Raw genomic sequence first — 56,096 nt, 5'->3', positions numbered from 1 at the left:
GGGGCGGCGCTCGGGGACAGCCTGATCCAGCAGGTGCTCGGCCACGGCGTCGCGGCCCGCATCTCGGCCCGGCTCGGCGAGGGGGTTTTGAACGGGCTGATGACGGCGCGGTTCGGACTCGCCGCGATCGAGGTCTGCCGGCCCCTGCCGTTTATCCGCGAACAGCCGCCCCGGCTCGGCGATGTCGCCGGCGAATTCGCGTCCGGGCTCCGGCCCGAGGCCTAGGGAGCCCGGCAAAACCTGCCGGGAGGCTGGCCCGGTTCTGCCGGGCGGCAGCCCCGCCAAACCCGAAACGGCAGCGGATTCAGCGGTTTCTGGCTGGCACGCCGGTTGCTGATCCGTTGCCGTGCCCCGGCGCGGATTGCGCAGGGCCGGAGGGGGTTTGCGTCTATGGGTATCCTGAATGCGTTGTCGACGGCGGTGACCGGCCTGTCGGCTCAGTCCTACGCCCTCGAGAACATCTCGGGGAACATCGCCAACTCGCAGACGGTCGGCTTCAAGCGAGTGGATACGAGCTTCGTGGACCTGATCCCGGACGCGCCCGCCCGGCACGAAAGCGCGGGTTCGGTCGGCACCTTCTCGCAGCTCACCAACACGCTCCAGGGCAGCCTGAAATCGACCGGCATCACGACCAACATGGCTCTGAACGGCGACGGCTACTTCACCGTGCAGTCAAACACGGGCTCGAACTCACAGCCCGTCTTCTCCGGCCAGAACCTGTTCACGCGGCGGGGCGACTTCCAGAGCGACGCCAACGGCTACCTGGTGAACGGGTCCGGCAATTACCTGATGGGCAGCGTCTCCGGCCAGGGGAGTGCCCCGATCAAGCTTCCGACCACTCCGCTTCCGGCAAAACAGACAGGCGGGGTCACCTATCAGGCCAATCTTCCCCTCTACCCGAAGACCGCCAGGGCGGATGCAGCCGTGGCCGGTTCGGAACTCCTCGATGCCGGCCTCGCGGGCGGCGCCACGGTGTCCGGCGCGGACCGGGCCGCCTTCCTGGGCCAGACCATCGCGGGAGGCGACGTCACCGTCTACGACGGGGCCGGGACGGCGGTCACGATGCAGACCCGGTGGGGCAAGACCGCGAGCTCGGCCGCGGGCGGAACGGACACCTGGAACCTCTATTACCAGGTCAGCCCGACGGCGACGGGCAGTGCGGCCGCGTGGGCCAAGGTCGGCGCCGCCACCTTCACGCCGAGCGGCGCCCTGACCTCCGCCTCCAGCATGACGATCCCGTCGCTGGCCATCAACGGCACTACGGTCGGGCCGGTCAGCGTGAAGTTCGGCTCCGGCAACCTGACCCAGTACGGCGATGCCGGCGGGGAGATGTCGAACGGCAACATCCAGCAGGACGGCTATTCGACCGGAACGCTGAACGGTGTGTCGGTATCCAGCGACGGCCGCGTCACCGGCAGCTATTCCAACGGCCAGATCTCGACCATCGCCCAGGTTCTGGTCGCGCATTTCAACGCCAACGACCTTCTGAAGCGCATGGATGGCGGCAGCTATGCGCAGACGGCCGAGTCCGGCGCGCCGAGCTTCGGCCTCCAGGGCTCCTCGCTCACGGGCGGCTCGGTCGAGATGTCCAACACCGACATCTCGGACGAGTTCTCCAAGATGATCGTCACCCAGCAGGCCTATTCCGCCAATACCCGCGTGATGTCGACGGCGCAGCAGATGCTGCAGGACGTCATCAACGTGATCCGGTAGCGGGCGGCAAGGCATAGGTCGGCGCCATGGGGCTGACGAGCTCGATCGAGACGGCCTTTTCCGGCCTGCGCGCGGCGCAGGCCGGAATGGACGTCGTCTCCCAAAACGTCGCCAATGCCAGCTCCGTCGGCTACACGCGGCGGGTCCTGGCGAGCGAGCAGCTGGTCGCGGGCGGACGCACCCTCGGCGTCGACGTGGCCGGAGCCACCCGGACGCTCGACACCCTGGTGCAGCGCCAGCTCCGGCTCGAACAGGCGGGCGCCAGCTACGCGTCCGTGCGGGCCTCCGCCCACGGCATCCTGAACCGGATGTTCGACCAGCCGGGCGGGACCGGCTCGCTGGCGACGCGGCTCGATACCTTCACGTCCAAGCTCCAGGCGCTGACCAACAACCCGTCGTCCTATGCGGCGCGCGCGGAGGTGGTGGCCGCGGCCTCCGGTCTCGCCGGATCGCTGAACGACCTCGCCGGGCAGGTCGCCTCGCTCCGGCAGGATTCGGAGGATTCGCTCGGCCGCGCCGTGAGCCGGGCCGACAGCCTGCTCGCGGAGATCGCCGTTCTCAACGGCAAGCTGGTCGGAAGCCCCAGCGCGGCCATGGCCGATCAGCGCGATGCGTTGATTGACGAGCTGTCCACGCTGATGGACCTCAAGGTCACGGCGCAGCCAAACGGCACGGTCGCCGTCGCGACCACGGGCGGGTTGTCCTTGGTGGACGGGCCGCGCGCCATATCGCTCAGCTTCGACGCCCGCCCCCTCGCGCCGGGCGCGGCCTATGATCCGGACCCGGCAAGGCGCCAGGCCGGCACGATCACGGCCACCGGCCTGGACGGCGTGCGGCGCGACGCCCTCGCCTCCGGTCTGATCCGGTCGGGCGAGATCGCGGCCCATGTCGAACTGCGCGACCGCATCCTGCCTCAAGCGCAGGCCCAGCTCGACGAACTCGCCGCCGGCCTCGCGGCCGCGCTTTCGGACCGGACCGTCGCCGGGACGGCGAGCTCGGCGGGCGCCGCCAGCGGCTTCGACCTCGATCTCGCCGCGCTCTCGGCCGGCAACCCGATCACCGTCTCGGTGCGCGATCCGGGCGGGGCCACCCGCACGCTGACCTTCGTCAGGGCGTCGAGCGCGTTTGGCGTGGCGGCCGCCGCGGCGGCCGGTCAGGTCGCGGTGGATCTCTCGGGTGGGCTCGCGGGGGCGGTTGCGACCATCGGCTCGGCGCTTGGCCCCGACTACGCCGTCTCGAACACCTCCGGCGCGACCCTCCGGGTCCTCAACAACGGCGGCACGAGCGCGGTCACGGCCCTGTCCGCCCAGGCGACCGTAACGGGCCTCGCCTCCGGCGCGCCCGAACTCCCGTTCTTCGTCGATGCCGGCTGGGGCAACGCCGCCTTCACGGGCTCCTTCGAGGCCGGGTCCCAACTTGCCGGCTTCGCGGGCCGCATTGCCATTCATCCCGGCCTTGTGGCCGACAATGCCAAGCTGATCAGCTATGGCCCGTCGGTCCTGGCCGGGGACACGACCCGGCCTGCACTGATCCTCGACCGGCTGACCAGCGCGTCGCGCTCCTTCTCCGGCGCGGCCGGGATCGGCGGCTCGAGCAGCGCCTGGACCGGCACGGTGACGGGCTTCGCCCGGCAGGTCATCTCCACGCAGGCGGCGGACGCCACCGCGGCCGCAAGCCTGGACGAGGGCCAGCAGGTGGTGCTGAACGCCGTCCGGAGCCGCTTCGCCGACCAGGCGGGCGTGAACATCGACACCGAGCTGACGCAGCTGATCCAGCTCCAGACGGCCTACGGGGCCAATGCCCGCCTGATCACGGCCAGCAAGGAGATGCTGGATCTGCTGATGAGGATCGGCGGATGAGCGGCGTCGGCGCCTACGGTTCGACGAGTCTGGGGGCGACGCGCTCTGACGCGGCCTTTCGGGATCTGAAGGCGGATCTCGCCCGGCTTCAGGCCCAGCTCTCGACCGGCCGCGTGGCGGACAATTACGCCGGGCTCGGCGCGGGCGCGGCCACGAGCCTGTCCGGCCGCTCGGCCCTGTCCAGCGTGGCGGGCCACCAGAGCAATGTCGGGGACGCCGGGGTCCGGCTCAGCCTGATGGGGCAGGGCGTGACCCGTCTGGCCGAAATCGCGTCCAGCCTCGCCAGCAGTCTGCCGACCTCGCTCGGGGCGGGGCCGATCGGCCAGACCAGCACCACGCTGTCGGCCGAGGAGGGGCTGCGCCAGGCCATCGAGCTCCTCAACACCGAGGTCGACGGCCGGTACCTGTTCTCCGGCCGCAGCCCGGACATCGTGCCGGTCGCCTCGTATGACGCGATGCTTGACGGCGAGCCGGGCCGGGCCGGGCTCCGGCAGCTCATCGCCGAGCGCAAGGAGGCCGATGCGGGCCCCGATGGCCGCGGCCGCCTGGCGGTCGGCGGGGCGGGTTCAGCGGCGACCCTCACCGAGGAGGCCGCTGGCCTGCCGTTCGGCCTCAAGGTGGCGAGCGCCACGGCGACCGGGACGGCGATCTCGGCCAGCCGCAGCGCCGGCCCTCCCGCCGCCGCCTCGATCACCCTCGGCGGGCAGCCGGCCGCCGGCGAAACGGTCACCCTCGAGTTCGGGCTGCCGGACGGCAGCCGCGAAACCCTTACGCTCACGGCGACCGCGGCGGGCCAGACCGGGACGGCTGCGAACGGCTTCGCGATCGGGGTCACGCCGGACGACACGGCCGCGAATCTGCGGGCGGCGCTCGACACGGCGGTGGCCGGCCTGGTGACCACGAAGCTCGCCTCCGCGTCGGCTCACAAGGCGGCCAACAGCTTTCTGGCCGGCTCGCTCTCCGGGCCGCCGGAGCGGGTGGCCGGACCGCCTTTCGCGACAGCGACGGCCCTGGTGACGGGCTCCGCCGCCAACACCGTGATTTGGTACCGCGGCGATGACGCGGCCGGATCGGCCCGGGAAACGGCGCCCGTCCGGGTGGGCGAGGGCCCGCCGATCCTGATCGGCGCGCGCGCCAACGAGCCCGGGATCCGGGCCGTGCTCGTCTCCCTGGCGGCGCTTGCGGCCGAAAGCTTTCCGGCCGGCGACCCGACCGCCAATGCCCGCTATGCGGCGCTGGCCACGCGCATCTCCGCGGCGGCCGGATCGGCTCCGCTTGCCCAGATCGCGGCCGACCTGAGCATCGCACATGGTCAGATTGGAGCGGCCAAGAGCCGGCTCGCGGCCGAGAAGGCCCAGATCGAGGACACTCTGGCGGGGGCGGAGAACGCCAACCCGTCCGAGGTCGCGGCCAAGCTTCTGGCCACGCAGACCCGCCTGCAGGCGAGTTATCAGACGACCTCGACCGTGGCCCGCATGTCGCTGCTCGACTTCATCTGAGGAGGCGCTCCGGCGCCAGGTCGGCCGGGAGAATCCCGGCCCCGGCGAGTTCGGCCGGCAGGCGCCCGCGAACAATCAGCTCGGCCGCGGCCCGGCCGAGTGCCGGCGCGGTCTGGAAGCCGTAGCCTCCTTGGCCAGCGAGCCAGAACCAGCCCGGCTCGACCGGATCGAAGCCCACGGCCGGCGTCCGGTCGGCCGCAAAGGTGCGCAGACCCGCCCAGCGGCGGCGGATGCGCCGCACCGGGAGGTCCAGCAGGGCTTCGACCCGCTCGGCCGCGGTCGCCACGTCGATCTCCTCCGGCTGAGCATCGGTCGGCTCGCTGTCGGTCTCGTCGGCCGGGGAGGCGAGCAGCAGCCCGGCATCGGGCTTCACGTAGACGTCCTCGTCCGCCCCGACCACGATCGGCCAGGCCCGGATGTCGAGATCCGGCGGCGGCTCGAACAGAAAGGCGGTGCGGCGCTTCGGCCGCAGCCCGAGCGGCCTCACGCCGGCCAGCTCCGCGAGCCCGTCCGCCCAGGCGCCGGCGGCATCGACCACGACCTCGGCCACGACCGGTCCGGCCCGGGTCTCCAGTCGGTAGCCCTCGCCTTCGCGCGAAACGGCCGTCACCTCGGCCCGGGTCAGGATGTCGGCCCCGCCGGCCCGGGCCATGCGCAGGAAGCCGGACAGGAGGGCATGGGTGTCGATGTCGCGGGCGTCCGGCTCGTACACGCCGGCCGTCGCGGCTTCGGGCCGCAGCGCCGGGACGAGGCGGCGCATCTGCTCGCCCGAAAGAGCCCGCACCGCCGGCACCAACGCCTGCGCCTCACGCAGCAGCAGGCCGAGCTTGGCCTCGTGCCCCGCCCCGCCGACATGCAGCGCTCCCCTCGGGGTCAGCAGCGGGTGATCGGAGAAGCCCTCCGGAGGGCGCTCCAGAAAGGGGCGGCTGGCGACCGACAGGGCCCGGACTGTGGCGTTGCCGTAGGTCTCCGAGAACAGGGCCGCCGAGCGCCCGGAGGCGTGGTAGCCCGGCTGGTCTTCGCGCTCGAGCAGCAGCACGGACCGCTCGACCGCGAGATGCGCGGCCGCCGCGGCCCCGGCGATGCCGCCGCCGACGATCGCGATCTGGACCCGGATCACCGCGTGCTGCGCCCGGTCACGGCCTGATCGGCCGGGCTCATGCCGCGCCGTGCTCGGCCTTGACCCGCGCCCGGTCGATGAGGCCGGCGGCCGTGACGGGCAGGGACTCGACGAAGACGACCTCCTTGGGCCGTTTGAAGCGCGCGATGCGGGCCCCCACGAAGCCGATCAGGTCCGCGGCCGAAACCTCGGCCCCGTGCCCCCGCACGCAGACCGCCTTGACGATCTCGCCCCAATGCGGGTCCGGCACGCCGATCACCACCGCGGCGTCGATCGCCGGATGTTCGCGGAGCGCGCGTTCGACCTCGGCCGGGTAGACGTTTTCACCGCCGGACTTGATCAACTCCTTGGCGGGCGAGCGGCCGGCGTAGAAGAGGTAGCCGTCGGGGTCGAGCCGGCCCATGTCGCCGGTGTGGTGGCGGCCCGCCCGGACGGTGTTGTCCGCCTCCTCGGGCCGGTTCCAGTAGCCCGAGAAGACCAGCGGGCCCCGGACCACGATCTCGCCCGTGTCGCCCATCGCGACCGCCCGGCCGTCCTCGTCCACGACCTCGAGCAGTGCGAGGGCGCTCGGCCGGCCGGCCGAGCCGGGCCGGTCGCGATGGGGGGCGAAGGACACGTAGCCGGAGGTTTCGGACTGGCCGTAGCCGGCCCAGAACCGCGCCGCCGGGCAGGTCTCCTCGAACCGGGCAATCGTTTCGGGCGCGTCGAGACCCCACACGGCGGTGAGGGAGCCCAGATCCTGCCCGCCCGCCGCCGCCGCGTCGAGCAGGCCGGACAGCATCGGGGCGAATTCGCACAGGCAGGTGACCCCGTGAGCCGCGATGGCATCGGCGGCGGCCTTCGGCTCGAACCGCCGCATCAGCACGCTCGAACCGCCGGCCTGCTGCACCGCCATGGCCAGGCCGAGACCGGCGATGTGAAAGAGCGGCAGCGCCGCCAGGGCGACGTCCTGCGGGCCGAGCTGCCAGCTCGCGGCGAGCTGGAGGTTGTGCGCCAGGATGTTGGCGTGGCTCAGCACGGCGCCGCGGGGCGTGCCCCCGACCGCGGCCGTGTGGATGATCACGAACGGGTCGGCCGACCGGACCTCGCTGTCGGGCAGGCCCGCCGGCGAGCCGGCCGCCAGGTCCGCGAAGCGGCGGAACGGCGGCGCTGGCTCGCCGTCCAGCAGGTAGATCCCGGCTGCCGCGGCCCGGGCGGCCGGGGCCGCCCGCAGGGTCGCGTCGTGCTCCGGCTCGGCGATGACCAGCGCGGGGGAGACATCCGCCAGGGTGTAGGCGATCTCCTCGGCCGAAAGGCGCCAGTTCACCGGCACCAGGATGGCCCCGAGCCGCCCGCAGGCGGCCGCGACGTCCAGCATCTCGGGGCGATTGGCGGAGACGAGGGCGACCCGGTCGCCCTTGCGGACGCCGGCTGAGGCCAGACCCGCCGCCAGGGCCAGGGCGCGGGCCAGGGCCTCGCCATGGCTGATCCGATGGCCCTCGAAGATCACGGCGCTCGCCTCCGGCCGGAGCTGGCCGTTGCGGGCCACGAGGTCGAACCAGGTCAGGTCGTGGACAGCCAAGGCCGTCTCCCAGCAGGGGTTGAACCGCGCCCCGGCTGGGGCCTCAGCGGGCTGGCCTGGGCCTCACCGCGCCGGCATTCGCTGTTCGACGATCCGGGCCCAGAGCGAGGCGCCGAACGGGATGGCGCTGTCGTCGAAATCGTAGGCCGGATGGTGGCACGAGGCCGAGTCGCCGTTGCCCATGAAGATGTAGGCGCCGGGCCGCTCGAGCAGCATGTAGGAGAAATCCTCCGCCCCCATCTCGGGCGGGATGTCGGTCCGGACGGTGCGGCCGACCGAGCGGTCGATCTCGGCCATGAACGCGGTCTGTTCGGGATGGTTGAAGGTGACCGGATAGCCGCGTCGGTAGGCGACCGTGGCACTCGCCCCGTACGCCGCGGCCGTGGCGGTCGCGACCGCCTTGATCCGCTCCTCCATCAGGTCCTGCGTGTGCGGCTGAAGGGTCCGGACGGTGCCCAAGAGCGTGGCGGTCTGCGGGATCACGTTGAAGGTCTCGCCCGCCCTGAACGAGCACACGGACAGCACCGCCGGGTCGTGCGGGTCGGTGTTGCGCGACACGACCGATTGCAGAGCCACCACGATCTGGCAGGCGACCAGCAGCGTGTCCACGCATCGGTTCGGCTGCGCGGCATGGCCGCCCTTGCCCTCGACCGTGACGGTGAAACGGTCGGCCGCGGCCATCATGGGGCCCGGCCGGATGGCGAAATCGCCGACCGGCGTGCCCGGCCAGTTATGCATGCCGTAGACCTCCTGGATGCCGAAGCGGTCCATCAGTCCGTCGGCCACCATCTCCTTGCCGCCGCCGCCGCCCTCCTCGGCCGGCTGAAAGATCACCACCGCGGTGCCGTCGAAATTACGGGTCTCGGCCAGGTACTTGGCGGCTCCCAGCAGCATGGCGGTGTGGCCGTCATGGCCGCAGGCATGCATCAGGCCCGGCGTCGCCGACGCGTAAGCGGCCCCCGTGGCTTCCGTGATCGGCAGGGCGTCCATGTCGGCCCGCAGCCCGACCACCCGCCCGCCGGGGCCGCGCGCCCCCCGGATCACGCCGACCACGCCGGTCCGGCCGATCCCGGTGACAACCTCGTCGCAGCCGAAGCTCCGCAGCTTCTCGGCCACGATCCGGGCCGTGCGGTGGACATCGAACATCAGCTCGGGATGGGTGTGGAAGTCCCGGCGCCAGGCCGTCACCTCGTCGGCCAGGTCTGCGATGCGGTTGATCACGGGCATGAGAGGCTCGGGGTGCGGAGGCCGTAGACAATACGCCGCCTCCGGCAGCGTCAACCGGCCTTGTCGGGATCGCGGCGGAGCAGGTCCGGCCGGCGCTCGGCCGTGACGCGGCGCGCCTCGGCCCGGCGCCAGCTCTCGACGGCACCGTGATCGCCCGACAGCAGGACCGGCGGGATGCCCAGCCCCTCCCATTCGCGCGGGCGGGTGTAATGGGGGTATTCCAGGAGCCCGCCCTCGAAGCTCTCCTCCTGGCCTGAGGCCGCCTTGCCCATCACCCCGGGCAGCAGCCGGACACAGGCGTCAAGAAGGGCCAGCGCGGCGACCTCGCCGCCGGACAGCACGAAGTCGCCGAGCGACACCTCCTCGAGCCCGCGCGCCCGCACCACCCGCTCGTCCACCCCCTCGAAGCGGCCACAGAGGGCCACGAGGCCCGGCCCCGCCGCGAGTTCGCGCACCCGTGCCTGGTTCAGCGGTGTTCCGCGCGGCGTGAAGAGCAGGCGGGGGCGGGGGTCGCCGGCTGGCGACACCTCGTCGATGGCGGCGGCCAGCACGTCGGCCCGCAGCACCATGCCGGGTCCGCCCCCGGCCGGGGTGTCGTCCACCGTGCGGTGGCGGCCGATGCCGTGCAGGCGGAGGTTGCGGGCATCGAGCCGCCAGGCGCCGCGCCGCAGGGCGTCGCCGGCCAGCGACAGCCCGAGCGGGCCCGGAAACATCTCCGGGTACAGGGTCAGGATGGTGGCCGACCAGGGCTCGCTCATGCGGCCCTCCCGGGCCGTTCGGGCCCCCCGAGCGCGGGGCCGAGCAGCGTAAAGGTTTCCACCGGGCCGAGGCCCTTGATCGGCACCGCCCCGCGGGGCCGAACCTGGAACAGCTCGCCGAGCCGGGTCCGGGTGGCGGTGGAGATATGGACGCGGCCGACCTCGCAGGTCTGCTCCAGGCGCGCGGCGAGGTTCACTGCATCTCCCCAAACATCATAGCTGAACTTCCGTGTGCCGATCACGCCGGCCATCACCGGCCCGGTCGCGATCCCGATCCGGAGCACGATCTCGACTCCGAACCGGCTCGCGGTCTCGCGCGCGCTCTCCTGCATGGCAAGCGCCATCCGGGCCTGCCGCACCGCATGGTCGGCGGCCGGCTCGGGCAGCCCGGCCACGGCCATGTAGGCGTCGCCGATGGTCTTGATCTTCTCGACCCCGTGCAGGCTGGCGAGCCGGTCGAAGCCGCGCACGAGGTCGTTCAGCATCTCGACCGTCCGGAGCGCGCCGAGGGAATGCGCCAGCGGCACGAAGCTCTTGATGTCGGAGAACAGGACCGAGACCTCCGCGTGCGTGTCGGCCACGAGTTCGTCCGGCTGCCGCTTCAGCCGCTCCACGATCAGGTCGGGCAGCACGTTGCGAAGCAGGGCCTCCGTCTCGGCCTCCGCCTGCTCGACCACCCAGAAGGCGTAGAACGCGATGGCGGCCGTCACCGCGAACACGGTGAGCGCCGAATTCACATAGAGCTGGGCCAGGAAGTCCGGGCTGGCGCCAGCCTGCCCGTCGGGAAACAGGAACCAGGCCCCGACATGCAGGGCGAAGCCCGTCAGGAGGACCAACACCAGCAGCCCCGGCCGGCTCGGCCCGAGCACCGCGAAGGCGACGGTGGCGACCACCACGAAGTTGAGTTGGATCCCTGACGAGCGCCCGAGCAGGGCCACCAGCGCGAACAGCCCGGCATATTCGGCGGCCAGCAGGATCATCGCCCCGGTGATCTCGCTGTGCCGATGCGCGAACGGCACGGTGAGCGCGGCGGCCACCAGGGCGAGGTTGATCAGGACCGCCCAGCGATGGCCGGACAGGTCGTTGGCCGCATAGGTCGCCGCGAACAGGATCGAGAACAGCGCAACCAGCACGGCCATGACGTTCAGGATCTGGAGGCGCCGCCGGACCTTGGGCGGGTAGCTGGCGGTGCCGTATTCGGATAGGCGCAGCAGCGGCGCTAGCCAGCGCCGGATCCCCCTCGGCCCTGCCTGTCCCGGCGCAGCCGGCATGTCTCCCTCCGCCCGGACGGCCGGTCCCGAAGCTTAGCGCGTTTCAGGTCGGCGTGCAGGCGCGTCGGCGCCCCGCGCCGCCGCCGCCCCCTTTGCGTCACGGTGTTTGCGCGCCTAAATCAGGGCCATGGAGACAGGCGCGCCGCTCCCCGCACCGGCCGTCCCGCCGTGCAACTGCTTTGCCCTCCGCTCGGCTGCCCGCCAGGCGACCCAGTTCTACGATCGGCATCTGGCCGCCTGCGGCCTGCGGGCCACCCAATTCTCGGTGCTGGCCAACCTTTCCCGCGGCGGGCCTCTCGCGATCAGCGAATTGGCCGCCCGCATGGCCATGGACCGGACCACCACGGGCCGGGCGCTGCGGCCGCTGGAGCGCGAAGGGCTTGTCCGCATCGGCCCGGGCCGCGACGGCCGCACCCGGGCGCTGGATCTGACGGAGGCCGGCCGGCAGCGCCTCAGGGAGGCTGTGCCGCTGTGGCAGGCGGCGCAGCGGGATTTCGAGACCCTGTACGGCGCCGAGCAGGCGGGCGAGCTGCGGGCCGCGCTGGCGCGGGTGCGCCAGATCGGCTGACGGGCGGTCAGGCCGGGGCGAAGCCCTCGTCGGCCATGGCCTTGCGGACGGCGGGACGCGCCTTCATGCGGGCATAGTGCGCGGCGAGGTTCGGCGGCAGGGTCATCCCGGACCGATCCGCCGCCCAGAACTCGACATAGAACAGCGCCGCGTCGGCGATCGAGAAGGCGCCGCCGGCCACCCACTCCTTTCCGGCGAGCGCCCGGTCCATGGCCTCGAGCCCCTTGCTGAAGATCTCGCGGCCACGCGCCTTGACGGCCGGGTGGTCGGCCTCGCTCGGGGCGAAGTTCGCCGGCCGGAACATGCGCGAGAAGCCCTGCATGTGCAGGGTGGCCACGATGTAATCCATGGCCTCCATGGCCCGCGCCTCGGCGTCCGGATCCCCGGGCAGGAGGTTGCGGTCCTGGTTGGTGCGGGCGAGCCAGATCGCGATGGCCGGGAATTCGGTCAGGATGGAGCCGTCGGGGCGAAGCAGCGCCGGCACCTTGCCCTTGGGGTTCAGGGCGGCGAACTCCGCCTTGTGCTGCTCGCCCTCGGCGAGGTTCACGCGGGCCAGCTCGTAGGGCTTGCCGATCTCTTCCAGGAGAACGTGGATGCCGATGGAACAGGCGCCCGGTGAGTAGTAGAGCTTCATGCCGTTTCTCCCTTGAGATCGGCATCGTAAGCCCGGCCGGGCCCCGGAGACGAGCGCGATGAACAGCAAACCCGGCCCTGCCGCCCTGATCTCGCCCTCCGCGGCCCGAAACCGCGACCCGATCCTGGCCGTGCTGCGGCGGGAGCTGCCAGGGCGCGGCACGGTGGTGGAGGTGGCCAGCGGCAGCGGCGAGCACGCCGTGTACATGGCGGCGGCGCTGGCCGGGATCCTCTGGCAGCCCACCGACCGCGACCCGGAGGCGCTGGCCAGCATCGCGGCCCACCGCGAGGCTGCCGGGCTGGCGAACCTCCTGCCGCCGCTCCGGCTCGACGCGGCCGCGCCGTCCTGGCCGGTCGAAACCGCGGACGCGATCGTGGCCGTCAACATGATCCACATCGCGCCTTGGCGCGCCGCCGAGGGGCTGATGGCCGGGGCAGGGCGCATCCTGCCGGCGGCCGGAGCCCTGATCCTTTATGGCCCCTTTGCCGAGGCCGGCCGGGAACTCGCCCCCAGCAACGTCGCCTTCGACGAGAGCCTGCGGCTGCGGAATCCGGAATGGGGTCTGCGCGAGATCGGGCAGGTGGGCGCGGAGGCGGCCCGGCATGGCCTCACCCTGGCTGCCCGGCACGAGATGCCGGCCAACAACCTGACCCTGGTCTTTCGCAGGCCGGCCGGCGGCTGAGGGGGCCGGTTCGGTCCGGTCGGACCGAACCAGATCGGTGACGTTGCGGTTCTCAGCTCGGCGCTCGGGGCGGTCCGAGCCAGCCTCAAGCCGCGCGAGGGCCCGTGATCAACGACCTGTGGTACAAGAATGCCGTCATCTACAACCTGGCGCTCGGGACCTTCATGGATTCGGACGGCGACGGGGTGGGAGACCTCCGCGGCCTGACGCGCCGGCTGGACTATCTGGCCGGGCTCGGCGTGACGGCGGTGTGGCTGCAGCCCTTCCAGATCTCGCCCGGGCGCGATGACGGCTATGACGTGGCCGACCATTACAGCGTCGATCCCCGCTACGGCACGCTCGGCGACTTCGTCGAGTTCACCCATGCGGCCAAGAGCCGGGGTCTGCGCGTCCTGATCGACCTCGTGGTCAACCACACCTCGGACCAGCATCCCTGGTTCCAATCGGCCCGCTCCGACCCGAACTCGCCCTACCGCGACTGGTATGTGTGGTCCAAGAAGAAACCCCCGAATGCCAATACCGGCATGGTCTTTCCGGGCGTGCAGAAGACCACTTGGACCTACGACAAGGTCGCGCGGGCGTATTATTTTCACCGCTTCTACGAGTTCCAGCCGGATCTCGACACGGCCAACCCCGAGGTCCAGGCCGAGATCCTGAAGATCATGGGCTTCTGGATCCAGCTCGGCGTCTCGGGCTTCCGGATGGATGCGGTGCCGTTCATCATCGGCACCAAGGGGGCAGAGGTCACGAAGCCCACCGAGCAGTTCGGCATGCTGCGGCGCTTCCGCGAGTTCCTGCAATGGCGCCAGGGCGACAGCATCATCCTGGCCGAGGCCAACGTCCTGCCGGAGACCGATCTCGACTATTTCGGGCGCGACGGCGACCGCATGCACATGATGTTCAACTTCCAGGTCAACCAGAACCTGTTCTACGGCCTGGCTTCCGGGGATGCCGGCCCCTTGAAGGAGGCACTACAGGCCACGAAGCCCCGGCCCGCGACCGCGCAATGGGCGGTGTTTCTGCGCAACCACGACGAACTCGATCTCGGCCGCCTGGAGGAGAGCGAACGCGAGCGCGTGTTCGCGGCCTTTGGGCCCGATCCCGACATGCAGCTCTACCACCGCGGCATCCGGCGGCGGCTCGCCCCGATGCTGGACGGCGACCAGCGCCGGATCGAGCTCGCCTATAGCCTCCTGTTCTCGCTGCCCGGCACCCCGGTGATCCGCTACGGCGACGAGATCGGCATGGGGGACGACCTGCGCCTGCCGGAGCGCAACGCCGCCCGGACCCCGATGCAATGGTCGGACGAGCCGCAGGCCGGCTTCACCAAGAGCGATCGGCCGCACGTGCCCGTGATCGCGGAGGGACCGTTCGGCTACCCGCATCTGAACGTCGCGGCCCAGCGGGGCGACCCCGCCTCGCTCTTGAACTGGACCGAGCGCCTGATCCGCATGCGCAAGGAGGCGCCGGAGATCGGCTGGGGCGATTTCGACGTGCTGGAGACCGGCGAGCCAGCCGTGCTGGCGCTGCGCTACTCCTGGCGCAACAACGCCGTCCTGGCGGTGCACAATCTCGGGGCGAAGCCGGTCGAGATCGCGCTCGACCTCGCGGGCCCGGAGGGGGCGCCGCAGCTCATCGACCTGCGCAGCGCCAAGCACCTCTCCGCCCACGAGGATGGGCGCCACCACCTGCTGCTCGAGGCCTATGCCTACCGGTGGTACCGGGTGGGCGGGCTCGATTACCTGCTGCGGCGAAGCGACACCTGATCACTCGGCCGACACGTTGGCGGCCCGGATGATCTCGGCCCAGCGGCGAATGTCCTCGCGCTGGAAAGCCGCGAAGACGTCCGGCTCGCGCCAGTTCGGCAGCGCGCCCTGCGCGTCGATGGCGGCCCGGACCTCGGCTCGGCCCAGCGCCTCGCGGAGCAGCTCCGCGTAGCGATCCCGGATCGGCGCGGCGACCCCGGCCGGCCCGAAGGCGGCAATCCAGGCATCCGCCTCGACCCCGGCCACCCCTTCCTGCGCCAGGACCGGGATGCCGGGAAGTTGCGGCGACGGGTTCGGGGAGGCGACCGCGAGCGCTCGCAGCTCGCCGCCCCGGACCTGGCCGAGCACGGTCGGCACGGTCGCAAAGGCGAGGTCGACCCGGCCACCGATCATGTCCTGCAGCAGCGGGGCGGCGCCGCGATAGGGCACATGAACCAGTTCGACGCCCGTCTTCGCCTTGAACAACTCCATGGCGAGATGCGACGCGGAGCCGATGCCCGTCGACGCGCAGGTCAGGCGGGCGGCGGTGCCCCGCGCGAGTTCCAGCAGCTCGGCCACGTTGCGGGCCGGGAGGTCCTTCCGGACCACCACAAGGTGCTGCAGGTCGGCGAGCCCGCCCAGCACCGTGAAGTCGCGGACCGGGTCGTAGCCGCCGCCGTCCTTCAGCAGGGAGATGTTGGTGGCATGCGTCTGGTTCGTCGAGACAACCAGCGTATGGCCGTCGGGCTCAGAGCGGGCCACCCGCCGGCTGCCGACCGCGCCCGAGGCGCCCGGCGCGTTCTCGACAACCACGTTTTGGCCGAGCCCGGGAGCGATCTCCCGCCCCAGGATGCGGGCGAGCACGTCCGTCCCGCCTCCGGCCGGATAGGGCACCACCACCGTGACCGTCCGGGACGGGCTCCAGCCCGCGGCCCAGCCCGGCCTGGATGCCAGGGCCGCCAGGCCCCCGAGCAGCACGGTCCGTCGCCCGACCTTCGCCATGAGCGTCTCTCCTCCGTCCGCCGCTCGATAGGAGAGCCGGCTCGGATTGGCCAGCGCCACGGGCGCGGCGGGAGCCTTGCCGCCGGATGTCGTTTCGCCCGATGCTCGGGCCGCCGGCTTTCCGGCGGGGCGACCAAGCACAGGATCCCAGAATGGCAGAGACGCGGCCGGACGGCCTGGAGGGGGACGGGGCGGCGCGGATGAACGGGGCCGAGAGCCTAGTCCGCACCCTGGTCGGCGGCGGGGTCGAGGTGTGCTTCGCCAATCCGGGCACCTCGGAGATGCATTTCGTGGCCGCGCTCGACCGGGTGGACGGGATGCGTTGCGTGCTCTGCCTGTTCGAGGGCGGCGCGACCGGGGCGGCCGACGGCTATGCCCGCATGGCCGACAAGCCGGCTTCCACCCTGCTCCATCTCGGCCCGGGGCTCGGCAACGGCCTGGCCAACCTCCACAACGCGCGTCGCGCGCGCTCGCCCGTGGTCAACATCGTGGGCGAGCACGCCACCTACCACCGGGCCTTCGACGCGCCGCTGACCAGCGACATCGAGGCCATCGCCGGGGCCGTGTCGGCCTGGGTGCGAACCTCGCCCGATTCCCGCCAGGTCGCTCAGGATGGCGCGGCCGCGGTCGCGGCGGCCCGGACCGCGCCGGGCCAGGTCGCGACCCTGATCCTGCCGGCGGATACGGCCTGGGGGGAGGGCGGCCCAGTCGCCCCCGTGCCGGCCGCCCCGGCGCGGGCGCAGGTGGACGACTCGCGGATCGCCGCGGCGGCGGCCGCGCTCAGATCGGGCCAGCCCGCGGTGCTGTTCCTCGGCGGCCGGGCCGTGCGGGAAGAGGGTCTGCGGCTCGCCGACCGGATCGCCGCGAAGACCGGGGTCCGCCTGTTGGCGCAGGTCTCGAATGCCCGCATGGAGCGGGGCGCCGGGCGCGTCCCGATCGAGCGCCTGCCGTATCCGGTGGATCAGGCGCTGGCCGCGCTGGCCGGCACCCGCCACCTCATCATCGTCGGGACGACGGTGCCCGTCGCCTTCTTCGCCTATCCGGGCAAGCCGAGCCTGCTCGCCCCGGCCGATTGCGAGACCTCGATCCTGGCCGAGCCGGCCGAGGATCAGCTCGATGCCCTGCGGCGGCTCGCCGACGAGCTCGGAGCCGACGCCCCCTCGGCGCGGCCGGCGCTGGCGCGGCCCGTGCCGCCGACCACCGGCGGGCTGGTGCCCGACACCATCGCCCGCACCCTCGGCGCGCTTCTGCCAGAGGGGGCGATCGTGTGCGACGAATCGGTCAGCACCGGCCGGACCTTCTTTCCGATGACGCAGGCGGCCGCGCCGCATGACTGGCTGCAACTCTCCGGCGGATCGATCGGCCTCGGCATCCCGATGGCGACCGGGGCGGCCATCGCCTGCCCGGACCGCAAGGTCGTGAACCTCCAGGCCGACGGAAGCGGGCTCTACACGGCCCAGTCGCTCTGGACACAGGCGCGCGAGAACTTGGACGTGCTCACGCTCATCTGGGCGAATCGCTCCTACGCCATTCTGCGGGCCGAACTCGCCCATGTGGGCGCCAATCCCGGCCGCAAAGCCTTGGATATGCTCAGCCTCGACAATCCTCCGGTCGACTGGGTGGCGCTCGCCCGCGGCTACGGGGTCGAGGCCAGGCGGGTGTCGGATCTGGGCGACTTCGTGACTGTGCTTCGGGCGGCGCTGGCCCGCAAAGGGCCGTTTCTGGTCGAGGTCGCGCTGTGAAAAGACCCTGCCCCGGGGCGGAGTGTGCCATTGTTGCAGCGCCGCACGGCACCCGGCGTTCAACCCTGAATCCGTCAAATCTCGCAGCGGCTTACAGGCGGTACAGCTCGGGACGAGTCATTCTCCGTTGCTGTTGTGCAACAGCCATTTGGAAAGCCGCCAGCTGCTGCGTCAAAACGGGTCGGATCTGTTGATCGTAGCCCCGGCCTCAATCATGGTGACTTTGCGACGGGGGCCACCCAATCGCGATCTGGTGGATGCAAAGAGCCGACAGGCCACGCGAGACCAGATCTCTGGGGGTAAGGACAAGCAGCCGACCCGGTACGGGACGGAGGCGGAACCGAAGCCCGAGGTTCTAACTTTGGAGATCGACATGAAGCTCGTGAAGAGCCTTCTCCTCGGGTCTGCCGCAGGTCTCTGCGCGGTCGCCGGGGCGCAGGCTGCCGATCTGCCGGCGCGTCGCGCCGCGCCGGTCGAATACGTCCGTGTCTGCACCGCCTACGGTGCCGGCTTCTTCTTCATCCCCGGCACCGATACCTGCCTTCGGGTCGGCGGTCGTGCCCGCTTCGAGTACCAGTACGTCTCGAACCGCACCCGCAACAACGACGTCTCGGGCTTCCGCGGCCTCGGCCGGCTCAACATCGACGCCCGCACGCAGACCGGCTACGGCACCCTGCGCGCCTTCGTCCGCTTCGAGCTCGCGTCCCGCACCGGCGCCCAGCTGACCTCGGGCACGCAGCAGCGTTATGCGAACGCCTTCCCGGCCATCGGCCAGGACACGTTTGGTCGCGCTCAGCAGTACGTCAACGTCGATAAGGCGTTCGTGCAGTTCGCTGGCTTCACGGCCGGTCGCGCCTCCTCGTTCTACGACTTCTACGCTCACGACCTCGAGTTCGTCGGCGTCTCGGTCGGCTCGGACGTGTTCTCCACGAACCTCCTCGCCTACACCCTCACCTTCGGTCAGGGCTGGTCGGCGACGATCTCGATGGAAGACCCGATCTTCCGCCGCAGCCCGACGTTCGGCACCATCGCCGCTCTCGGCACCGCCGCTCTCGGCTCCACGACCCCGACCGCTTCCACGACGTTCTTCGTCGGCCAGGGCGTGTTCACCGGCGTGGGCACGAGCTTCGCTGCCAACGGCGCGCCGCTCTCGGCCGTCAACATCGACGTGCAGCAGCGCAACCACCTGCCCGACTTCGTCGGCGCGCTCCGCTACGACGCCCCCTGGGGTGCCGCGCAGATCTCGGCCGCCGTGCACGAGCTCCGCACGGGTAACTTCGCTTCCGCCGCCTTCGGCGTGAACGGTGGCGTGGTTCCGGTCGGTCAGCCTGTCGCCCGCGTGCCCAGCGCCGAATACGGCTGGGCCGTCCAGGGTGGTCTGAAGCTCAACCTGCCCCAGATCGCCACCGGCGACGTGCTGTGGCTGCAGGCCGCTTATGGCCAGGGCGCGAACGCCTACACCGGCATCACCGTGCCGCAGGGTTCGGAAGTTCTGGGCGCCGGCTACACCAACCGCTTCACGGGCGCCAACGTCCCGGGTGGCTATGACATGGCCATCGACGCGAACGGCCGTGCTCACCTGACCGAGTCCTGGTCGGGTTCGGCAGCCTTCCTGCACTACTGGTCCCCCCAGTGGCGCCAGGCGTTCTTCGGCAGCTACGGCCGCGCGACGTTTGACAAGGCTCTCCGTGGTCCGGCTTCCCCGCTGATCGGCACGTTCTTCAACGCTGCTGGCCCGACGGGCACCGGCGCCGCTCTCTTCAGCGGTTTCGGCAAGGACTACAGCAACATCGTCGCTGGTTCGAACCTGATCTGGTCGCCGGTGAAGGACCTCGACATCGGTGTTGAGGCTCTCTACCAGCGGATGGAGTTCCTCGGTGGCGCCAGCCGCGGTCGTGTCGTGGATGCCAACAAGCCGGTGACGGTCGGTGGCGTGCCGCGCTCGGTCAAGGTCGACGACAACGTGATCGTGCGCATGCGCGTGCAGCGCGACTTCTGATCCAACCTCTCCTTCGGGAGAACGAGCCCCGGCCATTGGCCGGGGCTTTTTTCGTTTGAGGTCCTGGCTCTCCCGAACGCCTCAAAGCCGTCCCGATCCTCGGGTTGTGTGCGGCGGCCCCGGCGCGGGGTGAGTCGCGAGAGGCCGGAGTGAGTCAGCAGGCAGTGGACGAGGCGGAGCCGGACCGGAACGGGATCCGACGCCGGCCGGCCGGTTGGGCTTTGGGCCTGCCGGTTCTCGGCCTGATCTGGTTGGTCGCCGGGCTCACGCTCGCGCCATCAATCGAGCAGGAGATCCGCCGCGCCACCCTCCAGCTCGGGGCGGGGCCCGGCGGCGTGCTGCATCGTTACCGCGCGCATGCCGAGGTGGAGGGGCGCGACGTGGTCGTGCTGGCCGATCTCGGCCTCGCCGAAGACGCGCGCCTCGCGGCCGAAGCCGCCATCCGGGCCATTCCGGGCGTGCGACGGGTTCGCACCGAGGTCGCCGTTCCGGTCGCCATGGCTCCTTTCACGCTCACCGTCCGGCGCGACGGAGCCGGCATCTCGCTTGTCGGCGGCGTCGGCAGCCCCGACGACCGGGTCGCGCTGGTGGAGCGCGCCGGGACGCTGGTTCCGCCCGAGCGGGTGCACGACCGGCTTCGCCTCGGAACCGGCGCTCCGCCCGGCTTCGATGCCGCGGCGCGGTTTCTGCTGTCCGCCCTCGCCTCCGCCGAAAGCGGCGAGGCCGTGCTGGCGGACCGGACGGTCCGGGTCAGGGCAACGACGGCCGATTCGTCCCGTTACGAGGCCGTCCGGGCGGCGCTCCGGAACCCGCCCCCGGGATTCGAAGTCGTGCTGGCCGAGATCGAGCCCCCGACCGTGCCGGTCTTCACCTGGTCGGCGAGCCGGGAGGCGGACGGCTGGCTGCTGTCCGGCCATGTGCCGTCCGAGGCCCAGCGGACGCGCCTGGCCGAGCGGCTGGCCGCGCTTGGCGGCGCCCGCGTGCGGGACGAAATGCGGACCGCAAAGGGGCTCGCCCCCGCGATCGCCTTCGACAGCGTGGCCGATGCCGCCCTGGCGGCGCTGGCCGAACTGCAGACCGGGCGGGCCGATCTCACCGGCCCGGCCTTCCGGTTCACCGGGGAGGGCGTGGACAAGGGTGCGCTGCCCCGGATCGAGGCGAGCCTGCGCCAGGCCCTGCCGAGGGCGGTCGAGGTCGCCGCCCTGTCCGTCAGCGCGGTCGCTCCCTCGCCGTTCCGGTCGCTGGCGCGGCGCAGCGATGGCCGGCTCACCCTGACCGGGTTCGTGCCGAGCGAAGCGGAACGGCGCGCCGCCGCCGCTGCCATGCCGTCACGCTATCCGGGCGAGATCCTGGTCGACCGCCGCGTCGTGGCCGACGGTGCGCCGGCGGGCTTCGCGGAGGCGCAGGGGCTGGCGCTGGACGGCCTCGCCGTTCTGTCCGAGGGCGAGGCCGCGATCCGGGACCGGGAGATCCGACTGTCCGGCCGGGCGCTCTACAGCCAGCTCGCGGCGCGCCTGCGCGAGCAGCTGCCGAAATCGGTTCCGGCCGGGTGGTCCGTCTCGGTCGAGCTCGACCCGGTTCAGCCGGAGGGAGCGCTCGACGCGGTCGCCTGCGGCGACGTCCTGGGGGACGCGGCGCGGCGCGAGCCGCTGCGCTTCCAGCCCGGGAAGCCGGATCCCGCGCCGGACAGCCAGGCGGTGCTGGAGCGCCACGCCGACATTGTGCGGCGTTGCGGCGCCGTCGGCATCGCCGTCACGCACCGGGCCGCGCCGCCGGCCGATCAGGCCCTGGCGGAGGCGCGCGCCGCCGCCTTGGTCCGCCTTCCGGGAGCGCGGCGCCACGGCCCGGCTCGCGCCGGCCGGCACGGTCCTGTCCGGGCCGGGGCAGGAGCGGGTCGATTACGTCATCAGCCCATGAGAACGCGGTCATGAACCTCCTTCTGGCGAGCCTGTGGCCGGCCCTGGCGCTGTCCGCCGCGCTTGGTCTTGTTCTGGCCTCCTTCGGCGGCGCGGGACGGGGACTGCCCAGCGCGGGCTGGCCCGTGAAGGCGCTGGCGGTCGGCACGCTGCTGGCCGGCATCGCCCTGGCCTGGCTGCGACTCGTGCCCGGGGCGGCGGGGCTCTGGCTCGATCTCGCCGTGCTCCTGGCCGCTGCCTATGGGGCCGGCGTGATCCTCGGCAGCCTGCTGCGCCGGCTGGTGCGCGGGCCCAGGGAGGAGGAACGCCCGGATGACGACGACGCGCCCCGGGGTGTCACTCCGGCCTGATCTCGTCCGCGCGGGACAGGAAGGCCGAGATCCGGGCGGCGAGCGCGGGCCGGTGCAGGATGGGGGTGTGGCCCTCGTCCGCCACCTCGATCGCCTCGAGACCGGGATGCCGCCGCGCCATCTCGGCCACCGTGTCCGCCGAAAGAAGATCGGAGAGGGCGCCGCGCAGCACCATCATAGGCGTCGCTCTCAGGGCGTCGAACACCGGCCAGAGGTCGGGTATCGGCGAATGCTCGTCCACCCCGGCGAGGGTGCGGCTGAGTTCCGGATCGTGGGCCAGGACGAGGCGACCGTCGCGCTCGGTCCAGACCGTCTCGGCCCAGTCCCGCCAATCACCGGGGGAGAGGGCGGGGAACTGTGCCCCGAATCGGGCCCGCAACTCCTCGACCGCCGCGTCGAAGCTGGCCGGGGCGCCGAATCGCCCGAGGTAGCCGACGATCCGCAACAGCCCGGCCCGCTCCAGCACCGGCCCGATGTCGCTGAGCACGATCGCCCGCACGAGGTCCGGCCGCGCGGCTCCCAGTGCCATGGCGATGAGCCCGCCGCGCGACACGCCGATGAAGGAGGCTTCCGTGATGCCGAGTTCGTCCAGCAGGCCGAGCAGGTCCTGCGTCTCGACCGCGATCGTGTAGCGGCTGGGATCCGGGTCGACATCCGAGCAGCCGCGGCCGCGGTAGTCCACGGCCACAATTCGGCGCTCCGGCTGGAGGGCCAGGAGCTCCGTGGCAAGGCCGTGGAACTCGGAGCTGTTGCGGGTCAGCCCCGGCAGGCAGACCACCGAACGGCCGGCCACACGGCCGAGGCCATACAGGCGAGCGTGAAGAGTCAGGCCGTCCGGTGCGCGGGTCCAGACGCTCGCGAAGGGTGCGCCGGTCACCGGGCCGCGTCGCTGGCCGGTGCGGCCGCGGCAGGGGCGGGCGGAGACGCTTCCGGCCCGGCCGCCGCCGTGGTGGCACGCGGCCCGCCGGCCTTGAGGTCGGTTTCGATCGCCAGGGCATGGCGGGTGTCGAGCCGGCGCCGGTAGACTTGCAGGTTCTCCATCACGCGCTGAACATAGTTGCGGGTCTCCGAGAACGGGATGCGCTCGACCCAGTCCACGGCATCCACGGCCGGATCGCGCGGGTCGCCATAGGCCTGGATCCACTTGCGGGCATTGCCCGGCCCGGCATTGTAGGAGGCGAAGACCAGAATGTAGGCGCCGCGCCAATCCTCCATCAGGTCGGCCAGATGAGCCGAGCCGAGCCGGGCGTTGTAGGTCGCGTCGAGGATGCGGCCCGGCTCGTAGGGGATGCCGGCCTTGCGGGCGGTGGCCTGCGCCGTTCCGGGCATCAGCTGCATCAGGCCGCGGGCCCCGGCGCTGGACCCCGCCGCGGGATCGAAGGCGCTCTCCTGGCGCGCGATGGCATGCACCATGGCGGGCTCCACGCCGGACCCGAGCGGCTCGAAATCCGGGATGCCCGAGGTCGGAAATGCGGCTTCATCGAGCGGCAGGCCGCGTTGCGTGGCGAGCTTGCCGAGGGTCAGCAGGCCGCGCGTATCTCCGTTGCCGACCAGGATGCCGGCGAGGGCCTCGAGCTCGGCGATCTCGGTCGAGCCGCGCCCGAATTCGAGGGCCAGCGGCAGCGCCAGCTCCCGCATTCCGGCCGCATAGGCGAGAGCGACCGCCTCAACCATCGGCTGGCGGGCGGCGGCCTGGCGGGCCGGATTCTCCCCGTCCAGGGGCCGCCGGAGCGTCACCTCGGACCGGCCGATCTTCGCGGCGGCGAGCTGCCCGTAATAGGTGATGTCGTGCTCGGCCGCCTCGCCGTAGAGGCGGCGCGCCTCCTCGGCTTCGCCGGCCGCCTCGGCCGCCCGGCCCCGCCAATAGGCGGCCCGGGCGCGTGAGATCGGCGTTCCGGCGACCCCCGCCACGCGCTCGAAATGGCTGCGCGCCAATGCGGGGTCCTTCATGAAGCGCAGCGCGATCCAGCCGGCCGTGAACTCGGCCTCGATGCGGCGTTCGGCCGTGGTGGCCCCGTGACCCGTGACCACAGCGTAGGCCGCCTTGGGGTCGCCGTCGTCCAGGAGCTTGCGGGCGACGAGGCGTCGCTCGACCCACCACACGTCCCCGTCCACCAGCACGGCCGGGTCGCGCGGCAACTCGGACAGGAGTTTCGCGGCCTCCTCCGCCTTCTCGCTCCGGCGCAGCAGCTGCACCCGGGCGAACATCGCGGAGACGTCATCCTTGAGCGTCGGCGGCACGGCCTCGAGCAGCTTCGCGGCGTTGCGGGCCCGCTGCTCCACGGCCGCCCTTGCCTTGACGACGGCATCGTGGCCGTCCCCGGCATAGCTCGCGGCACGGCGGCCGCCGTCCCAGTTCTCGCGGCCGAGAAAGCGGGCCATGCGGGCCCGGTGGTCGGCCGTGGTGAGCGTGTCCTTGAAGGCGTCCAGGATGCGCAGTTCGAGGTCGCGCCCGAACATGTCGTTGCGCCAGGCGTCCCGGATCAGGGCGGCGGCGTCCTCGCCCAATCCGTCGGCCCGGAAGGCTTGCGCGAGGGCGAGCTTGCCACCCGGGCTTTGGGGCCGCTCGCGCGTAAAATAGGCGCGAACGACGGGTGCCGGCTTGCGCTCGGCCAGGAGGGCGTCCTCGCCCCGGCGGCGGAGCCAGCTCTGGCCCGGAAAATCGGGATACGCGGTCGCGAAGGCCAGCACCCGGTCGAACGACACGCCGATGCCGCCGATCCGGAGCGCGGCCCAATCCAGGAAGGCTCCGGCCGCGGGGCTGGTCGCCCGCGCCCTGAGTGCGTCGCCGGCCGACAGGTCGCCACGCCGATAGGCCGCCACCGCGTCCCTGACGAGGGCCACGTCGGGCATGTCCGCCGCGGGCGCCATGTCGGCTGGCCGCGGCGGCGGCTGCTGGGCAGCCAGCATCGGGATGCCGACGCAGCCGGTGGCGGCGAGGGCGAGAACAAGCCGGAGAGGGCGGAAGAAGGTCATCGTGATGTTTGCCTCGCCCGAGCCGGGGCTTTATGTGTCGCAGCGGGCGCCAGGCCGCGGCTGAGGGCGTCCAGGAGGGTGGACGAATGACGGCGGCGCGTCGGCTGAAGGGCTCCCTGACGGCTCTGGTCACGCCGTTCCGCGACGGGGCCGTCGACGAGGACGCGTTCCGGGCGCTGGTCGGCTGGCAGATCGAGAGCGGGACGCACGGCCTTGTCCCCGTCGGGACCACCGGCGAGAGCCCGACGCTGACTCACGCCGAGCACCATCGCGTGGTCGAAATCTGCATCGAGGAGGCCAGGGGCCGCGTTCCCGTGGTGGCGGGGGCGGGGTCCAACTCCACCGCGGAAGCGGTCTCGCTCGCCCGGCACGCCGAGAAGGCCGGGGCCGACGCCGTGCTGGTCGTCACGCCCTATTACAACAAGCCGACTCAAGAGGGGCTGTTCCAGCACTTCAAGGCGGTAAACGATGCAGTTGGCATCCCGATCATCATCTACAACATTCCCCCCCGCTCGGTGATCGACATGTCGGTCGACACCATGAAGCGCCTGTACGAACTCGCGAACATCGCGGGCGTGAAGGACGCGACCGCCAACCTTGCCCGCGTTTCGCAGCAGCGCCACGCCCTCGGTGCTGATTTCGTCCAGCTTTCGGGCGAGGATATGACCGCGCTCGCCTACAATGCGGCGGGAGGGCACGGCTGTATCTCCGTGGTGGCCAACGTTGCCCCCGCACTCTGTTCGGAGTTGCAGACCCGCTGCCTGGAGGGTGACTACCCCGGTGCGCTCAAGGTTCAGGACAGGCTGGTGCCGCTGCACGACGCCGTGTTCCTGGAGCCCGGCATTGCGGGCGCCAAGGCGGGGCTCGCCCTGCTGGGGCGCTGCAAGGACGAGATTCGCCTGCCCATGATGCCGCCGACCGGGCGGGCCAGGGAGGCGGTCCGGGCCGCCATGGTCCATGCCGGGCTGATCAACGCCTGATGAGCGGCAAGAGCAAGAACGCCTCCCCGAATCGCGTCGTCGCCGACAACCGCAAGGCGCGCTTCAACTACGAGATCATCGACACGGTCGAGGCCGGCATCGCCCTCACCGGCACCGAGGTGAAGTCGCTCCGGGCGAACAAGGTGACGATCGGGGAATCCTATGCCGGCCCCTCCGGCAACGAGATCTTCCTGTTCAACGCCAACATCCCGGAATACCTGCAGGCGAATCGCTTCAATCACGAGCCGCGCCGTCCCCGCCGGCTGCTGCTGCACAAGCGCCAGATCGACAAGTTCATCGGCGCCACCCAGCGGGAAGGCTTCACGCTGATCCCGCTCAAGCTCTATTTCAACGAGCGCGGCCGGGCCAAGGTCGAGATCGGCCTCGGCCGTGGCCGGCAACTGCACGACAAGCGCGAAGAGGCCAAGAAGAAGGACTGGGACCGCGAGCGGGCCCGGCTGATGCGACTCAAGGGCTAGCCGATGACCCTGCCGATCCGGTTCGACCATTGCGTGATCCATGTCGGCGACTGGGAGCGCTCGACCCGCTTCTACCGGGACGTGCTGGGAGCGGAGGCGGTTCCGGTCGGGATCGGCTTCGCCTACCGGTTCGGCGACGTGCAGCTGAACTGCCACGGCCCGGACCAGATCGGTGAGCCGCGCGCCCGGGTGCCGGTGATGCCCGGCAACAGCGATCTCTGCTTCACCTGGAACGGCTCGATCGAGGAGGCGGGCGCCCATCTCGAACGGCACGGCGTCCCTGTCGAACTCGGGCCCGTGCGGCGGCTCGGGGTGGGCGGCGCCGGAACCAGCCTCTATTTCCGCGACCCCGACGGATCGCTGCTCGAATTCATCGTCTACCCCGGCGAGGCCGGACGGCTCTCGGCCCAGCCCTGACCGGCTCGCCGGGCCGCCTCAGCGTTTCCGGCGCAGAATGAGCAGCCCGCCGACCGCCAGCAGTCCGACCAGCGTGACCACGAAGGCGAAGAAGGGTGTCCCGAGCCCGACCAGGCGCGGCGCCACGGTGATCACCAGGGCCGCGACCACGATGGCGATGGAGAGCCGGGCGGCGGCCCGCTCCAGTCCGTTGATGAGCCTGTCGATGCCCTTGATCTCGATCTCCACCGTGACCTTGCCCTGCTTCAGGCGGACCAGGAGGAGGTGGATGATGCTCGGTAGCTCGCTGGCGGCGCCGTAGAGGCTGAAGCCAAGATTCTGGGCCTTCTTCAGCAGGTTCTCGAACGAAAACCGGGCTCGCATGCGCTGCGCCACGGCCGGGCCCGCTGCCGCGAACAGATCGAAATGGGGGTCGAGCTGGCGCATCACGCCGTCCGTGGTGATCAGCGCCTTGAACAGGATGGCGAGATCGGTCGGCATCGACAGGTCGTTTTCGCGCGCCATGGTCATGAAGTCCTGGAGCACGAGGCCGATATCGAGCGGCCCTCTGGAATGGCGGATGATGAAGGTGTGAGCTGCCGTATCGAGGCGGGTGAGATCGGGATTGCTCGCGCCGCTCCAGTCCAGCAGGACGCCCATCATGGCGTCGGCGTCCTGCTTCAGGACGGAGCCGATCAGGATCAGGAGCTGCGACCGGCGCCGCTCCGTGAGGCGGCCGATCGCGCCGAAATCCAGAAAGCCGATGCGGCTGCCCGGCAGGCCGAGCAGATTGCCCGGATGAGGGTCTGCATGAAAGGTCCCCTCGACCAAAGCCATGTTGAGGAAGGCCTCGATGAGTCGCTGCGCCAGAACAGCGGTGTCGAGCCCGGCCTCCCGCACCCTCACCGCGTCGGTCGGCGGCACGCCATCCAGGTATTCCTGAACAAGCACGTGTTCGGAGGTCCACTGCCAGTGGATCTTGGGGAAGCGGATCTCGTCGGAACCGGGGAACAGCGAGGCCAGGAGTTCGCAATGGGTGGCCTCGTTGACGAGGTTCAGCTCGCCGGCGAGCGCCGTGGACAGGTGCCGCAACTGCTCGTGCGGCCGGTAGCGTGACAGCTCCGGCCAGCGCCGCTCCGCGATGGTGGTGGCGTGGCCGAGCAGGCGAAGGTCGGCCTCGATCACCCGGCGCAGCCCCGGCCGCAGCACCTTCACGACCACGTCCTCGCCGGTGTGGAGCCTGGCCCGATACACCTGCGCGATGGACGCGGAGGCGATCGCCTCGGTGCTGAACGCGGCGAAGACCTCCTGCGGGCTGCCGCCGAGCCCCTTTTCGAGCTGGGGCAGCATCTCGGAGAAGGGGACGGGAGACACCTGGCTGTGCAGGCGGCCCAATTCCTCGGTCCAGGCCGGGGGGAGGAGGTCCGGGCGGCTGGCGAGAAGCTGCCCGAGCTTGACGAAGGTAGGCCCGAGATTCTCGATGGCCCGGCGAACCCGCTCCGGCTGGGCCATCCGGGTCACGTCGACGGCGGGCTTGCGGCCGAACCGCGCCATGCCCCGCAAGCCGAGCTTGTCGAGCACGTTGTTGATGCCGTAGCCCGCCAGGACGCTGGCGATCTCCTGCAGGCGCTGCCGATCCCGGGCGGCCGCAAACGCGGTTTCAAACATCGGCAACGGCCCTCCAGGCGCTCCGAAACCCGACATCCAGGCCGGCCGGGCGAGGTCCCGCCGGACGCTGCCGCCGGCCGGCGGCGGGGCGAGCCGGGCCGCGCCATTGAGGGCCCGGGCGCTCGGCGCTATGCTCGTGGCCGCGGCGGTCTCGCCCATCCGCCGGCCCGACCCGGGGGTGTGATGGGCTCTCCGGCACAGCAGGAGCAGGCCCGATGAAGAGCGATAAGCCCGACATGTCGGTCCGCGACGTCGCCGAAAAGGGCGTCGAGAAGGCCAGGGACGCGATCGATTTTCTGCTCGACGCCGCCCGGAACACGGCGGAGGCCGTCCAGTCCAGTACCAAGACGGACAAGGAGCCGGCCGGACAGGCCGTCCAGAAGGGGTTCGGGTTCGCCAAGGAGAATATCACGGCCGTCTTCGACCTCGCCCAGAAGCTCGTCCGCGCCCCTGATCTGAAACAGGCCGCGCAGCTACAGGCCGATTTCGTCAAGACGCAGGCCGGCATCATCACGAAGCAGGTCGAAGAACTTCGCAACCTCTCGGAAGCCCGCGAGGGTGAGGAGGGCCGACCGGCAGCCGGCGCCAAGGCTGGCCCGGGTGGGGACGCAAAGGCCGGCCCTGCGGGGGATGCCAGGCGCGGTGGCGCAGCCGGCGCCAAGGCGGGCGCGGCCAAGCCGGAGACGCCGCGGAGCTGAGGCCGGGGCCCCTTCAGGCGGCGAGGCGGGCAGACCCGCCGACGCTAGCCTTCGTGTGACGGCGTGCTCTTCAGCCGCGGCTTCTCGATGCCGGCGAGGTCGCAGAGCGCATCGCCCATGGCCGAGAAGTCCCGCCCGCCGAAACCGCGCGCCCGAGCCGTTGAGAAGGCCTCCCGGGCCGCGGCCGCGAGCGGCATGGGCACCCGGGCCGTGTTGGCGGCCTCCACGATCAGGCTCAGGTCCTTGTGCGCGAGGTCGATGGTGAAGCCCGGCTCGATGTCGCCGATCAGGGATTTCGAGGCCCAGTTCACCTTGAGCTGGCCGTTGGTCGCCGTGGTGCCGTGCAGCACCTCGAGGGTCTTCTCGAGCTCGAGGCCGAACCGCTGCGACAGGGCCAGCGCCTCGGCGTTCATCTGGCAGAGCGACACCGCCAGGTAGTTGTTGACGAGCTTGGTCCGAGTGCCGGTTCCGACCGGGCCGCAATGGTGGATGGTCGTGCCCATCGCCTCGAGCAGCGGTTTCACGCGGGCGAAATCCGCCTCCGACGCCCCGACCATGAACAGGCACTCGCCCCGGTCGGCATGGCTCGCCAGCCGGCCGACCGGCGCGTCGGCATAGGTCATCCCGGCCGCTTGTGCGGCGGCCGCCATGGCGTCCGTCGTCTCCGGCGAGACGGTGGACATGTCCAGGATCAGCGTGCCGGGCCTGGCGTGCCGGAGCACCCCGTCCGGTCCGCCGATCACCTCGGCCACTACGGCCGAGTTCGGCAGCATGGTGATCACGATGCTGGAGGCGGCCGCCACCTCCGCGGCGCTGGCGGCGCCGCGGGCCTGGTGCCTCTCCAGCTCCTCCACGGCCTCGCGGTTCACGTCGTGAACCACGAGGCGGAAGCCGCGCCGCGTGAGGTTGGTAGCCATCGGCCGGCCCATCCGGCCGAGGCCCACGAATCCGACCAGCTCGCTCACGGCGCTTCTCCGAGGTGTTTAGGAGACGGGCAGTCCGAGCGACCCCCGGACCCGGTTCTTCAGGTAGACGGCGTCGCGCGCCGGCAGCGAGCGGGATACGTTCTCGGCCCGCACCCGGACGACGAACAGGGCCGGCCCGTCCCGCCGCTCGTGCAGACGGGAGCGGATGCCCTCGATCCCGGCCATGTCCGTCACGGTCTCGGCCGCGAGGCCGCAGGCGCGCCCGACAGCCGCCAGGTCGAGGCCCAGGCCCGTGTGGCTGCGCTGCATCCCGGTCTCACCGAAATGGCCGTTATCCAGCACGCACAGCACAAGGTTCTTCGGCTTGGCGATCGCGATGGTGGCGAGGCCGCCGATGCCCATGAGCTGTTCGCCGTCGCCGGTGATGACCAGCACGGTGCGGCTCGGCTGGGCCTGGGCCAGGCCCAGTCCGACCAGAGCGGCGCCGCCCATGGCGCCCCACAGATAGCAGTTTCCCGGGTGGTCGCCGGCCGCATGGACGTCGTAGCTCGGCGAGCCGAGCCCGGTGACCACGAGCAGGTCGCCCCGGTCTTTCAGAAGGGCCGCCACTGCGGGGCGGCGGTCGAGGGTCGCGTCAGCCATGGTCGGGCTCACCAGGTCTTGGCGCCGAGAAGGCGCTGCGAGATCAGAACGGCCACTTGGCCATCGGCTTCGTAGGCGAGGCGCGCAGCCGAGCCCACCATCGGAACCAGGTCCTCGATCCGCTCGGCCCGGAAGGTCCGGATGCCCATCGCGTTCAGGCAGGGCTCGGTGGCGCTGCCCATGGGCACCTGCCAGGGATTGAACTCGGCCCATTCGCCCCGCATCGTCACCAGCATCAGGAGCGGTGAGCGCGAGATCGCGGGCAGGGACAGCATGTTGATGCAGTTCCCGACGCCGCTGGACTGCATCAGCACCACGCTGCGGGTGCCGCCGAGCCAGGCGCCGGCCGCGATGGCGATGCCTTCCTCTTCCGTGGTCAGGACGTTGGTGGTCACGTCCGGATCGGCCGCCAGCAGCTCGATCAGCCGGGTGTGACCGGCATCCGGCACGAAGCTCATATGCGAGACCTTCGCGTCCTTCAGAACGCGGTAAATCTCGCCCGGCCAGCTCGGGCCGCTGCCTCCGGCGGATTCCGCGCCCGAGGCTCGTTCTGCACTCGACAAGCTCAACCTCCCTTCGGACCGCATCAGGCGGGCCGTTGAGCCCCGTCCCTACGCGATCACATCGTCGCAGGCGACACCGCTCTTGCCAGCTGGGCCACAAAAATGGTGCCACCACATTGCCGCCCTCCTGGTCAGGCACTCGGTCCCCGGATCCGCCGTCCCGAGGGAGCCTGCCTTGCTGATCGAAGCCGAGATGCCCGACGCCGCGCCCGCGACCCTCAGCGCCCAGCCCGCCGGCCCGGCCGAGCTGATCCGCCGCTTTCGCGAGGTCCGTGGCGAGACGGAGCGGCGCGCCGCTCCCCTGTCGGCCGAGGACCAGCAGGTCCAGTCCATGCCGGATGCGAGCCCGACCAAATGGCATCGGGCCCATACGAGCTGGTTCTTCGAGCAGTTTCTGCTCGGTCCGCGCCTGCCGGAATACCGGACCTATGACGAGCGCTTCGCCTTTCTGTTCAACTCCTACTACGTCGCGGCCGGTCCGCGGCACGCCCGCTTCCAGCGGGGCATGGTCACGCGGCCCACTGCCGAGGAGGTCGGACGCTACCGCGCCCATGTCGACGCGGCCGTGATTCGGTGCCTCGAAGGCCTGTCCGGCGCCGATCTGGCCGGGGTGGCGGCCCTCCTGGAGGTGGGGCTGAACCACGAGCAGCAGCACCAGGAGCTGATGCTGACCGACATCCTGCACGCGTTCAGTCAGAACCCGACTCTGCCGGCCTACGACCCGGCCTGGCGGCCGCCGGCGCGGTCACGGGCCGACGGCGAGGTCGTTTTGCCGCGCGGCATCCACCGCATCGGGCACGAAGGCGACGGCTTCTCCTTCGACAACGAATCGCCGGCGCACGACGCCCTGATCCAGCCTGTGCGCGTGTCACGGCGCCTCGTCACCAACCGCGACTGGCTCGGCTTCATGGAGGATGGCGGCTACCGCCGGCCGGAGCTCTGGCTGATGGACGGCTGGAGCGCGGCGCAGAACGAGGGCTGGGAGGCTCCGGGCTATTGGCGGCAGGAGTCAGGAGGCTGGCACGCCATGACCCTCGGCGGGCTCCGGCCGATCGACCCCGAGCAGCCCGTCTGCCACGTCAGCCACTACGAAGCGGACGCCTTTGCGCGCTGGTCCGGCAAGGTCCTGCCGAGCGAGTTCGAATGGGAGGCGGCGGCCCGGTCGGGCGAGCTGGACGACGCCTATGGGTCCGTGTGGCAATGGACGCGCAGCGCCTACCTTCCCTATCCTGGCTACCGCCCGGTCGAGGGGGCTCTCGGCGAGTACAACGGCAAGTTCATGTCGAACCAGATGGTCCTGCGCGGCTCGTCGCTGGCGACCCCTTCGGGCCATAGCCGGGTCACCTACCGGAACTTCTTCTACCCGGGGCAGCGCTGGCAGTTCACCGGGCTTCGGCTCGCCGACGACCTCGCCTGAGCGGCGGTCCCGGCATGAACGCCCCGGCCTATCCGGCGCCCCGCCCGGCCGTCCCCGGACCGGACAGAGGCACGTTCCTGCGCGACGTGGTGGAGGGCCTCGGCTACCCGCAGAAGACCATTCCGGCGAAATACTTCTACGATCTCGAAGGCTCGCGCCTCTTTGACGAGATCACGCGCCTGCCAGAATACTATCCGACCCGGACCGAGCTCTCCATTCTGCGCCGCTATGGCACCGAGGTGATGGCCGAGGTCCCGGCCGGCTCGGCCGTGGTGGAATTCGGGGCGGGTTCGACCGAGAAGATCCGGGTTCTCCTCGAGGCGCTCCCCGACGTCGCGGCCTATGTGCCGGTGGACGTGTCGGGCGATTTCCTCGAGGCCCAAGCGGACGCGCTTCGGGCCGACCGACCGGGGCTGCGCGTCGTCCCCGTCGTGGGTGACTTCACCCGCGAGATGACGCTGCCGCCCGAGGTCGCCGGCCTGCCCCTGCTCGGCTTCTTCCCCGGCTCGACCATCGGCAATTTCGAGCCCGCGACCGCCCGATCCCTGCTGACGCGCTTCCGCGACCTGCTCGGTCCCGGCGCGCTGCTCGTTCTCGGGGTCGATCTCGTCAAGGACGACGCGGTGCTGAACGCTGCCTATGACGACGCGGCCGGCGTCACCGCGCGGTTCAACCTCAACCTCCTGGCGCGCATCAACCGTGAGCTGGGCGCCGATTTCCTCCTGGAGCGATTTCGGCACAAGGCCTTCTTCAACCGCAGCCGAAGCCGCATCGAGATGCATCTCGAGAGCCTGTCGGCGCAGACGGTCAGGATCGGCGACCACGTGGTCCAGTTCGCGCCGGGCGAGACGATCCACACGGAGAACAGCTACAAGTACACGCCCGCCCGGTTCGAGGCTCTGGCGAGCGAGGCGGGCTGGACGGTGCGCCGGGTGCTGACCGACGACGGCCGCCGCTTCGCGATGTTTGTGCTGAGGGCCTGAGGGCTCAGCTCTCGATCATCTGCCGGATGCGGCTCGCCAGGGCGTCCACCGGGAAGGGCTTGGTGATCATTTCCATGCCGGGCTCCAGGAAGCCGGAGGCGAGCGCCGCGTTCTCGGCATAGCCCGTGATGAACAGCACCCGCAGGTCCGGCCGGGTGAGGCGGGCATGGTCGGCGAGCTGTCGCCCGTTCAGGCCGGGCAGCCCGACATCGGTGACGAGCAGGTCCACGCGGGCGCCCGACTGCAGCACGGCGAGGCCGGACGGTCCGTCGATCGCCTCAAGAGCCTGGTAGCCGAGGTCGTGCAGGACCTCGACCACGAGGTCGCGGACCACCGGCTCGTCTTCCACCACCAGCACCGTCTCGCCGCTGCCCGGCGGGTGTGCTCCGGTCCGGATCGGCGGGGGCTCCTCGGCCAGGACGGTGCCCCGGTGGCGTGGCAGGTAGATCTTCACCGTGGTGCCCTGGCCGGGCTCCGAATAGATCCGGGCATGTCCCTCGGATTGGCGGGCAAAGCCATAGACCATGGACAGGCCGAGCCCGGTGCCCTGGCCGATCGGCTTGGTGGTGTAGAACGGGTCGAAGGCGCGGGCGATGACCTCCGGGGGCATGCCGACGCCGGTATCGGTGACGCAGACACAGATATACTGGCCCGGCACGACATCCCGGTTCTGCGCCGCGTAGGCGCGGTCGAGATGGGTGTTGCAGGTCTCGATGGTCAGCTTGCCGCCGTCCGGCATGGCGTCGCGGGCATTGATGGCGAGGTTCAGTAGCGCGCTTTCGAGCTGATGCGGGTCGCACAGGGTGGGCCACAACCCCCCCGCGGTGACGATCTCGAGTCCGATCAACTCGCCGATGGTGCGCCTCAGGAGGTCCTCGAGCGACGTCACGAGGACGTTCGCGTCGACCGGCTTCGGGTCCAGCGGCTGCCGGCGGGCAAAGGCCAGCAGCCGGTGCGTCAGGGCGGCCGCCCGGTTGGCCGAGGACATGGCCGCCTTCGTGTAGCGCTCCAGGTTCTCGGTCCGGCCCTGCGCCATGCGGGTCTGCATGAGGTCGAGCGAGCCGACGATGCCGGTCAGAAGATTGTTGAAGTCATGCGCGATGCCGCCCGTGAGCTGGCCCACGGCCTCCATCTTCTGGGCCTGCCGCAGCTGCTCCTCGGCCTCCATGAGCTGACGCGTGCGCTCCTCGACGCGGCTCTCCAGCGTTTCGTTGAACTCGCGCAGCGTCTCGGCGCTGGCCCGCAGCTCCGCTTGGGCCCGGACGCGCTCGATATGAGCCCAGGAGCGGTCCGTGACCTCGCGAATGGTGGCGAGCTCGTCCTCGGTCCAGATCCGGGGCTTCCTGTCATGCACCGCCATCAGGGCCGTGAGCCGACCCTCCTTGACCAGCGGCATGCAGATGGTGGCGCTGCCGCCGATGTTGTGGAAGGCGCCGGCCTCCTCGGGCTCGAGCTCGGTCAGGTGATCGTTGATGATCAGCGGTCGCCCGGCGCCGAGCTCGCGGACCGCACGGGTTCCGAAGTCGCGCAGCCGGTAGCGGCCCACGATGCTGCGCGAGCCCCGCGCCGACCAGCCGCCCCGGATGGTGAAGCCGTCCTCGTCCGCATCCATGTCCGCATAGGCGCAGGCCGAGACCCGCATGTACTCGCCCGCCATGCGGGTTGTGGTCGCCATGACGGCGGCCGCGTCGACCGCTTTCGCCACCTCCCGGCCGAGCAAGTCCAGAAAGGTCAGCCGGTCGTTCGCGGACCGCAGCGCGAGTTCCGCCCGCCGCCGCTCGACGGCGAGCCGCGTCCTGTCGGCGACGTCGCGGACGAAGGCCAGCTCGTGCTCGGGCCAGGCTCTCGGGGCGCCGTGGTTGAGGTAGAAGATGGCGACGAACTTGCCGTGCTCCGTGACCGGCAGATTGACGACCGAGCGGGCATTGATGGACTTCAGGGCATCCGCCCCGGCCGCCGTGCGGGGGTCGATCTCGGCATCGGCGAACACCACCGTCTCGCCCCGCTTGAGGTCCTCGATATAGGTGCCGAAATCCCGGAAATGCAGCTTGCCGGCCAGGCTCGGAACGCCCGGCATGGTCCAGTCGCGCTCGATCGTCACCGTTTCCTGCTCGGGGTCGACCGTGCCGTAACCCGCGCGCCCCACGCCCAGCGCGCGGCCCATGATCTCCGCGGCCGTGTAGGCCATCAGAGCGGTGTCCTCCATGTCGCGTAGCCGCTCGCTGAGTTCCGCGAACGCGTTGGCCCGCATCACGGCCTGCCGGCGTTCCGTGACGTCCAGCATGGCGCCGATCATGCGGACGGCGCGGCCGGAGGGATCGCGGATCAGGGAGCCGCGGTCGAACACCTCCGCATAGGAGCCGTCGGCGCGGCTGAAGCGGTATTCCTCGCGCCAGTGCATCGCGTCGCCGGCGATGGCGGCGTCGATGCTGCCGTGGACGCGCTCGCGATCCTCCGGATGCAGGTGCTCGACCCACCAGCCTCCCGCCGACGTGGCATCCGACAGCGTGTGCCCGTAGGCGCTGTGCAGGACCTCGTTCCAGACCACGTTGTCCTGCAACAGGTCCCAGTCCCAGATGGCGTCGTTGGTGGCGGCCGCGACCAGGCGGGCCCGCTCGAGCCCGGTCCCCTGCTCAGCCAGCGCCCTGTCCCGCTCGCGAACGGCGCGCCGCAGGTTGAGCTGCGCCATGACCTGCTTGGCCAGGACTTCGAGCGCGAAATGCTGCTCGGCCGTCAGCCCCGTGGGCCGGGGCTCGTAATCCAGGACGCACACGGTGCCGAGCGGCTGGCCCGCATCCGCCTCGAGCAGCGCGCCGGCGTAGAAGCGGAGCTTTGGGGTCCCGGTGACGAGCGGGTTACAGGCGAACCGCTCGTCCTGGGACAGGTCGGGAACCACGAACACGCCCGGCTGCAGGATCGCGTGGGCACAAATGGACACGTCGAGCCGGGTTTCCCGGATGCCGAGCCCGAGCTCGGCCTTGAACCACTGGCGATCGTCGCTGACGAAGTTGATGAAGGCGATCGGCGCCCGACAGATCTGCGAGGCGAGCTTGACGACATCGTCGAACTCCGCCTCACGGGGCGTGTCCAGGATGCCGTAGCTCGCCAGCGCCGCCAGCCGTTCGGTCTCGGTCCAGCAAGGCGAAGGCGCGGCGGCCAGTGCGCGTGTCAAGCGATTCTCGGGGACGGGAAGTGCCCTTCCTATCGCCACAACCTGTGGGCCGGCAAGTTGACCTTTAATTGCCGAGCCGGATGCTGTTGTCGCGGATCACTGGGCCCCAGCGGTCGAGTTCGGCCCGCATCACAGCCCTGAACTCCTCCGGCGTTCCGCCGCCAGGCGAGATGAACTGCGCCCGCAGCCGCTCGATCGTGGCCGGCTCGGCCAGGATCTCCCGCACCGTCCCGCCGAGCTTCTCGACAACGGCGGCCGGCAGGCGGGCGGGGCCGATCAGTCCGACCCAGGCATCCGCCTCCACGCCCTCGATGCCGGCCTCGCGCAGGGTGGGCAGGCCGGGCAGCAGCGGCGAGCGCTGCGCCGCCGTGACGCCGAGCAGTCGGAGGCGGCCATCCGCCGCCTGCGGCACCACGCCTCCGGCCGGCAAGACGGCCATCTTCACGTCGCCCCTCAGCAGCGCCGTGACGACGGCCGGCGAGCCCGCGAACGGGACGTGGACGAGACGCGTGCCGCTCGCGACCGCGATGGCCTCCATGGCGAGATGCGACAGCGAGCCGACCCCGATCGAGCCGAAATCGTACTTGCCGGGCTCCCGCCGCAGCAGCTCCACCAACTCGCCGACGCTGCGGGCCGGCACCTCGGCATTCACGACCAGCACGCTCGGCTGCGCCCCCAGGATGGTGATGGGCGTGAGATCGGTCGCCGGGTCGTAGGGCATGCGGGGAAAGAGCAGCGTGTTCAAGACGAGCGGGCCCACGATGCTGACCCCGATCGTGGCTCCGTCCGGCTCGGCCTTGGCGACCGCATCCGTGCCGAGATTGCCGCCCGCGCCGGCCCGGTTTTCGATCACGAAGGGCTGGCCGAGCCTGGCCTGGAGGCGCTCGGCCAGCACGCGGGCCGCGCCGTCCGGCGTGGAGCCGGGGGCGAACGGCACCACCACCTTCACGGTGCGGCTCGGCCAGTCCTGTGACGCGGCCTGTCCGGCGGTGAGAAGCCCGGCCACAAGGAGGCCGACGAGGAGGCGGATCATCTTGGTCCTGTTCAGGGAGACGCCAGTAGCTGCAGGGGGCTTGGCCGCGTCGGCCCTCATGGCCGGCCGCAAAGCTGCCCGATCTCTGACATAGGCCGGCCCGGCAACCGAGGACAACGCATGATGCACCTGACGTTCACGACCCTTCTTGCGGCGGGCCTCGCCCTGGCGGCGGCCAGCTCCGCCCAGGCCCAGTCCATGAGCCAGCAGGAGCAGGCGGAGTTCAAGAAGAACTGCACCCAGGACTATTCGCGGCTGTGCTCGGCCTTCGCGCCGAACTCGCCCGAGGTGCGGCAATGCTTCCAGCAGAAGATCGGCCAGGTCTCAGCCCGGTGCCAGAAGACCATCGCGGGGTTCAAGCGCTAGCGCGGGGATGATCAGGCGGCACGTTTCAGGCCGAGGCTGCGCCAGGAGCGGCGCTTGCGGCCGTCGTTGATCGCGCTGCCGCCTGCCTCCGTCCGCACCGCGTAGAACGACGCATTCTGCTGTCCGGCGAGCGCTTCGGCCGTGAAGCGGATCATGTGGTGGGCAACGAAGCCCATGTTGAAGAAGGCCTCGATCTGCCGGCGCTTCACGGCCTCCCGGACGGCGCGCCAGAACACGCGCCGGTAATCCGACAGGAAGCCGACCCGGACCGTGATGTTGGCGCCGAGCACCAGCGCGCGGCGCAGGTTGGTCAGCGTGAGCTGCGTCCGGACAGGCGTCCGGATGCGATGGGCGTAGGTGGCGTCCATCTGGTGGACGAAGCGGTTGAAGAGCCGCTCGGGCGTGTAGGCATGCGCGATCAGCCGCCGCCAGGCCGCCAAAACCTCGCCGTAGGGGCGGGTGAAGCGCACGTTCGATTCCCGCGCCGGGTCATGGTCCAGCCGGTCGGCCCGTTCCAGGCGCTCCCAGAGCGGTGTGCGGGGCAGGGCCTGAAGCAGATTGATGGTCAGCACCGGCACGTTCGAGGCGTCCACGAACTCGCGCAGGCGGAGTTCGCTTTCGGCACTGTCGCTGTCCAGGCCCAGGATGATGCCCGAGGTGACCTCGAGCCCGTAGCTGTTCAGGGTGGCGATGGAGTCGAGGATTGGCAGCTTGGCGTTGTGGCCCTTGTCCATCTGCTTCAGGGCGTCCGCGTCCGGCGTTTCGATGCCAACGAAGACGGTGATGAAGTTGGCCTCGCGCATGAGCGCCAGGATCTCCGGCTGCTGGGCGAGGTTGAGCGTCGCCTCGCAGGCGAGCTGGAGCGGGTAGCCGTTGCGCTTCTGCCAGGCCACGACGTGCGGCAGCATCTCGCGCGTCGCCTTGCGGTTGCCGATGAAGTTGTCGTCGACGAAATAGACCACGGCCGGCCGGACCGGCTGGGCGATGATGGTGTCGAGTTCAGCGCAGAGCTGCTCGGGGGTTTTGAGCCGCGGCTGCCGGCCATAGAGCGCCGGAATGTCGCAGAACTCGCAGCGATACGGGCAGCCCGATGAGAATTGGAGGCTGCCGATCAGGTATCGCCGAAGCGGCACCCGATCGTAGGCGGGCACCGGGAAGTCCGCGAGGGGCAGGCGCTCGCGGGTCTCGAACCTCACTTGGGCGGGCGGGCGGGCGCAGCTCTCGTCCAGCCTGCGGACCAGTTCGTCTGTGGCGTCGCCCATCTCGCCGACGTGAAGGTAGTCGAAATCCCCGTACCAGTCGGGTGCGCCCGAGGCCGAGGGGCCTCCCAGCACCGTCACCTTGCCGGCCGCGGCCGCCCGCTCCCGGATGTCCTTCATCTGGGGCGCCTGCACATGCATGCCGCTGACCAGGACGGCGTCAGCCCAGGCGAAATCCTGGGCTGTGGCCGGGGCGATGTTCTCGTCGACGAAGCGGACGGGCCAGCTCTCCGGCAGGTAGGCCGCGATCAGCAACAGGCCCTGCGGCGGCATGAAAGCCTTCACGCCCCCCATCAGGGGATAGGCGTGCGAGAAGGTCCCGAAGGAGGGGGTGTAAGCAGGAAACAGGCACAGAATGCGCCGAACGTTCACTACCCGGATCGGACAGCGCAAGAAGCCTCTCCCTCCCACGTCGCAGCGTGAATCGCCCCGCGCCCCGAGTGTACACGAGATCGGACGACTCCGTGTAGCGCCGGTGCCTCTTCAACTCTTGCGGACGTGTTCGGGGTCGGGGCTCGTCTGCGGCCTCGGCGGGCCCAGGAAGGCCGGCACGATCACGAAGGCGGCCAGGAGCGTGAAGACGAGCGAGATGGTGAGCAGCTTGCCCATGCTGGCCGTGCCCGGATGGTTCGACAGCCACAGGCTGCCGAAGGCGATCCCGGTGACAAGTGCCGAATAGAAGATCGCGCGCGTCAGGCTCGAGGCCAGCATGTCGGAGACCCCGTTCCGCCAGGCGATCATGTAGTAGATGTGGAAGTTCACACCCACGGCCAGCATCAGCGGCAGCGCGATGATGTTGGCGAGATTGAGCGGCATCCCGATCAGGTAGGCGGCCTCCAGCGTCAGGATCGTGGCGATCACCAGCGGACCGAGCGTGAGGGCCACGTCCATGGGCCGGCGCAGAGCCAGGGTCAGCATCAGGAAGATGGCGGCCAGCGCCAGCGCGCCCGCGACCACAAAGGCCTTCACGATGATGCGGCCGGCTTCCACCACGTCGATCGGCGGACCCGAGGTGGCCGGCGACACGGTCCTGACCGCCTCGCTGAACCGTTCCAGGACGGCGTTGTCATTGGCGTCGCCCGCCGGCGAGACCTCGATCCGGGCCTGCCCCTCGGGCGTGACCCAGTCGCGTCGGAGCTGGGCCGGCAGCGTCGCCACCGTCACCGGCTCAGGGGACAGGATGGACCTGACCCGATCAAAGAGGGCCGGCAGGCCGCCGACCAGGGCCTGCGCGGCCGCCTCGCGCCGGTCCGGCCCGGCCTCGGCCAGCCGGGAGAGGGCGTCGGCGAGGCGCGCGTTTGGGCCGCCGGCCGGGCCGGCCTTGCTGAGCGCGCCGGCCGCGGTGCGGAGCGCCTCGACGAGTTCCTGATCGGTCGGGGCGGGGGCCGGTTCCGGCTGCTGCGGATCGAGCAGCGCCTCATATTCCTCCGCTGCTCCCTTCACGAGCGCGAGCTTCTCCTCCTGCCGCTCGGGCACAAAGGTCAGCACGGACACGACCTGGGCGACCTCGGGGAGGGCGGCGAGCCGCTCCGACAGAGTGGGGATGGCATCCACGGACGGGGCCAGCACGGTCAGCGTGTTCGGCGTCTGGCCCTTCTGCCGCGTCAGGTCGAGAAAGGTCGCCACGCCCTCCGTCTTTTCGCTGCGCAGATGCATCGGGTTCGCATCGAATTCGAGCCGGAACAACAGCGGCAGCCCGGCCACGACCAGGGCCGAGGAGGCCACGATCACGGCCTTGCGGTGGCGCAGGATCCAGTGATCGACCACGGCGAGCGCCGGGCTCTCGACGGTGTCCGGCTCCCCTCCGGGGCGGAGCACCACGATCAGAGCGGGCAGCAGGGTGAGGCTCAGGACGAAGGCGATGATCATGCCGACGCCGGTGATCAGCCCGAGTTCCGACACGCCCCGGAACGAGGTCGGCAGGAACGAGAAGAAGCCCGCCAGCAAGGACAGGGCGGCGAGGGTTAGGGACCAGCCGATGCCGCGCGCGGTGAGCCGGACGGCATTGCCGATGTGGTCGAGCTTGTGCCGCTCGTCCCGGTAGCGGACGGCCACCTGGATGCCGAAATCCACTCCCAGTCCCAGGAACAGGGCAGCCACCGCGACCGAGATCACGTTGAACCGGCCGACCATCAGCAGGCCGGCCGCGATGGTGATGACGAGGCCGGCCGCGGTGGTGGCCAGCACCGCGAAGATCACGCGGCCCGATTTCAGGGCGAGGTAGAGGATGACGGCGATCGCGATCACGGTCAGGCCGAGATGGAGGGGCGCCCCGTCCCGGACAGTGGCGAATTCCTCATCGGCGAGAGGCGCCGCGCCCGTCAGCCGCACCCGCACGCCCCGTTCGGGAACGAGGCCGAGCTCGACGGCGGCGCTGCGGATGCGGGCCGTCGCCACCGCGGCCGGCTCAAGCGCCTTGAAGTCGAGGACGGGGTCCACCAGCACGAAGCGCCGCAACTCGCGCGGCTCGACCGGCCGGCCCGACATCAAGGTCTGCCATGAGAGGCTGGCCCGCTCACCGCGGAGCACGCGCTCGACCACGTCGCCGAGCCGGTCCACGAAGCTGCCCTGGTTCTCGAGTTCGCCCTGCTGTGCTCCGGCCTGGATCAGCCGCAGGAGGCCTCGCAGCGTCGGGTCCCCCGACAGCCCGAGCAGCGTCCCCGATTGCTGTTTCAGCGCCTCCGTCGTGCTCCTGACCTGGTCGACGGGCAGCAGGAGCAGGCCGTGGCGATCGAACCACGGGCCGCCGTCAGGACGCCAGGCGCGGCGAATGGCCGGGTGCGCGGGCTCGGCGAGTGCCGCCGTGAGACGCGCTGCCGCGGCTTCGGCGAGTTCGGGGGTGTCGCCGTCGATCACCGCCACGATGGATTTCGTGAATTGGGGGAAGGCCTTCTCGTAGGCCATCTTGTGCTTGGCCCAGGCGTCCTCCGTGTGGAGCAGCTGGTCGGTCTCGGTAGTGATCGCGAAGCGCGTGGCCGTGACATAGAGCCCGGCCACGGACAGCAGCAGCGAAACGAGGATCACGAGCCAGGGCCGGCGCACGGCCATCTCGGCCAGCCGCACCGCCATGAAGCTCGGATCACTCGCCGGGACGGGCGGCAGGGCGGTCCTGTCCGGGGAGGAGACAGGCTGGTCGGGCATCGGGTCGGGGCGCAACGAACTCAATCCTTGGCAGGCCGCGGGGCTCGGGTCCGGTCACGCGAACGTGAGGTCCCGGGAGCTCCGGTGCGGCGAGGGGTCAGAGGCGGGGTTTGGCGTCCCGCCCCGGGGCGCCGGCCGGACTCGGCTTGACGGCCCATTCGGGATCGGGCGTCGGACCGCCCGGGGCGCCGGTGGCTGCGGTCAGCTGACCGGTAGCCACGTCGGACACGCTCGTCCAGGTCTCGGTGCTGCACAGGAAGCTGAGCAGGCAGCCCTTGACCTTCAAGTTCCCAGGCCGCTCCAGCCAAACCGTCACGTCGTAACTGCGGCCGTCATCGGCATTGTAGATAAGCCCCTCGTAGCGGTCATCCTCGGCCTTGAGGCCGAGCATGATCTGGTGGCCGAGGATGGGGCGGGTCGCCTTCTTCGGGTCGGGGTTGTTGGCGTCGACCGTGGGGTTCTTGTCCCCCGACGGGAGCCACACGACGAAGGCGCACAGCTGATCCTGGGCGGGGCCGCATTTCTCCACCCGCACCCGCGCCCGCCGGTCCTGCACGAGCCAAACCCCGGTCGGATCCCGGGGCGCGGCCTCGGCGACGGCGCCGGGCAGGGCTGTCCCGATGAGGATGGGCCAGGTGAGCAGCCGAAATCGCATGCCGGTCTCGCGGGTGAGGGACGCACGCCGCAGGGAAGCCGAAGGAATGAAACGAGATGATGGCGAAGTCCCGTCCGGAGGTGAATCGGCAGCGACCGTCCGGTCTGCCACGCTCGGTGCGTCTCTGAACGCCCTCCCCGATCGCGGCGGGGCCGGGTTGTCGCGCGCGGAGGCGGCGGCTACATCCCGGGCCAGACTTCCTCTCCCGCTCCACGTCCGGATCACATGCGCGCTCTTCTCGACGTCATCCTGCTGGCGTTGCAGCTGTATGTGTGGCTGCTGATCGCGCACGCCGTGCTGAGCTGGCTGGTGGCCTTCAACGTGGTCAACGTTCGCAACGACGTGGTGCGGACGATCTGGAACTTCCTCTTCCAGATCACCGAGCCGGTGCTCCGGCCCATCCGCAGCCTGTTGCCCCATCTCGGCGGGATCGACATCTCGCCCATCATTCTGATTCTGCTTATCTTCTTCATCCAGCGCGTGATCCAGCTCTACCTCTATCCGGCCGTGATCTGACCGGCATGAGGGCGTGGCGTGAGGTTGAAGGTGGCGTGTCGCTGCGGATCCGCGTGACGCCGCGCGGCGGCTGCGACCGCCTGGACGGCGTGGCGTTGGCGGCGGACGGATCGGCGCATCTGAAGCTGCGCGTCCGCACCGCGCCCGAGGCAGGCGCTGCAAACGAGGCCGCCCGTCGGCTCCTGGCCCGGAGCCTCGACCTGCCGGCCTCGGCTGTGCGGCTCGCCTCCGGCGCCACATCCCGGGCGAAAGTGTTCGAGCTCCGAGGCGAGCCGTCCATTCTGGGTCGCCGCCTGTTGGAGATCGTTGCAGCATGACCGCCCATCGCCTGGACGGAGCGGCACTGGCCGCGGACCTGCGCGGCCGGGTCGCGGCCGAGGTGGCCCGGCTCGGCACGGCCGGTATTCGGCCCGGGCTCGCCGTGGTGCTGGTCGGAGACGACCCGGCGAGCGCGGTCTATGTCGGGTCCAAGAAGCGGCAGACCGTCGAGGTCGGCATGCGGTCGATCGACCATGTGCTCCCGGCCTCCACCTCGGAAGACGACCTGCTGGACCTGGTACGGACCCTGAACGGCGACCCCGAGGTCGACGGCATCCTGGTGCAACTGCCCCTGCCGCCGCATATCGACTCTGCCCGCGTGCTGGTGGCGATCGACCCGGACAAGGACGTGGACGGCTTCCACCCCGTCAATGCCGGCCGGCTGGCGACCGGGATGGCCGGGCTCGTGCCCTGCACGCCGCAGGGCTGCGTGCGCCTCGCCAAGGCCGCGCTGCCTGACCTCGCCGGGCTCGAGGCCGTGGTGCTGGGCCGCTCCAACATCGTCGGCAAGCCGGTCGCCCAGTTGCTGCTGGCCGAGAGCTGCACGGTCACGGTCGCGCATTCCCGGACCCGGGACCTGCCGGCGGTGTGCCGGCGGGCCGACATCCTGATCGCCGCGGTCGGCCGGCCGGAGATGGTCCGCGGGGACTGGATCAAGCCTGGCGCGGTCGTGATCGATGTCGGGATCAACCGGGTTCCGGACCCCGCCGGCGGCAAGGGCCGCCTCGTCGGCGACGTGCTTTTCGCGGAGGCGAGTCAGGTCGCGGCCGCGATCACGCCGGTGCCGGGCGGGGTCGGGCCGATGACCATCGCCTGTCTGCTGGCCAACACCCTCCAGGCGGCCTGTGCCCGACGCGGCCTGCCGGCACCCGGGATCTGAGCCGGCGAATCCTGCATCCGGCGGTGTCGTCGCAGGATGTCCGCCGCGGCCGGTGCATCCGGCACGCGACGCCTCCCGGGCGGAGACGCCTTGCACGACCGGGCCGTGATCCTCGATCTTGACGACGCGGCGGCGCTGCCGCGCTGACCGCCGGAGGCAGGGCATGGCGACGGTTCGACTGTGGAGCGACGACGACGCGGCCGCCGACCCCGTGGTGAGCGCGGTGTTCGCGGATATCCGGGCCACCCGGAAATCGGAGTTCGTGAACGACTTCTGGCGCGCCCTCGCCAACGACCGCCAGAACCTGAGGCGCGTCTGGGAGGACCTGAAGCGGGTGATGATCGCGCCCGGGGCGCTCGATCCGCTGACCTGCGAACTCGTCTACATCGCGGTCTCGATCACCAATGGCTGCCAGTACTGCATCCACTCCCACACCGCCGCCGCCCGGGCGAAGGGGATGACGGACGCCCAGCACGGGCACTTGCTGGCCATCGTCGGCATGGCGAACCAGACCAACGCCCTCGTGACCGGGATGGGGATCGAGCCGGACGCCGCCTTCCGGGTCGGCTGAACCCGAGCGGCCTCAGCTGGCCCGCAACAGCTCCACCAGCGAGCGCGCCGACGGGGTGAGCGCGCGGCTCGACTTCACGCAAATGACGAGCTCGCGGGCGGCCCAGCTCTCGTTGAGCTCGATCACGGACAGGATCGAGGTCTTGGCGGCGAGCCGCGCCGTGGTCTCCGGCACGATGCCGATGCCGACGCCGGCCTCCACCATCCGGCACACCGCGTCGAAGCTGCGGAGCTGAACCCGCAGGCGCAGCGGCCGGCCGGCCCGCGCCGCCTTGCCGGACAGAAAGCGCTGCAGGGCGCTGGCCCGGTCGAGCCCGACGAAATCCTGCTCGAGCACCTCGGCGAAGGTGATCGACGTGCAGCCCGCGACCGGATGCCGGGCCGGGGCCACCACGACGAAGCGGTCGCTGCGGAATGGGTGCACCTCGAGCCCGGTCATGTCCACGGTTCCGGCCACGATGCCGATCTCGGCCGCCCCTTCGGCCACCAGGCCGACGATCTCGTCAGACAGCCGCTCCTCGAGGTCGATCGACAGGTTGGGGTGCTCGGCCAGAAAGGCGCCGAGCAGGTCGGGCAGGAATTCGGTCAGGGCGTTGGTGTTCGACAGGATGCGGATCTCGCCCGCGAGCCCGCCCGCGAAGGCTCCGAGATCCTCGCGCAGCCGCTCGGCCTGGGCCAGCATGGCCCGGGCGTGGATCAGCAACGCCCGGCCGGCCGGGGTCGGCTTGGCGCCGGAGCGGCTGCGCAGCAGGAGTTTCGCGCCGAGGCTCTCCTCCATGGCCCGGATCCGGGTCGAAGCGGCCGCGAGCGCCAGATGCGCCCGCTCCGCCCCGGCCGTGATCGACCCCGCCTCGGCCACGTGCCGGAAGAGGCCCAGATCGACCAGATCGAAATGCATGGTCGCTCCCGTCGGCCTTCGCCTCCGACGAAGGCAACCTAGACGAGTTTCAGATTGCCACGGAAGCGCAAACCACTATGGCCTTCGCGGACCGCGAACGGAATCGCCCCCGACATGCTTTCCGCAGCCCTGCTGGGCGGCTTCTCCATCCTGCTCTGGGCGACCGGTCTCCTTCCGGAGATCGTGGTCACGCTCGGCTTCTTCGCGGGCGCGACCCTGACCGGGGTGGCGAAGCCCGCCACCATCTTCTCGGGTTTCGCCTCCTCGGCCTTTTGGCTCGTTCTCTCGGGCATGATCGTCGGCGTTGCCATGACGCGAACGGGCCTCGGCGCGCGGCTCGCCCGCGGCCTCGCCGGTCCGCTCTCCTCGTCCTATCCGGTCTTCATCGCCGGCCTGGTGGCCTTCAGCTTCGCGCTCGGCTTCGTGATGCCGTCCAACATGGGCCGCATCGCGCTGCTGGTCCCGGTGGTGCTGGCCATGGCTGACGAACTCGGCCTCGAGCCCGGGTCGCCCGGCCGAATCGGGGCCGTGCTCGCGGTTGGCATCGCGACGCCGATCCTGTCCGCCGCGATCCTGCCCGCGAATGTGCCGAACCTCGTCATGGCAGGCGCCGCCGAGACGCTCTACGGCGTGCAGCTGCGCTATCTGCCCTATCTGGCGCTGCACGCCCCCGGGCAGGCGGTCGTGAACGGCCTGATCCTGATCGGCCTCGTCTGCCGGATCTTCCCCGACCGGCTGCGCCCGCGGCCGCGCGGGGTGGAGCAGCGCAGGACGCCCCTCACGGGCCCCGAATGGCGGCTCGCAGCTATTCTGGTCGTGACGCTGGCGCTGTGGATGTCGGACAGCCTGCACGGCATCCAGCCGGCCTGGATCGGCTTGGCCTCGGCCGTGGTGTGCCTGCTGCCGCGCGTCGGCGTGCTCCCGGCCGACAGCTTCGGCGTGATCTCGTTCAAGACCTGTTTCTATGTGGCAGCGCTGCTCGGCCTGCTGGCCGTGATGACCGAGACGGGGCTCGCCGCCGCCCTCGGCCGCCTGCTGCTCGCGGCCGCGCCGCTCGAGCCCGGCCAGACCGCAGGCAACTTCGCGGCTCTGGTCGGCATGGCGGCAGCTCTGTCGCTCACCACCACGGCGAACGGCGCCCCGGCGGTGTTTACGGCCCTCGCCGGCGACCTGTCGGCCGCGACCGGCCTGCCGTTGCACACCGTGCTGATGATCCAGGTTGTCGGCTTCTCGGTCGTGTTCCTGCCCTATCAGGTCGCCCCGATCGTGGTGGCGGCCGAGCTGGGCCGCGTCCGCCTGGCCGACGCCGCCCGGATCACCCTCCCGCTCGGGTTCCTGTCGCTCGCCGTGACCGCGCCGGTGGCGTATGGCTGGTGGCGGCTGATCGGAGCCCTGCCATGAACCGGCCAGATCGCGCGTTGCCGTGGCCGTGGCGAGGCGCTAGGAACCCGTTCAAACAGCCCCCGTTCCCTGACATGACCCGGAGAGCCTGATGGCGGACGCCAAGGCCCACGTCGCGCGGCCGTTGTCGCCGCACCTTCAGATCTACCGCTGGAGCTGGACGATGGCGATGTCCATCTTCCACCGCGCCACGGGGGTCGCCCTCTATGCCGGCACGGTGCTGCTCGCCGCCTGGCTGCTGGCGCTCGCCTCCGGGCCGGCCGCGTACGAGCGGCTCGCCTGGCTGTACGGCTCGCCCGTCGGCCTCGTGGTCCTGTTCGGCTACACCTGGGCGCTGATGCACCACATGCTCGGTGGCGTGCGCCACCTCGTCTGGGATTTCGGCCACGGCATGGAGCCGGGGACGCGGATGACCATGGCCCGCATGACCCTGATCCTGTCGCCCATCCTGACGATCCTGATCTGGGTCGTCGGCTTCGCGATGCGCTGAGGAGCCGAACCGTGGCGAAGGAAGTCGGACAAAACCGGGCGGGCTCGATGCGGACCTCGCTCGCCCGCGTCAAAGGGCTCGGCGCGGCCCATCACGGCGTCGAGCATTGGTGGCTGCACCGCGTCACCGCCCTGTCGAATATCCCGCTCGTGATCAGTTTCGTGATCATCGTGGCGAGCATTGCCGGCCGGCCCTGGCCGGAGGCGATCCGGGTCATCTCGCACCCCTTCGTGGCGCTGCTGCTGATCCTGTGCGTGGTGTCCATCACCAACCACATGCGGCTCGGTCTGCAGATCGTGATCGAGGACTATGTCCACGAGAAGGGTTTGAAGATCGCCGCGGTGATCGCCAACAACTTCTTCGCTGCCGTGATTGCGGCCGCGTGCCTGTTTTCCATCCTCAAGATCAGCTTCGGCCGGGTGCCGCTGCCGCCCGTCTAGGAAAGTCGACATGGCCACGAACGGCTCCAGCAACGGCGCGAACGGCGCCGGTCCCAAGATCAACGGCAACGCCTACCCGATCCACGACCACACCTTCGACGTGGTGGTGGTGGGGGCCGGCGGCGCCGGCCTCCGGGCGACGGTCGGCTGCTCGGAAGCGGGCTTGCGCACCGCCTGCATCAGCAAAGTCTTCCCGACCCGCTCGCACACGGTGGCGGCGCAGGGCGGCATTTCGGCCTCGCTGGGCAACATGGGCCCGGACGACTGGCGCTGGCACATGTACGACACCGTGAAGGGGTCGGACTGGCTCGGCGATCAGGACGCCATCGAGTACCTGGTCCGCAATGCGCCGGCCGCGGTCTACGAGCTCGCGCATTGGGGCGTTCCGTTCTCGCGCACCGAGGAGGGCAAGATCTACCAGCGCCCCTTCGGCGGCATGACCACCGATTTCGGCAAGGGGACGGCCCAGCGCACCTGCGCCGCCGCGGACCGGACCGGCCATGCCATTCTGCACACGCTGTACGGCCAGGCTCTCCGTCACCAGACGAACTTCTTCATCGAGTATTTCGCGATCGACCTCATCATGGATGACGAGGGCCGCTGCCGCGGTGTGATCGCGATCGACATGCAGTCCGGCGAGATCCACCGCTTCCGGGCGGCGATGACGATCCTGGCGACCGGCGGCTATGGCCGGGCCTATTTCTCGGCCACCTCGGCCCACACCTGCACGGGCGACGGCAATGCCATGGCCCTGCGGGCCGGGCTGCCGCTCGAGGACATGGAGTTCGTCCAGTTCCACCCGACGGGCATCTACGGCGCGGGCTGCCTCATCACGGAGGGCTCGCGCGGGGAGGGCGGCTACCTCACCAATTCCGAGGGCGAGCGCTTCATGGAGCGCTACGCGCCGTCGGCCAAGGACCTCGCCTCACGTGACGTGGTCTCCCGCTCGATGACGATGGAGATCAGGGCCGGCCGGGGCGTCGGCAAGGAGAAGGACCACATCCATCTCCATCTCGACCACCTGGACCCGAAGATCCTGCACGAGCGCCTGCCTGGCATCTCGGAGAGCGCCAAGATCTTCGCCGGCGTGGACGTCACCAAGGAGCCGATCCCGGTGATCCCGACCGTCCATTACAACATGGGCGGCATCGCCACGAACTACCACGGCGAGGTCGTGACCCTGAAGGGTGGCGACCCCGACCACATCGTGCCCGGCCTGATGGCCATCGGCGAGGCGGCCTGCGTGTCGGTGCACGGCGCCAACCGGCTCGGCTCGAACTCGCTGATCGACCTCGTCGTGTTCGGCCGCGCCGCCGGCCTGCGCTGCGCCGAGATCATCGAGGCGGGCGGTCGCCAGGCCGAACTGCCGAAGAACTCGGCCGACCTCGCGCTGTCGCGGCTCGACCGCGCCCGGTACGCCAATGGCGGCACGCCGACCGCGGTGCTGCGCGACAAGATGCAGAAGACCATGCAGGCGAACTGCGCCGTGTTCCGCACCGGCGAGGTGCTGGAGGAGGGCCGGGGCCTGATCGGCGAGGTTTGGCGCGGGCAGCAGGACATCCGGGTCACGGACCGCTCGCTCGTCTGGAACTCGGACCTGATCGAGACGCTCGAATTCGAGAACCTGATCGTCCAGGCCGTCGTCACCATGGAGAGCGCCGCCAACCGGACCGAGAGCCGGGGCGCCCATGCCCGCGAAGACTTCCCCGAGCGGGACGATTCCCAGTGGATGAAGCACACGCTGGCCTGGGTCGACGAGACCTCGCACGAGGTGAAGATCGACTACCGGCCGGTGCACACCTACACCATGTCGAACGACATCGGGTACATCGAGCCCAAGGCCCGTGTGTACTGACCGGAACTCAGCGGCGCGACCGGGCGTGGCGGGTTGTCATGGCGGCCTCGAGGCCGCCCGGACGCCGCGGCGTCCCGGGGTCACACGCCGAGCGGGTTCCCCCCTTCGGTCCGCGGCCCGAGCTGCGGACTGACAGCAACAACGATCTCCGGATCGCCCTCGCGCACGAGGACGAAGATTAGCAGATGGCTCAGTTCCAACTTCCCAAGAACTCCCGCTACACCGACGGCAAGGTGTGGCCGAAGCCCGCCGGCGCGACGCGGCTGCAGGAATTCCGCATCTATCGGTGGAACCCCGATGACGGGAAAAACCCGACCATCGACACGTATTACGTGGACCGGGACGATTGCGGCCCGATGGTCCTCGACGCGCTGCTGTGGATCAAGAACAAGATCGACCCGACGCTGACGCTGAGGCGCTCGTGCCGGGAGGGGATCTGCGGCTCCTGCGCCATGAACATCATGGGCGAGAACACGCTGGCCTGCACGCTGGGTATCGACGACTGCAAGTCGGACGTGATCCGGATCTATCCGCTGCCGCACATGCCGGTGATCAAGGACCTCGTCCCGGACCTCACCTCCTTCTACGCGCAGCATGCCTCCATCGAGCCGTGGCTCCACACCGAGACCCCGGCCCCCGAGACGGAATGGCGCCAGACGCCGGAGGACCGCTCACGCCTCGACGGGCTGTATGAGTGCATCCTGTGCGCCTGCTGCACCACCTCGTGCCCGAGCTACTGGTGGACCGGCGACCGCTTCCTCGGCCCGGCGGCTCTGCTTCAGGCCTATCGCTGGATCATCGATTCCCGCGACGAATCCACGGGTGAGCGGCTCGACGAATTGCACGACCCGTTCCGTCTGTACCGCTGCCACACCATCATGAACTGCGCCAATACCTGCCCGAAGGGGCTCAATCCGGCGAAGGCGATCGCCGAGATCAAGAAGCTGATGGTGGCGCGCGCCGTCTAGCTCGACCCGGCGCCGGCCCGGAACCTTCGCGGGACCTCGGGAGGCCCGCCTGCGTTAAGGGCACGCGGAGGGTCGCGCGGTGCCGGCGTTGCGGGAACACGAAGACGGGGAGGTCGCGCGCCGCGCCCAGGTCTGCACGGACCTGCCGGTCGCGCCCGACACTCCGCCCATGGAGGCCCGGCTCGTCGCGGAACTCCCCGAGGGGCCGGGCTGGCAGTTCGAGCCCAAATGGGACGGGTTCCGCTGCCTCGCCTTCCGGAGCGGCGACCGCGTCGATCTGCGGGCCAAATCCGGCAAGCCGCTCGGCCGCTACTTCCCGGAGGTGATCGAGACGCTGCGGCGGCTCCCGGCCGACCGCTTCGTGCTCGACGGCGAACTCGCGCTCCCCGTCGGCGACAGCCTCTCCTTCGACGCCCTGCAGATGCGCCTCCACCCGGCGGAGAGCCGGATCCGTAAACTGGCGCGCGAGACCCCGGCCCTCCTCATCCTGTTCGACCTCCTGGTGGCCCCGGGCGGGCGCGACCTGACCTCGCAGCCGCTCGATCGGCGCCGGGCGGAGCTCGAAACGCTCTGGGCCGGGCTCGCCGACACGGGCGGGTTGCGGATCACACCTTTCACGCGGGAGCGCGCGGAGGCGGAGCGTTGGCTGGGGCGCCTCGGCGGCGCGCTGGACGGGGTCGTGGCGAAGAGGCTCGACGGCCCCTATGAGCCGGGCGAGCGGTCCATGCTCAAGGCCAAGCGCCTGCGCAGCGCGGATTGCGTGGTGGGCGGCTTCCGCTACGCCAGTGGGGCCCGGCAGGTCGGTTCCCTGCTGCTCGGGCTGTTCGGCCCCGACGGGCTGCTGCACCATGTCGGCTACACGTCGACGATCTCCGCGGCGGACCGGCCCGGCCTCACGGCCAGGCTCGAGGCTCTGGTCGAGCCGCCCGGCTTCACCGGGCGCGCCCCGGGCGGCCCGAGCCGCTGGAGCACGGAGCGCAGCGCCGCCTGGGAGCCGCTCAGGCCGGACCTCGTGGTCGAGGTCCGCTACGACCATGTCACCGGCGACCGCTTCCGCCACGGCACCAAGCTGCTCAGGTGGCGGCCCGACAAGGCTCCCCGGCAATGCGGGACCGAGCAACTCGAGGCGGAGGCGCGACCGGCAGCGCTGATCGCCCGAATGGTGGGGGCAGCATGAGCACGGGCGACGGCGAGCCGATCGAGATCGCGGGCGTTCGGCTGAGCAGCCCCGACAAGGTGCTCTATCCGGAACAGGACATCACCAAGCGCGATCTGGCGGAATACTACGTGGCGGTCGCCGACCGCATGTTGCCGCTGGTCGCCGAACGGCCGATCACGCTGGTGCGGTGCCCGACGGGGCGCGAAAAGAAGTGCTTCTACCAGCGTCATGCCGGAGCGGGCGTTCCGGAGCAGCTCGGGCAGATCGAGATTCAGGGTTTCGAGGCGTCTGGGGCCTACCTGTTCATCCGCGATCTCGGCGGCCTGATCGCGCTTGTCCAGATGGGGGTGCTGGAGATCCACCCCTGGAATGTCCGGGTGGACCGCACGGACCGGCCGGATCAGGTGATCTTCGACCTCGACCCCGGCGAGGGCCTCGCCTTTGCGGAGGTGGCCAGTGCCGCGCACGACATCCGGGCCAAGCTGAACGAGGTCGGGCTCTGCGGCTTTCTCAAGACCACCGGCGGCAAGGGGCTGCACATTGTGGCGCCGATCCGGCGGGAGCACGACTGGGCGGAGGTCAAGCGCTTCGCCAAGCAGCTCGGCGACAGGCTGTCCAAGGCCGAGCCGGACCGCTTTCTCACCCGCCAGTCGAAGGCCGAGCGGCGCGGCCGCATCTTCATCGACTACCTCCGCAACGACCCGACCTCCACCGCGGTGGCGCCCTTCTCGACACGCTCGCGTCCCGGCGCCCCGGTCTCGCTGCCGATCAGCTGGGACGAGCTCCGTCCCGGGTTCGACCCGGGCGCGCTGACGGTGAAGACGGTGCCGGGCAGGCTGGCCAAAGGCGCGGCCGATCCCTGGGCCGAGATGGAGACGCTGCGGCGGCCCCTTCCCGGCCTCTGACCTCGCGGCGATTTACAAACCCCCTGCGCCGGGCCGAAGTGACTCCATGCGGAGCGCCAATGAGATCGACTTCTGGCGAGGGCTCGCCCTGGTGTCGATCTTCATCAACCACATCCCGGGTTTCAGCTTCGAGCGGGTGACGCACCGGAACTACGGCCTCTCCGATTCCGCCGAGCTGTTCGTGTTCCTGGCCGGGTGGGCATTGCGGCGGGTGGTGGTCAATTCGCAGGAGCCGCTGGGCCTGCCGCGGCTCGTGCTGCGGCTGGGCGCCCGGGCGGTCACGCTCTACGCGGCTCAGATCCTGATCACCATGCTGGCCATCGCGCTGATCGCCTGTGCGGCGATCGTGATGGACAATCCTCTGCTTCTGGAATGGCATAATGCCGCGGCCGTGTTCCAGGACCCGGTGCGGACGCATGTCGGCCTGGTGCTTCTGACGCACCAGCTCGGCTTCTTCGACATCCTGCCGCTCTACGTGGTCCTGATGTTCGGGGCGCCGGCCATGGCCATCGTTCATCGTCAGGCGCCCGGCGCCCTGCTGCCGCTCTCCTTCGGCATCTATGCCGCGGCCCTGTCGTTCCGGCTCAATCTGCCGACCTGGCCGGTCGAGGGCGTCTGGTTCTTCGACCCCTTCGCCTGGCAGTTCATCTTCGTGCTGGGTTTCGAGCTCGGCAACGACGACGGCAGGGGGGTGGGCGGGCTCGTGCGCCGCCATCTGGCCTGGCTGCGGCCGCTGGCCTGGGCCGGCCTCCTCGTGGGCGCCTGGCTGGTGCTCAGCGACTACGAGCCGGATCCGACCCGGGTGCCGGAACCCAAACTGTTCTTCGTGTTCGACAAGACCTTCCTGTCGCCGCCGCGGCTGCTGCACTTCCTGGCAGTGGCGGCCGCCTTCGCGGGAACCTTTGCGGCCGTGCTGCGCCGTGTTCCGCCGCTCGCCCGCTTCCTGTCCATGCTGGGCCGCAACTCGCTGAACGTGTTCTGCGTCGGCTCTCTCCTCAGCCTCGCCGGCCAGCTCCTCCGTGTCGCACTGGGCGGCGGTTTGATGGTGGATAGCGCCGTGCTAGTCTTCGGCCTTGCGGCTCTGGGGTTCACGGGATGGCTGTCCGAATTGCGCGACAGGCTGAGGCGATCGGCTGCGCCATCGCCGCCCTTGGGCTGACGCTCGGCTTCGCCCTGGCCTCTGCCGCCGGGGACGGTCAGCCCTCCGTCCCGCCTCCGCCGGCGCCGGCCCTGAGTCCGAGCTGCCAGGCCCCCGCCGCGGATATCGCGACGCCGGCGCCGCTGCCGCACCTTCAGGCCGATCTCGCGGCCAAGCGCACCATCCGCGTGCTGGCCATTGGGTCCTCCTCCACCGTCGGCCTCGGCGCCTCGTCGCCGACGCTCAACTACCCGGCTCAGCTCGAGCTCATCCTGGAACAGACCTTCAAGGGTCTCGACGTGGTCACCATCAACCGGGGCGTGTCCGGGGAGGTGGCGGCGGCCACGGCCGACCGGCTGAAGACGCTGGTCGGGCTCGAGCGGCCAGATCTGGTGCTCTGGCAGGTCGGCACCAACGACGCCCTGATGCGGGTCGGGATCGACGATTTCCGTGCGACCGTGGTCGACACCCTTCGCTGGCTCAAGGAGCACGAAATCGACACCGTGCTGGTCGGGCTCCAGTACACGCTCAAGGTCGCCAAGGACGAGCATTACAGGGCCATCCGCATGGCCCTGCGCGACATCGCCCAGAGCGAGGGCGTGTTGCTGGTGCGCCGCTACGAGGCGATGGAGTTCATCGAGAAGGCCAAGGCCGGGCCGCTGCTGGCCGGCGACGAGCTGCACCTCAACGACCTCGGCTATCGCTGCATGGCCGAGCATATCGCGCGCGCCATGGTGGTGAGCGCCTTCTTCAAGGGGACCGGGACGCCGCGAGTGGGCAGAACTCTGCCCTGAGGTGATTGGCCCTTGTCTTGGGCACGGGATATAGGAGGCGGATTCGGGTAGAGCCTGGCGCCGGCCGGGCGGGCGGCCACGCGGTGGCCTCCGCGGACGGGATGGATGACGGCATGACGGGGATGATGAGGAGCCGGGGCTTGGCGCTGGCCCTCGTGGCCTGCGGGAGCTTCGGCCTCGCGGCCTGCGAGTCGGGCCGTTTCGGGGGCACGCGTGGGCCTGTGGCCTCGGCCCGGGCGACCTTGCCGGAGCCGGCCGAACCGACGGTCTCGGCCGTGCCCTCGGGCTCCGTCTCGGCCGAGCCGCTGCCACCTCCGCCCGGCGCGATGGCGGCCGAGGTTCCCGTGATGCCGGGTGCTCCGCGACCCGTCGAGACGCTCGGCGGCGGCAGCGCGCCCGCGGCGCCATCGGGTCCGTCCTCCCGGTCGGCCGCGATCGGCGCCTGGACGGCTCGCGAGGCCGCCGGCACGACCTGCCGGGTCAATCTGTCCTCGACGCCGTCGCTCGACCTCTACCGAGCCTCGGCCGGCGGCTGCAGCAACAAGGACCTGGCGCGGGTGACGGCGTGGGATTTCCGGGACGGCGAGGTCTATCTGTTCCAGCCGGGCGGGGCGGTCGCCGCGCGGCTGCGCTCCTCCGGCTCCGGCCTCTCCGGGGTCCTGGCCAAGTCGGGCGCCCCGCTCAGCCTGACCCGCTCCTGAGGCCTTCGCCGCACGACGCTGCCCGTCAGGGGCGGCGGACGCTCCGCTCGGGCGAGCGGGCGC

The 56,096-nt window shown here is 70.7% G+C and carries 51 protein-coding genes (1 of these 51 running past the window's edge); 32 read left to right on the top strand and 19 right to left on the bottom strand.

The genetic code is table 11. From position 1 onward, the window contains the following. The 4 genes from JWR86_RS16245 to JWR86_RS16230 form a co-directional block, all read left to right on the top strand. On the top strand, positions 1-225 hold the final stretch of the coding sequence (locus tag JWR86_RS16245) for a YcjF family protein (RefSeq protein ID WP_299567408.1). 801 nt of this gene lie to the left of the window's left edge; 225 of the gene's 1,026 nt are visible here — the last part of the coding sequence; its start codon lies beyond the left edge, outside the window; its stop codon occupies positions 223-225. A 165-nt stretch (positions 226-390) separates the two neighbouring features. Beyond that, positions 391-1,713, top strand: a complete 1,323-nt coding sequence (locus tag JWR86_RS16240; RefSeq protein ID WP_299567407.1) for a flagellar hook protein FlgE — start codon at positions 391-393, stop codon at positions 1,711-1,713. Between the two features lie 26 nt (positions 1,714-1,739). Then, positions 1,740-3,572: a flagellar hook-associated protein FlgK gene (flgK, locus tag JWR86_RS16235; RefSeq protein ID WP_299567405.1), complete on the top strand. Its 1,833-nt coding sequence runs from the start codon at positions 1,740-1,742 to the stop codon at positions 3,570-3,572. Beyond that, positions 3,569-5,071: a hypothetical protein gene (locus JWR86_RS16230; protein ID WP_299567404.1), complete on the top strand. Its 1,503-nt coding sequence runs from the start codon at positions 3,569-3,571 to the stop codon at positions 5,069-5,071. Before flgK ends, JWR86_RS16230 begins: the two co-directional genes overlap by 4 nt. Here JWR86_RS16230 and JWR86_RS16225 read toward each other — a convergent pair. From JWR86_RS16225 to JWR86_RS16205, 5 genes are all read right to left on the bottom strand, one after another. Continuing rightward, complete coding sequence (locus tag JWR86_RS16225) at positions 5,064-6,191, bottom strand: FAD-dependent oxidoreductase (RefSeq protein ID WP_299567403.1); 1,128 nt, start codon at positions 6,189-6,191, stop codon at positions 5,064-5,066. The genes JWR86_RS16230 and JWR86_RS16225 overlap by 8 nt on opposite strands. A 37-nt stretch (positions 6,192-6,228) precedes the next feature. Beyond that, entirely contained in the window at positions 6,229-7,752 is a 1,524-nt protein-coding gene (locus JWR86_RS16220; RefSeq protein WP_299567402.1) for an AMP-binding protein, read from the bottom strand. Positions 7,753-7,815: 63 nt separating this feature from the next. Beyond that, positions 7,816-8,979, bottom strand: a complete 1,164-nt coding sequence (locus JWR86_RS16215) for a M20 aminoacylase family protein (protein WP_299567401.1) — start codon at positions 8,977-8,979, stop codon at positions 7,816-7,818. Positions 8,980-9,029: 50 nt separating this feature from the next. Then, on the bottom strand, positions 9,030-9,737 hold the full coding sequence (trmD, locus tag JWR86_RS16210; protein WP_299567400.1) for a tRNA (guanosine(37)-N1)-methyltransferase TrmD: 708 nt from the start codon (positions 9,735-9,737) through the stop codon (positions 9,030-9,032). Further along, complete coding sequence (locus tag JWR86_RS16205; RefSeq protein ID WP_299567398.1) at positions 9,734-11,008, bottom strand: adenylate/guanylate cyclase domain-containing protein; 1,275 nt, start codon at positions 11,006-11,008, stop codon at positions 9,734-9,736. The genes trmD and JWR86_RS16205 overlap by 4 nt, the downstream gene beginning before the upstream one ends. 127 nt (positions 11,009-11,135) lie before the next feature. On the opposite strand from JWR86_RS16205, the gene JWR86_RS16200 reads away from it, so the two are divergent. After that, positions 11,136-11,576: a MarR family winged helix-turn-helix transcriptional regulator gene (locus tag JWR86_RS16200; protein WP_299567397.1), complete on the top strand. Its 441-nt coding sequence runs from the start codon at positions 11,136-11,138 to the stop codon at positions 11,574-11,576. A gap of 7 nt (positions 11,577-11,583) precedes the next feature. On the opposite strand, the gene JWR86_RS16195 is transcribed toward JWR86_RS16200, so the two are convergent. Further along, positions 11,584-12,210, bottom strand: a complete 627-nt coding sequence (locus JWR86_RS16195; protein ID WP_299567396.1) for a glutathione S-transferase C-terminal domain-containing protein — start codon at positions 12,208-12,210, stop codon at positions 11,584-11,586. Positions 12,211-12,268: 58 nt separating this feature from the next. Here JWR86_RS16195 and JWR86_RS16190 point away from each other — a divergent pair, with 58 nt between their 5' ends. Together JWR86_RS16190 and JWR86_RS16185 are read left to right on the top strand one after the other, a co-directional pair. Continuing rightward, the gene (locus JWR86_RS16190) at positions 12,269-12,892 is read left to right on the top strand and encodes a DUF938 domain-containing protein (RefSeq protein ID WP_299567395.1); all 624 of its coding nucleotides are present in this window, start codon (positions 12,269-12,271) and stop codon (positions 12,890-12,892) included. Positions 12,893-12,996: 104 nt separating this feature from the next. Continuing rightward, positions 12,997-14,658, top strand: a complete 1,662-nt coding sequence (locus JWR86_RS16185) for an alpha-amylase family protein (RefSeq protein ID WP_299567394.1) — start codon at positions 12,997-12,999, stop codon at positions 14,656-14,658. Here the strand turns inward: JWR86_RS16185 and JWR86_RS16180 are convergent, their stop codons facing one another. Then, a complete protein-coding gene (locus JWR86_RS16180) occupies positions 14,659-15,639 on the bottom strand; it encodes a tripartite tricarboxylate transporter substrate binding protein (RefSeq protein ID WP_299567393.1) in 981 nt (326 codons plus the stop codon). Between the two features lie 200 nt (positions 15,640-15,839). Here JWR86_RS16180 and JWR86_RS16175 point away from each other — a divergent pair, with 200 nt between their 5' ends. From JWR86_RS16175 to JWR86_RS16160, 4 genes are all read left to right on the top strand, one after another. Further along, the gene (locus tag JWR86_RS16175) at positions 15,840-17,381 is read left to right on the top strand and encodes an acetolactate synthase large subunit (protein ID WP_299567412.1); all 1,542 of its coding nucleotides are present in this window, start codon (positions 15,840-15,842) and stop codon (positions 17,379-17,381) included. Between the two features lie 373 nt (positions 17,382-17,754). After that, the gene (locus JWR86_RS16170; RefSeq protein ID WP_299567392.1) at positions 17,755-19,380 is read left to right on the top strand and encodes a porin; all 1,626 of its coding nucleotides are present in this window, start codon (positions 17,755-17,757) and stop codon (positions 19,378-19,380) included. A gap of 149 nt (positions 19,381-19,529) precedes the next feature. Beyond that, on the top strand, positions 19,530-21,311 hold the full coding sequence (locus JWR86_RS16165; protein WP_299567391.1) for a hypothetical protein: 1,782 nt from the start codon (positions 19,530-19,532) through the stop codon (positions 21,309-21,311). Beyond that, complete coding sequence (locus JWR86_RS16160) at positions 21,308-21,646, top strand: hypothetical protein (RefSeq protein ID WP_299567390.1); 339 nt, start codon at positions 21,308-21,310, stop codon at positions 21,644-21,646. The genes JWR86_RS16165 and JWR86_RS16160 overlap by 4 nt, the downstream gene beginning before the upstream one ends. Here the strand turns inward: JWR86_RS16160 and JWR86_RS16155 are convergent. Together JWR86_RS16155 and JWR86_RS16150 are read right to left on the bottom strand one after the other, a co-directional pair. After that, on the bottom strand, positions 21,633-22,523 hold the full coding sequence (locus JWR86_RS16155; protein ID WP_299567389.1) for an alpha/beta hydrolase: 891 nt from the start codon (positions 22,521-22,523) through the stop codon (positions 21,633-21,635). The two genes, JWR86_RS16160 and JWR86_RS16155, sit on opposite strands and share 14 nt — an antisense overlap. Then, positions 22,520-24,622 carry a lytic transglycosylase domain-containing protein gene (locus JWR86_RS16150; RefSeq protein ID WP_299567388.1) on the bottom strand — a complete coding sequence of 701 codons (2,103 nt, stop codon included), beginning with the start codon at positions 24,620-24,622 and terminating at the stop codon, positions 22,520-22,522. Before JWR86_RS16150 ends, JWR86_RS16155 begins: the two co-directional genes overlap by 4 nt. Before the next feature lie 86 nt (positions 24,623-24,708). On the opposite strand from JWR86_RS16150, the gene dapA reads away from it, so the two are divergent. Genes dapA through JWR86_RS16135 form a run of 3 tightly spaced genes read left to right on the top strand, consistent with a single transcriptional unit; the run spans position 24,709 to position 26,498 of the window. Then, positions 24,709-25,602, top strand: coding sequence for a 4-hydroxy-tetrahydrodipicolinate synthase (gene dapA, locus JWR86_RS16145; RefSeq protein WP_299567387.1), 894 nt, complete (start codon positions 24,709-24,711; stop codon positions 25,600-25,602). Then, positions 25,602-26,081, top strand: a complete 480-nt coding sequence (smpB, locus tag JWR86_RS16140) for an SsrA-binding protein SmpB (RefSeq protein WP_299567386.1) — start codon at positions 25,602-25,604, stop codon at positions 26,079-26,081. Before dapA ends, smpB begins: the two co-directional genes overlap by 1 nt. Positions 26,082-26,084: 3 nt before the next feature. After that, positions 26,085-26,498, top strand: a complete 414-nt coding sequence (locus tag JWR86_RS16135) for a VOC family protein (RefSeq protein WP_299567385.1) — start codon at positions 26,085-26,087, stop codon at positions 26,496-26,498. Positions 26,499-26,516: 18 nt separating this feature from the next. Here JWR86_RS16135 and JWR86_RS16130 read toward each other — a convergent pair whose 3' ends face one another. Then, positions 26,517-28,145, bottom strand: coding sequence for an AarF/UbiB family protein (locus JWR86_RS16130; RefSeq protein ID WP_299567384.1), 1,629 nt, complete (start codon positions 28,143-28,145; stop codon positions 26,517-26,519). Between the two features lie 215 nt (positions 28,146-28,360). Between JWR86_RS16130 and JWR86_RS16125 the strand changes: the two genes are divergently transcribed. After that, a complete protein-coding gene (locus JWR86_RS16125) occupies positions 28,361-28,843 on the top strand; it encodes a phasin family protein (protein ID WP_299567383.1) in 483 nt (160 codons plus the stop codon). Positions 28,844-28,887: 44 nt separating this feature from the next. On the opposite strand, the gene JWR86_RS16120 is transcribed toward JWR86_RS16125, so the two are convergent. The 3 genes from JWR86_RS16120 to JWR86_RS16110 are packed head-to-tail and all read right to left on the bottom strand — an operon-like array spanning position 28,888 to position 30,974. Next, positions 28,888-29,808: an NAD(P)-binding domain-containing protein gene (locus JWR86_RS16120; protein WP_299567382.1), complete on the bottom strand. Its 921-nt coding sequence runs from the start codon at positions 29,806-29,808 to the stop codon at positions 28,888-28,890. 18 nt (positions 29,809-29,826) lie between these two features. Beyond that, complete coding sequence (locus JWR86_RS16115; RefSeq protein WP_299567380.1) at positions 29,827-30,411, bottom strand: thiamine pyrophosphate-dependent enzyme; 585 nt, start codon at positions 30,409-30,411, stop codon at positions 29,827-29,829. Positions 30,412-30,419: 8 nt separating this feature from the next. Continuing rightward, positions 30,420-30,974: a thiamine pyrophosphate-binding protein gene (locus JWR86_RS16110; RefSeq protein WP_299567379.1), complete on the bottom strand. Its 555-nt coding sequence runs from the start codon at positions 30,972-30,974 to the stop codon at positions 30,420-30,422. Between the two features lie 193 nt (positions 30,975-31,167). Between JWR86_RS16110 and egtB the strand changes: the two genes are divergently transcribed. Beyond that, entirely contained in the window at positions 31,168-32,391 is a 1,224-nt protein-coding gene (gene egtB / locus JWR86_RS16105) for an ergothioneine biosynthesis protein EgtB (protein WP_299567411.1), read from the top strand. Between the two features lie 14 nt (positions 32,392-32,405). Further along, positions 32,406-33,374 carry an L-histidine N(alpha)-methyltransferase gene (gene egtD / locus JWR86_RS16100; protein ID WP_299567378.1) on the top strand — a complete coding sequence of 323 codons (969 nt, stop codon included), beginning with the start codon at positions 32,406-32,408 and terminating at the stop codon, positions 33,372-33,374. A gap of 4 nt (positions 33,375-33,378) precedes the next feature. Here egtD and JWR86_RS16095 read toward each other — a convergent pair whose 3' ends face one another. Beyond that, positions 33,379-36,546 (bottom strand): GAF domain-containing protein, encoded by a 3,168-nt coding sequence (locus JWR86_RS16095; RefSeq protein ID WP_299567377.1) that lies wholly within the window; start codon positions 36,544-36,546, stop codon positions 33,379-33,381. A gap of 64 nt (positions 36,547-36,610) precedes the next feature. Then, entirely contained in the window at positions 36,611-37,579 is a 969-nt protein-coding gene (locus JWR86_RS16090) for a tripartite tricarboxylate transporter substrate binding protein (protein WP_299567376.1), read from the bottom strand. 120 nt (positions 37,580-37,699) lie between these two features. On the opposite strand from JWR86_RS16090, the gene JWR86_RS16085 reads away from it, so the two are divergent. Further along, positions 37,700-37,945 carry a hypothetical protein gene (locus JWR86_RS16085; protein WP_299567374.1) on the top strand — a complete coding sequence of 82 codons (246 nt, stop codon included), beginning with the start codon at positions 37,700-37,702 and terminating at the stop codon, positions 37,943-37,945. Between the two features lie 11 nt (positions 37,946-37,956). Here the strand turns inward: JWR86_RS16085 and JWR86_RS16080 are convergent, their stop codons facing one another. From JWR86_RS16080 to JWR86_RS16070, 3 genes are all read right to left on the bottom strand, one after another. Beyond that, on the bottom strand, positions 37,957-39,597 hold the full coding sequence (locus tag JWR86_RS16080; RefSeq protein WP_299567373.1) for a B12-binding domain-containing radical SAM protein: 1,641 nt from the start codon (positions 39,595-39,597) through the stop codon (positions 37,957-37,959). Positions 39,598-39,687: 90 nt separating this feature from the next. Next, on the bottom strand, positions 39,688-42,345 hold the full coding sequence (locus JWR86_RS16075; protein ID WP_299567372.1) for an MMPL family transporter: 2,658 nt from the start codon (positions 42,343-42,345) through the stop codon (positions 39,688-39,690). 97 nt (positions 42,346-42,442) lie between these two features. After that, on the bottom strand, positions 42,443-43,000 hold the full coding sequence (locus tag JWR86_RS16070) for a DUF2147 domain-containing protein (protein WP_299567371.1): 558 nt from the start codon (positions 42,998-43,000) through the stop codon (positions 42,443-42,445). A 225-nt stretch (positions 43,001-43,225) separates the two neighbouring features. On the opposite strand from JWR86_RS16070, the gene JWR86_RS16065 reads away from it, so the two are divergent. From JWR86_RS16065 to JWR86_RS16050, 4 genes are all read left to right on the top strand, one after another. Then, a complete protein-coding gene (locus JWR86_RS16065) occupies positions 43,226-43,516 on the top strand; it encodes a YggT family protein (protein ID WP_299567369.1) in 291 nt (96 codons plus the stop codon). A gap of 5 nt (positions 43,517-43,521) precedes the next feature. Next, on the top strand, positions 43,522-43,833 hold the full coding sequence (locus tag JWR86_RS16060; RefSeq protein WP_299567368.1) for a DUF167 family protein: 312 nt from the start codon (positions 43,522-43,524) through the stop codon (positions 43,831-43,833). Then, positions 43,830-44,714, top strand: coding sequence for a bifunctional methylenetetrahydrofolate dehydrogenase/methenyltetrahydrofolate cyclohydrolase FolD (gene folD, locus JWR86_RS16055; protein WP_299567367.1), 885 nt, complete (start codon positions 43,830-43,832; stop codon positions 44,712-44,714). Before JWR86_RS16060 ends, folD begins: the two co-directional genes overlap by 4 nt. 163 nt (positions 44,715-44,877) lie before the next feature. Beyond that, positions 44,878-45,285, top strand: a complete 408-nt coding sequence (locus JWR86_RS16050; RefSeq protein ID WP_299567366.1) for a carboxymuconolactone decarboxylase family protein — start codon at positions 44,878-44,880, stop codon at positions 45,283-45,285. A 12-nt stretch (positions 45,286-45,297) separates the two neighbouring features. On the opposite strand, the gene JWR86_RS16045 is transcribed toward JWR86_RS16050, so the two are convergent. Further along, entirely contained in the window at positions 45,298-46,182 is an 885-nt protein-coding gene (locus tag JWR86_RS16045; RefSeq protein WP_299567365.1) for a LysR substrate-binding domain-containing protein, read from the bottom strand. Between the two features lie 114 nt (positions 46,183-46,296). On the opposite strand from JWR86_RS16045, the gene JWR86_RS16040 reads away from it, so the two are divergent. The 10 genes from JWR86_RS16040 to JWR86_RS15995 all read left to right on the top strand — a co-directional run bounded on the left by JWR86_RS16040 (position 46,297) and on the right by JWR86_RS15995 (position 56,033). Continuing rightward, positions 46,297-47,583, top strand: coding sequence for an SLC13 family permease (locus JWR86_RS16040; protein ID WP_299567363.1), 1,287 nt, complete (start codon positions 46,297-46,299; stop codon positions 47,581-47,583). Positions 47,584-47,674: 91 nt separating this feature from the next. Further along, positions 47,675-48,073, top strand: a complete 399-nt coding sequence (gene sdhC / locus JWR86_RS16035; RefSeq protein ID WP_299567362.1) for a succinate dehydrogenase, cytochrome b556 subunit — start codon at positions 47,675-47,677, stop codon at positions 48,071-48,073. 47 nt (positions 48,074-48,120) lie between these two features. Next, a complete protein-coding gene (sdhD, locus tag JWR86_RS16030) occupies positions 48,121-48,513 on the top strand; it encodes a succinate dehydrogenase, hydrophobic membrane anchor protein (RefSeq protein ID WP_299567410.1) in 393 nt (130 codons plus the stop codon). Positions 48,514-48,523: 10 nt separating this feature from the next. Continuing rightward, entirely contained in the window at positions 48,524-50,368 is a 1,845-nt protein-coding gene (sdhA, locus tag JWR86_RS16025) for a succinate dehydrogenase flavoprotein subunit (RefSeq protein ID WP_299567361.1), read from the top strand. Between the two features lie 185 nt (positions 50,369-50,553). After that, positions 50,554-51,336, top strand: coding sequence for a succinate dehydrogenase iron-sulfur subunit (locus JWR86_RS16020; RefSeq protein ID WP_299567360.1), 783 nt, complete (start codon positions 50,554-50,556; stop codon positions 51,334-51,336). A 142-nt stretch (positions 51,337-51,478) separates the two neighbouring features. Further along, positions 51,479-52,513, top strand: a complete 1,035-nt coding sequence (locus tag JWR86_RS16015; RefSeq protein WP_299567409.1) for an ATP-dependent DNA ligase — start codon at positions 51,479-51,481, stop codon at positions 52,511-52,513. Further along, complete coding sequence (ligD, locus tag JWR86_RS16010) at positions 52,510-53,400, top strand: non-homologous end-joining DNA ligase (protein ID WP_299567359.1); 891 nt, start codon at positions 52,510-52,512, stop codon at positions 53,398-53,400. The genes JWR86_RS16015 and ligD overlap by 4 nt, the downstream gene beginning before the upstream one ends. Positions 53,401-53,446: 46 nt before the next feature. Further along, the gene (locus JWR86_RS16005; protein ID WP_299567358.1) at positions 53,447-54,559 is read left to right on the top strand and encodes an OpgC family protein; all 1,113 of its coding nucleotides are present in this window, start codon (positions 53,447-53,449) and stop codon (positions 54,557-54,559) included. Then, entirely contained in the window at positions 54,496-55,332 is an 837-nt protein-coding gene (locus tag JWR86_RS16000; protein WP_299567357.1) for an SGNH/GDSL hydrolase family protein, read from the top strand. Before JWR86_RS16005 ends, JWR86_RS16000 begins: the two co-directional genes overlap by 64 nt. A 113-nt stretch (positions 55,333-55,445) precedes the next feature. After that, positions 55,446-56,033, top strand: coding sequence for an AprI/Inh family metalloprotease inhibitor (locus tag JWR86_RS15995; RefSeq protein WP_299567356.1), 588 nt, complete (start codon positions 55,446-55,448; stop codon positions 56,031-56,033). Positions 56,034-56,096 lie beyond the last annotated feature (63 nt).

The sequence above is a fragment of the Enterovirga sp. genome (assembly GCF_028290205.1).
Lineage (GTDB): Bacteria > Pseudomonadota > Alphaproteobacteria > Rhizobiales > Beijerinckiaceae > Enterovirga.
The sequence above is the reverse complement of the archived record's forward strand: the minus strand, read 5'-3'. Positions and strand labels throughout refer to the sequence as shown.

What these genes read in the sequence shown, in the direction of transcription:
- JWR86_RS16240 (WP_299567407.1), top strand. Translation starts at nt 391, where the DNA reads ATGGGTATCCTGAATGCGTTGTCGACGGCGGTGACCGGCCTGTCGGCT.
- flgK (WP_299567405.1), top strand. Translation starts at nt 1,740, where the DNA reads ATGGGGCTGACGAGCTCGATCGAGACGGCCTTTTCCGGCCTGCGCGCG.
- JWR86_RS16230 (WP_299567404.1), top strand. Translation starts at nt 3,569, where the DNA reads ATGAGCGGCGTCGGCGCCTACGGTTCGACGAGTCTGGGGGCGACGCGC.
- JWR86_RS16215 (WP_299567401.1), bottom strand. Translation starts at nt 8,979, where the DNA reads ATGCCCGTGATCAACCGCATCGCAGACCTGGCCGACGAGGTGACGGCC.
- trmD (WP_299567400.1), bottom strand. Translation starts at nt 9,737, where the DNA reads ATGAGCGAGCCCTGGTCGGCCACCATCCTGACCCTGTACCCGGAGATG.
- JWR86_RS16205 (WP_299567398.1), bottom strand. Translation starts at nt 11,008, where the DNA reads ATGCCGGCTGCGCCGGGACAGGCAGGGCCGAGGGGGATCCGGCGCTGG.
- JWR86_RS16200 (WP_299567397.1), top strand. Translation starts at nt 11,136, where the DNA reads ATGGAGACAGGCGCGCCGCTCCCCGCACCGGCCGTCCCGCCGTGCAAC.
- JWR86_RS16195 (WP_299567396.1), bottom strand. Translation starts at nt 12,210, where the DNA reads ATGAAGCTCTACTACTCACCGGGCGCCTGTTCCATCGGCATCCACGTT.
- JWR86_RS16190 (WP_299567395.1), top strand. Translation starts at nt 12,269, where the DNA reads ATGAACAGCAAACCCGGCCCTGCCGCCCTGATCTCGCCCTCCGCGGCC.
- JWR86_RS16180 (WP_299567393.1), bottom strand. Translation starts at nt 15,639, where the DNA reads ATGGCGAAGGTCGGGCGACGGACCGTGCTGCTCGGGGGCCTGGCGGCC.
- JWR86_RS16175 (WP_299567412.1), top strand. Translation starts at nt 15,840, where the DNA reads ATGAACGGGGCCGAGAGCCTAGTCCGCACCCTGGTCGGCGGCGGGGTC.
- JWR86_RS16170 (WP_299567392.1), top strand. Translation starts at nt 17,755, where the DNA reads ATGAAGCTCGTGAAGAGCCTTCTCCTCGGGTCTGCCGCAGGTCTCTGC.
- JWR86_RS16160 (WP_299567390.1), top strand. Translation starts at nt 21,308, where the DNA reads ATGAACCTCCTTCTGGCGAGCCTGTGGCCGGCCCTGGCGCTGTCCGCC.
- JWR86_RS16150 (WP_299567388.1), bottom strand. Translation starts at nt 24,622, where the DNA reads ATGACCTTCTTCCGCCCTCTCCGGCTTGTTCTCGCCCTCGCCGCCACC.
- dapA (WP_299567387.1), top strand. Translation starts at nt 24,709, where the DNA reads ATGACGGCGGCGCGTCGGCTGAAGGGCTCCCTGACGGCTCTGGTCACG.
- smpB (WP_299567386.1), top strand. Translation starts at nt 25,602, where the DNA reads ATGAGCGGCAAGAGCAAGAACGCCTCCCCGAATCGCGTCGTCGCCGAC.
- JWR86_RS16135 (WP_299567385.1), top strand. Translation starts at nt 26,085, where the DNA reads ATGACCCTGCCGATCCGGTTCGACCATTGCGTGATCCATGTCGGCGAC.
- JWR86_RS16130 (WP_299567384.1), bottom strand. Translation starts at nt 28,145, where the DNA reads ATGTTTGAAACCGCGTTTGCGGCCGCCCGGGATCGGCAGCGCCTGCAG.
- JWR86_RS16125 (WP_299567383.1), top strand. Translation starts at nt 28,361, where the DNA reads ATGAAGAGCGATAAGCCCGACATGTCGGTCCGCGACGTCGCCGAAAAG.
- JWR86_RS16115 (WP_299567380.1), bottom strand. Translation starts at nt 30,411, where the DNA reads ATGGCTGACGCGACCCTCGACCGCCGCCCCGCAGTGGCGGCCCTTCTG.
- egtB (WP_299567411.1), top strand. Translation starts at nt 31,168, where the DNA reads ATGCCCGACGCCGCGCCCGCGACCCTCAGCGCCCAGCCCGCCGGCCCG.
- egtD (WP_299567378.1), top strand. Translation starts at nt 32,406, where the DNA reads ATGAACGCCCCGGCCTATCCGGCGCCCCGCCCGGCCGTCCCCGGACCG.
- JWR86_RS16090 (WP_299567376.1), bottom strand. Translation starts at nt 37,579, where the DNA reads ATGATCCGCCTCCTCGTCGGCCTCCTTGTGGCCGGGCTTCTCACCGCC.
- JWR86_RS16085 (WP_299567374.1), top strand. Translation starts at nt 37,700, where the DNA reads ATGATGCACCTGACGTTCACGACCCTTCTTGCGGCGGGCCTCGCCCTG.
- JWR86_RS16075 (WP_299567372.1), bottom strand. Translation starts at nt 42,345, where the DNA reads ATGCCCGACCAGCCTGTCTCCTCCCCGGACAGGACCGCCCTGCCGCCC.
- JWR86_RS16070 (WP_299567371.1), bottom strand. Translation starts at nt 43,000, where the DNA reads ATGCGATTTCGGCTGCTCACCTGGCCCATCCTCATCGGGACAGCCCTG.
- JWR86_RS16065 (WP_299567369.1), top strand. Translation starts at nt 43,226, where the DNA reads ATGCGCGCTCTTCTCGACGTCATCCTGCTGGCGTTGCAGCTGTATGTG.
- JWR86_RS16060 (WP_299567368.1), top strand. Translation starts at nt 43,522, where the DNA reads ATGAGGGCGTGGCGTGAGGTTGAAGGTGGCGTGTCGCTGCGGATCCGC.
- folD (WP_299567367.1), top strand. Translation starts at nt 43,830, where the DNA reads ATGACCGCCCATCGCCTGGACGGAGCGGCACTGGCCGCGGACCTGCGC.
- JWR86_RS16050 (WP_299567366.1), top strand. Translation starts at nt 44,878, where the DNA reads ATGGCGACGGTTCGACTGTGGAGCGACGACGACGCGGCCGCCGACCCC.
- JWR86_RS16045 (WP_299567365.1), bottom strand. Translation starts at nt 46,182, where the DNA reads ATGCATTTCGATCTGGTCGATCTGGGCCTCTTCCGGCACGTGGCCGAG.
- JWR86_RS16040 (WP_299567363.1), top strand. Translation starts at nt 46,297, where the DNA reads ATGCTTTCCGCAGCCCTGCTGGGCGGCTTCTCCATCCTGCTCTGGGCG.
- sdhC (WP_299567362.1), top strand. Translation starts at nt 47,675, where the DNA reads ATGGCGGACGCCAAGGCCCACGTCGCGCGGCCGTTGTCGCCGCACCTT.
- sdhD (WP_299567410.1), top strand. Translation starts at nt 48,121, where the DNA reads ATGCGGACCTCGCTCGCCCGCGTCAAAGGGCTCGGCGCGGCCCATCAC.
- sdhA (WP_299567361.1), top strand. Translation starts at nt 48,524, where the DNA reads ATGGCCACGAACGGCTCCAGCAACGGCGCGAACGGCGCCGGTCCCAAG.
- JWR86_RS16020 (WP_299567360.1), top strand. Translation starts at nt 50,554, where the DNA reads ATGGCTCAGTTCCAACTTCCCAAGAACTCCCGCTACACCGACGGCAAG.
- ligD (WP_299567359.1), top strand. Translation starts at nt 52,510, where the DNA reads ATGAGCACGGGCGACGGCGAGCCGATCGAGATCGCGGGCGTTCGGCTG.
- JWR86_RS16005 (WP_299567358.1), top strand. Translation starts at nt 53,447, where the DNA reads ATGCGGAGCGCCAATGAGATCGACTTCTGGCGAGGGCTCGCCCTGGTG.
- JWR86_RS16000 (WP_299567357.1), top strand. Translation starts at nt 54,496, where the DNA reads ATGGCTGTCCGAATTGCGCGACAGGCTGAGGCGATCGGCTGCGCCATC.
- JWR86_RS15995 (WP_299567356.1), top strand. Translation starts at nt 55,446, where the DNA reads ATGACGGGGATGATGAGGAGCCGGGGCTTGGCGCTGGCCCTCGTGGCC.